The organism is Acidiphilium sp. C61, from assembly GCF_905116885.1.
Classification (GTDB): Bacteria; Pseudomonadota; Alphaproteobacteria; order Acetobacterales; family Acetobacteraceae; genus Acidiphilium.
In genome coordinates, this window is sequence record NZ_CAJHNI010000005.1 from 2,020,108 (window position 1) to 2,075,609 (window position 55,502).

Here is a 55,502-nt window from a genome sequence, read left to right on the forward strand (position 1 = left end):
GGCCCGCCCGGCAGCTCGCCGCTGATCGGCCGCACCGTCAGCACGCCGTTGCGCAGCAGCGCATGCGCGCTGAGCGCGCGGTAATCGGCCCCGGCATAGGTGAGCTTGTCGATCGTCAGTTCGACATTGCCATCCGCGGCGCGCAGCAGGTTGAAGGGCAGCGGCGAGGTGGGGATGATCAGTCCGTTCGCGGCAGGGTTTGCCGATGCGGGTGCAGGGGAGGGCGCAGGCGTGGTCTGGCTGGCCGGCGCTGCGCCCGGGGCGGTCGCCGCCGGGGATGGCGGCCGCGCGGCGCGGAGCAGCGCCGACAGGTCGATCCGCGAGGCATGGATCACCGCCTGCAGGTCCGGCCGGGAGCCGATTGTCAGGCTGAAGGCCCCGCCGAACTGCCCCTGCGTCGCACTGACCGCGAGGCTGTTGAGCGCCACCGCACGGGTCAGGCTCTGGCCGCCGGGATCGGTCAGCAGGCCGGAAATGCCGATATTGGTCCAGGCCGGCAGGGGCGTGCCGGCGAGGTCGGACAGTTTCGCGAGATTGGGGATGGTCGCGCTGAGTTTCATCGCGACGCCGGCGAGTTTCGAGGGCGAGGCCATGCCGCCGGCGACGTTGAACAGCGCCTTGCCGACGCGGGCGGCGGCGCTGATCGCGAAACGCTCGGTGGGCCCGCCCGGCTGCGGCGGGCTGGGCGCCACGCCCAGCGCGGCATCGAGCACCGGGCCGACCGGGCCGGCCTTGCCTTCAAGCCCGACCTGGCTGCCCTGGTAGCTGCCCGCCAGTGCCACATTCACTGCCCGGTCGAGCGCCGGCAGGGTGATGTTGAGCGAGCGCAGCGACAGGCCCTTGCGCCAGGCGGTGAGGTCGGACGTGCCGGCCGTGAGGCTGACATTGGTGACCGCCGGAACCTGACCCTCGACCGGCGAGCCGAGATCCGCCCTGAGATCGACCGTTCGCAGCGGCGGCAGGTCGGCCCGCGCGGCGGTGGGCAGATAGGCGGCGAGCGGCGCGAGATCCGGCGCCGTCGCGTGCAGGTGCAACGCATAGCCGTCCGCCTTGCGGGGATGCGCGATCCGGCCGGTGATGTGCAGCTGCGCGCCCTGGCCGCTCACGGTCAGGTCCACCGGCCATGCCGCGCCGCCGGCCGCACCACCGGTCAGCCGCGAAACCGGACCCGTGGTGCCGGACACGCTGAACGGCGTGCCATTGTACTGGGCGTTGACCGAGAGCTGAAGCGGCGCATCCAGCGAGGCGGCGCTGCCGCTGAACCGCGCGATGTGCAGCACGGTGGGGCTCTGCGCCGTGAGAGCGGCCGGCGCGCCGCCGCTCAGCGGCACGAGCACGGTGGAGGGGTGATAGGTGATGGTGCCGTTCTCGATCGAGACCGATTGCAGGGCGATGCCCGCGCCGTTGCCCGGCTGGCCCGCCGCGCCGCCTGTCGTGCCCGGCGTCGCGCCGCCCGCTCCCCCGGCGGGGCCGATCTCCCAGTTCGGCGTGCCGGTCGGCCCGTATTCGAGGTTGATGACCGGATCGACCAGAACGAGATCGAGGATGTTGAGCTGGTGGCGCAGCAGCGGCAGCAGCGCCACCTTGGCCTCGATCCGCCGCAGCGTCGCGAAATCGGCGTCGGCATAGCCGGGCGGGTTGGCGATGGTGATGCCGGTGGCGGAGATCGTCGGCACCAGCGACAGGTTCATCCGCAGCCGGCCATCGATGGTGACCGGCCGGTGCAGCGCCCGCTCGGCGGCGGCGATCACCTGCGGCTTGTAGCTGTTCGGATCGAAGCTCGCGAGGAATAGGCCGATGACCGCGAGCGGTGCCAGAATGACGATCGCGACTGCGATGACCGCGACGCGCCGGAAGGTCCGTCTTGCCTGCATGACGACCCGGATACGCCAAAACCGCGATCGTTGCGAGGGCAGAGCGCCAGGATTGCGCTGAATTCAGAACCCGAACATGTGATCGAATGAAAACGCGCCGCGGCCGAGGCCCGCACCGTCATGCTTGCCGTGATAGCCGAACAGCCGGCAGGTCGCATCGCGGATGATGACATAGCCGCCGGCGGCGCGGGCCAGCGCCTCGGCGCCGAAGATCCGCCAGGGCTCGACGATGGCCGAGCCGGAGCAGGCGATGGCGAGGTTTTGCTCCGCCACCAGGCGGCCTTCGGCATCGTGCAGCATCAGCACGGTGGCCGAATGCGGATGCCAGGCGGCGGAGGCGGGATAGGTCAGCACGCAGAAGCTCGGCCGCGCCGCGCTGCCGAGATCGAGGAACAGCCGGGTCGAGAGGCCGGGCGGCGGGCCGGAATAGGATTGCGGCTCGCCCTTCCACGTCATGATCGTGTTGAACACATGCGCGCCGAAGCTGGTCTCGGCGGCGTGCGAGCCGTCCCGCGCCTCGTAGCGGAACAGCCCGTGCAGCCAGCCATCCGCCTCGCCGCCCTCGGTGAAGTCGTAGACCAGCTCGCCATGGCCGCCCTCCGGCAGCGCGTCCGCCGGCAGCACCTCGTCGAGATCGATGGCGCAGGCATGGTCCCGCTTCAGCGTGCCGGGCCGGTGCTCGGCGACCTTGCTGCCGTCGGGGGCGAAAATATCGAGCCGGAGCGGCAGCGTCGTCTGGGTGTGGGCCATCGGCGTCGGCAGCGCGACCGAGCGGAACCGCTCCCGCGGCAGGATCGGGAAGGGGAGCAGAAAACCGCGGCCGAGCAGCGGCGAGAGGCTGATGATGCCCGGATCGGGGCGGAGATCGGCGCGTTCGACATTCATGTGGGCGATGCGGGTGCGCCCGGCGCGCACGACTTCATAGCGCGGGCGGACCACATGGCGGCCGGCGCGCAGCTCGATCTGCGCCGGCCAGCGCAGCCCGGGCAGCAATTCGGCGACGTCGATGGCCCGCGTCGCGAAGGGGGCGATCGGTTCGGCCAGCGCGACCGGCGCCTCGGCGCCCATGCGGTCGAGGCTGATGGCGCCGGCGGGGATCGGCACGGCGTGGCTGTTCTGCAGCCAGAGGATCACCGTCTCGTCCTCGCGCGGGGCGGGCAGGCCGGCGAAGCGCTCGGAGGGCCAGGCATTGGCGTCGTGGGTGCAGGACAGGCTCGCCCCGTTGCCGGCGGCATGGGTGTCGAGCGCGTATTTCACCACGTCGTGCCCGGCGACGCCGATGGCGTGGATGAAGAGCTGGCCGGTGAACGGGCCGAGCCCGTGGGCGCGGCGCAGCGCGGCGCTGTCGATGCGGATGCTGCCGGCATGGTCGGGCAGTTCGCGCTCGAATTCGGCGAGCACCGCGCCGGCGGCGTCGAACAGGCGGCACCACAGGCGCACGCCCCGCGCGCCGTAGCCGTGCCAGTAATTCGCGGTGACGAGGCTGGTCGTCATCGCATCATCGTCGCGGAAGAAGGCGAAATTGGTGGCGAAATTCAGCGGGTCGAGATAGCGGCGGCGATTGGTCAGCAGCCGGTCGGGCAGGCGCACCTCGTCGAGGGTGAGGATGTCGGCGCCGGGAAGCAGGCCGGCCAGCCGCTCGGCCAGGCGGTGCGCGTCGAAAGCGGCGATCAGCACGGTGGCAGGGGCAGCGGCGACGAGGTCGGTCAGCGGCCTTGTGGTGAAGCCGCCGCGGCGCTCGCCGACCGCCAACGTGTCATGCACATGGACGGAATCGACCGGAAACGCCGGCGCCAGGGCGCGCAGCGGCGCAAAGATGCGCTCGGGATCGTAGACCGCGACCGGGCCGGCGGCGGCGAGGCGGGCGGCGAGGCGCTCCAGCGCCGCGGCGGCCAGCGGATGCGCCAGCGCCTTGTAGACTGCGTTGCCACCGCGGACATTGTCGAACGTGTCGATCTCGAGCATCGAAGTCAGACTCCCAGCATCCGGCGCAGTTCGGCGGCGGCCATCGGCGTGTCGTTCAGCGCCGAGGCGTTCCAGCTCTGCAGCCGGCCATCGAAGTTCCGGGCGCGGCCGCAGGCGACCATGTCGTCCATGAAGGCGCCGATGCGGGTGGATTTGCCGGGCAGGCGCGCGATCATCACCGGCGCATCGGTGGCCACCGCCTCGGAGACCATCGAGACGGAATCCCCCGTTACCACGATCGCGTCGGCAACGGCGAGCATGCCGAAATAGGGGTTCTCGCCCTGCATGTCCCAGATCCAGGCGCCGCGCGGGCGCAGCGCCTCTTCGAGGATGGCGCGGGCGGCGGGCTCGGTGCGGCGCGAGGGGGTGAGCATCAGCCCGACCCGGTCGCGGTCCATCATCCGGGCCAGCTGTTCGGCGAGGGTGCGCGCCGCCGCGGTATCGAGCCGGTAGCGGCCGTTGGAGCCGCCGACCAGCACGGCGACGAGCGGGCGGGGCAGCCCGGCGAAATGCGGCGCCCAGAGCGCGCGTTCGAGGGCGAGGCGCTCGGGGGTGACGCGGTGCAGCGCGGTGCGGGTGACGATGACGTTCGGGCCTGTCAGCCCGTCATGCTTCGCGGCCACCACGGCGTCGAACCGACCGGCGTCCATGCGCGGGTGCTGGATGATCACCGCCGGCAGGTCGGGCCGGCGCAGCGTGGCCAGCACGCGGGCGGCGGCGCCGCCGGCGCCGAGCATCAGGTCGCCTTCCGGCGGGGCGAGGGCGGCGGCATCGATCGCGCAGCGCGGATCTGGCCAGAGCATCGGGGAGAACAGGGTCCAGGGCCGCTTCGGCGCGATGACGCGGAAGTCGGTCCGGAATCCGGCCGCCTCCGCGAGGCCGAGAGCCTGGGAGCGGAGACCGGCGAGGTCGGTGCACAGGACGCGGGCGGTGACCGGAGCGGCCTGTCCGTCGGCGATGGCATGGGGTGCGGCCATGAGAGTCGGCGCGGCTTGCATCGCGGCGTTTTCGGGCCAGCGCGACATTTCGTCAACACACGTCGAACGGTTGCGAGTTTTTCATCTCTGGGTAGAGTGGGGCCATGGCGATACCGGCCCCGATGAAAGCCCGCCGCGTTCGGCCAGAACGGCCGTTGCAGCCGCGATGAGCGGGGTGGCGTCCCTGCCGCGGTTCGAAGTGCGGCTCACGCCGCCCGACCTTGCGCCGTGGCTCGCGGGCAATACGGGACTCCGCGGCTTCACCACCTTCGCCGCCGCCGCCGCCGGGCCGCATGTGATGGTGCTGTGCCTGATGCACGGCAACGAGATCGCCGGCGCGGTGGTGCTTGATGCGCTGCTGCGCGAGGGGTTGCGGCCGGCCTGCGGCCGGCTGACGCTCGGCTTCGTCAATATCGACGCCTATCGGCGGTTCGATCGGGACAATCCGGTTGCCTCCCGCTTCGTCGACGAGGATCTGAACCGGGTGTGGGACGAGGCGACGCTGGAGGGGCCGCGCCGCTCCGTCGAACTCGACCGCGCCCGCGAGATCTGGCCGCTGATCGCCGGGGCGGATCTGGTGATCGACCTGCATTCGATGCTCTGGCCGTCCGACCCGCTGGTGCTGTGCGGCCAGGGGGCGCGCGGCCGGGCGCTGGCGATGGCGATGGGCACGCCGGCGCTGGTGGTCGCCGATGGCGGCCATGCCGGCGGGCGCAGGCTGATCGACCATCCGCGTTTCCTTGCCCCGGCAGGCGATGCCGCGGCGGTGCTGGTCGAGGCCGGGCAGCACTGGCAGGAGGATACGGTGCGGCAGATGCGCGCGAGTGTGGACGCGGTGCTGGCCCATGCCGGCATGATCGGGAAGGTGGCGCCCTGCGCGGCGCCGCGCTTCGCCGAGGTCTCGCGGGTGGTGACCGCCAATACCGGCCGCTTCGCCTTCGTCCGCCCGTTCCGCGGCGGCGAGGTGATCCGCCGGCGGGACACGCTGCTGGCGCGCGACGGTACGGCCGAAATCCGCACCCCGCACGATGACTGCCTGCTGATCATGCCGAGCCTGCGAACCGGCCGCGGGCATACCGCCATCCGGCTCGCGCGCTTCGCCGAACCCGCCTGACCGGCGGGCGGGCTGGAGCATCATCCGATCCGAAAGGACCGGAAACTGCTCTATTCCTCCGTGCCCTCGTCCATCCCCTGCCGGCGCCGTGCCTCGGCCTCGGCCTGCAGCCGGCGAAAGCTGCGGTGGCTGAAGGGCAGCATCCCGAGATAGGCGAGCACCAGCAGCGAAAGGCCGAGCCATGGGTCGGCCAGCAGCACCGCGGCGGCGACGATCACCCCGAGCAGGATGGCGATGACGTGTTGCGGCGGCACCTTGAAGTTCTTGAAGTTCCAGACCGCCAGGGTCGAGATGCAGAGCAGCGCGGTGCCGGTCAGCACCACAGCGCTCAGCTCCGGCGCCTGGGCCAGCCGGTCGAGCCGGTCGCCGCCATGCCGCGCCGCCTCCAGGCCGAGATAGATCGGCAGCAGCGCGATCGCTGCGCCCGCCGGCGCCGGCACGCCGGTGAAGAAATTCGCGGCGAAGCGGAACACCGGCAGATGGCCATCCGCCTCGCGCGGCAGCGCGTCGATCGCCGCGTTGAAGCGGGCGAGTCGCAGCGCCATGCAGGCGGTATAGACGAGCGGCGGCAGATAGCCGAACGCGCCCCATTCGCTGAGCGACCACAAATAAAGCACCAGTGCCGGGGCAATCCCGAAGCAGAGGAAATCCGACAGGCTGTCGAACTCCGCGCCGAAGCGGGACGTGGCCTTGAGCAGCCGGGCCAGCCGGCCATCAAGCCCGTCGATCACGCCGGCGACGGCGATGGCGATCACCGCGGCGCCGAAGCGTTGTTCGAGGGCGAAGCGGATCGCGCTGAATCCCACGCAGAGGCCCGACAGGGTCAGCAAATTCGGCAGCATGCGGTTGAAGCTCATGCCGCGCAGGCGGGGACGGCGCGGCGGGCGGCGCCGGGGGAGGGCGAAGAGCGGCGGCTTTTCCGCCCCGCTCATGCGCCGCCTTGCGCGGCGGCGGGGGGCAGCAGCCCCATCACCGTCTCGCCGCCGACCATGCGCTGGCCGACCGCGACCAGGGGCAGCGTGCCGGGTGGCAGATAGAGATCGGTGCGGCTGCCGAAGCGGATGATGCCGAAGCGCGCGCCGGTTTCGACGCGGTCGCCCTCATGCACGTCGCACAGGATGCGCCGCGCGATCAGCCCGGCGATCTGCACCACCGCGATCTCGGCGCCGGATTCGAGCCGGATGGCGAGGGCGTTGCGCTCGTTCTCCTCGGCCTCCTTTGCCGCCGCGTTCACGAACTTGCCGTGCCGGTAGGAGATGCGGGTGACGATGCCGGCCATCGGCACGCGGTTCACATGCACGTCCAGCACCGAGAGGAAGATGGCGATGCGTGGCATCGGGACCGCCGGCAGGCCGAGTTCGGGCGGCGGCAGCGCCTCGTCGACGATGACGACGCGGCCATCCGCCGGGGCCAGCAGCGCATCCGGCCGGGCGGGCGGCACGCGCGCCGGATCGCGGAAGAAATAGAGGCAGAACAGCGCGAAGAGCGCGCCGAGCCAGGCCAGCCAGCCGGCGCCGGTGAGCAGGCCAAGCAGGAAAACGGCCAGGCCGGCGGCGATGAAGGGCCGCCCGGCGCGGTGCGGCGGCACCAGGGCGGCGCGCAGGGAGTCGATGATGTCCATGCCCGGGTTATGGCGAGCGGCGCGGAGCCTTGCAAGAACGCCCTTCGGCGTTGATGCGCCACGCCCTTCCACATCAATTAGGCCACGCCTCTCGGGATCAATTAGGGCACGCCTTTCGGCGTGGGACGGCTCAGCTCGTGCCGGCCGGTGCTGTGGACTTCGCCGGTGCGGCGGGTGCGGCCTTCATGCCGGGGGATTGCGGCAGCAGGAAGCGCTGGCCGGGATAGACCAGGTTGGGGTCGCGGATGCTGGCCTCGTTCGCCCGGTAGATCATGGTGTAGTCGGTGCCGCGGCCATAGACGCGGCGGGCGATCAGCCACAGGCATTCGCCGCGCGCGACGACGACCTCGTGCGGCACCAGCTTGCCGAGCGGGCGCGGGGCATAGGCGGTCTTCATCTCGCCGATGACGCCGCCCTTGGCGTCCTGTGCCTTCAGGCTGAATGTCCCGGGCTTAGTCGGCATCTGGCCGATTTTCATCGTCCAGCGGCCATCGGCGCCGGCGGTCGCGCTGCCGAGCGTCTTGCCGTCGAGCGAGAGCGAGACGGTGGCGCCGGGTTTCGCCGTGCCGGCGATCACCGCCTTGCCGCTGGCGCCGTAATCGACCGAGCCGATGCCGAGCGTGCCGGGTGCGGGGCCTTGCCCGCTCAGGACGCGGGAGGGCTTGCTGCCATTGCCGGCGAGCACGGCCAGCGGCCCCTCGTTCGGCGCCGCGGGCACGGCGACGGTGACGTCGCGCCGGCTCGTCCGCGTGCCGCCGCCCGGTGTCGCCTCGGCCAGGGCGAGCTGCTGGCCGCCGGCCGGCAGCGGATGGTCGGTGACGAAGGCGAAACTGCCCGAACTGTCCGCCTTGACGGTGCCGATCGTCCGCCCGTTGGCGGTGATGGTGACGGTCGCACCCGGTGCCGCGTGGCCGGCGATCACCGCATTGCCGCCGGCATCGACCCGCACCGTGTCGAAGCGCGGTGCGGCGGGGGGCGCGGGCGTTGCCGGCGCGGCGGGGGCGGCGGCGGGCGCGGTTGCCGCCGCGGGGGGAGCGGTTTCGGGTTTGCGGTGGTTGCTCAGCACCACGAGGCCGAGCACCGCGCAGAGGCCGAGCGCGCCGATCGCAGCGCCCGGCAGCCAGCCGGGCAGCCGCGCACGCGTGCCATCGTTATCGCTGCTGGGAGTCTCGTTTGTGGGCATGTGGAAAACTCTCGATCCCGGTCGCTTGCCTGACGTGCGTTATCCTGCCACGAGGGCAGGCATCTCGAAAGGTTCTGCGGGTTATTCTCGATCATGAGTCACATTTCGGTCACGGTATTTTGCGGATCATCCCCCGGCGCGACACCTGATTACCTCGCGGCGGCGCGGGATCTCGGCGCGGGGCTGGCCGCGCGGGGCATGACGCTGGTCTTCGGCGGCGGCAATGTCGGGCTGATGGGGGCGACGGCCGGGGCCGCGCTCGGCGCCGGTGGTGCTGTCACCGGCATCATCCCCGATTTCCTGCGCGCCCGCGAGGTCGAGTTTCCCGGCCTCACCGAGCTGATCGTCACCGACACGATGCACACCCGCAAGCGGCGGATGTTCGCGCGGGCGGATGCGTTCGTCGTGCTGCCCGGCGGGCTCGGCACGCTGGACGAGCTGATGGAGATCCTCACCTGGAAGCAGCTCGGCCGCCATGCCAAGCCGATCCTGCTGATCGACATTCGTGGCTGGGCCAGCCGGGTGGCGGCGCTGATCGATGGCGTGATCGAGGATGGGTTCGCCCGGCCGCCGGTGCGCGAGCTGTTCGAGACCGTGCCGGACGTGGCGGCCGCGCTCGCCCGGCTCGAAACCTATTCAGAGTCGGTGAACGGCGCCTCGTCGCTCGGCAATCTGTAATCCTCGCTGAACCAGCGGCCGAGATCGACCGCGCGGCACCGCGCCGAGCAGAACGGGCGGTGCGCAAGCTGCGCCGCCTGGCCGCAGATCGGGCACGCGCCGGCGGGTTTGCGGCGGGGGTGGCTTGGCAGAGCCTTTTCGTCGGTCATGGCGGCAACTCGTGCAGCGGTGGGCGGATGCGCGGGCGGCTGATCTCGGCGAAGCCGAGTGCCGAGAAGCCGAGCAGGCGCGGGCGGAGCGGATCGCGCGCGAGGGCGGCGGCGAGGTCGGGGGCGAGTTTCGGCCGGACGGCGGGTTTCATCCCGGCGAAATCGACCAGGATCGCGCCGGCGAGATTGCGCAGGAGGATCTGCCGGGCGAGTTCGGGGATGATCGCGCGGTTGAGCCGCAGCTGCGCGCCCGGCTTGTCGCCCCGCTCGGCGGTGGCGGCACCGGCGTCGATATCGATCGCGGTGAGCGCCGGCGTCGGGCAGACCGTGCCGCGGGCGCCCTGCGGCAGCGCAAAGACCGGCTCGGCGAGCGCGGCGATCTCCTCCTCCACCGGGGCGAGGCTCGCCGGATCATGCGCGACCCCCTCATGCGCCGCCCGCAGCAGGGCAACGAGTTCCCAGTCATCGGCGAGGATCGGCGCGGCCGGATGCAGGGCGCGGAACTCGGCGATCGGGCCGGGGCCGCGGGCGAGCAGGCCGGGCTTCGCGCCGGGTGCGACGTCTTGCGCCAGCGCGAGGCGCGGCCCCTTGCCGCCCTGGGGGGCGCGGGTGATGCGGACCGCGACGGCATCGCCCTCGGCGAGGCTCTTGCCACCCGCGCTGTCAGGCAGGAAGCCCGATCCGTCGCCGAGATCGACGAACACGCCGCCGAGTGCTGAGGCGCGGGCGGTGATCCGGCCGGAGCAGAGATCGCCGACGCCATCCGGCGCGTCAGGCCGCCAGCGCGTGTAGCCGGCGAGGGTGCCGGATTCGGTCAGCACGAGATGCACGGTGCCGCCGCGCAGCCCGGCGCGGATGACCGCGTTCATGGCCGCCAGCCGAGGCCGCGCAGCAGGTTCAGCGTTTCGTGCAGGGGCAGGCCGACCACGCCGGAATGGGAGCCGGCGAGAAAATCGACGAACCCCGCCGCCCGCCCCTGGATCGCATAGCCGCCCGCCTTGCCGCGCCACTCGAAGCTGGCGAGATAGGCGTCCGCACTCTCGCGGTCGAGCCTGGCGAAGCCGACGGTGGTCATCACGTTGCGCGCGACGATGCGCCCGTCCGGCCCGCGCACGGCGACGGCGGAATACACCCGGTGGCGGCGGCCGGACAGCAGGTCGAGGCAGCGGCGCGCCTCGGCATCGGTTTCGGTTTTCGGCAGGATGCGACCGCCGAGGGCGACGACGGTATCGGCGGCGATGACGAAGGCGCCCGGCACGGTGACGGAAGCGAGCTTCTCCGCCGCCATCCGCGCGGCATAGAGCCGGGGCGATTCAGCCTTGTGCGGGGTTTCGTCGATATCGGGGGAGATCACCGAATCGGGGATGATGCCAAGCTGCCGGAGCAGGTCGAGCCTGCGGGGGCTCGACGAGGCCAGGATCAGGTTGGCCATGCGGCGATCCGGCTTACTTGAAGCGGAAGGTGATCCGGCCCTTGGTCAGATCATAGGGCGTCATTTCGACGTTGACGCGGTCGCCGGCCAGCACGCGGATGCGGTTCTTGCGCATCTTGCCGCTCGTATGGGCGAGAATGACGTGGTCGTTGTCGAGTTTCACCCGGAACATCGCGTTCGGGAGCAGCTCCGCGACGGTGCCGCTGAACTCGATCATGTCTTCTTTTGACATCAAACCTCGATAAAAATTTGCAACATGCGGTCCAAATGAGCCGATGGCGCGTTCAGGTCAAGTTTTCCGCGCGGTTGCGGGTCAGCCTTGCGCGGATGGAACGGGCGTGGCCGTCGAGACTCTCGGCCGCCGCGAGGGTTGCCGCGGCAGGGCCGATGGACGCCATCGCCGCCGGATCGAGGGCGACGAAGGTGGTGCGCTTGAGGAAGTCGAACACCGAAAGTCCCGAGGAAAACCGCGCCGTGCCGCCTGTCGGCAGTACGTGGTTGGGCCCGGCGACATAGTCGCCGATCGCGGTCGGCGCGTCGGCGCCGAGAAAGGCGGCGCCGGCATGGCGGATCCGCGCGAACACGGCGCCGGGGTCGGCCGTCATCACCTGGAGATGCTCGGAGGCGACGCGGTTGGCGATGTCGGCCGCCTCGTCGAGATCGCGGGCGAGGATGATCGCGCCATGGGCGGCGAGCGAGGCGGCGGCGATCGTGGCGCGAGGCAGGGTTTCGAGCGCGCGGGCGAGTGCGGCGGCCACCGCGTCGGCCAGTGCGGCATCGTCGGTGACGAGGAGCGACTGCGCCGCCTCGTCATGCTCGGCCTGGGCGATCATGTCGAGGGCGACGCGCCAGGGGTCTTGCCCGCCATCGGCGATGATCAGCACCTCCGAGGGACCGGCGATGGAATCGATGCCGACCTGCCCGAACACCTGCCGCTTCGCCTCGGCGACGAAGGCGTTGCCCGGCCCGACGATGCGGTGGACCGGGGCGATGGCCTCGGTGCCATAGGCGAGGGCGGCGACGGCCTGGGCGCCGCCGACGCGGTAGATTTCCGTCACCCCGGCGCGGCGCGCGGCGGCGAGGACGAGGTCGTTCATCTGCCCGTCCGGCGTCGGCACGCACATGGCGATCCGCCCAACCCCGGCGACGCGGGCGGGAATCGCGTTCATCAGCACCGAGGAGGGATAGGATGCCTTGCCCCCCGGCACGTAGAGCCCGACGGCGTCGAGCGGTCCCCAGCGCAGGCCGAGCCGCGCGCCGGCAGCGTCGGTAAAGGCGATGTCCTGCGGCAGCTGGGCGCGGTGGAACGCCTCGATCCGGGTGGCGGCGAGGTCGATCGCCTGACGCTGTTCGGCGCTGACGCGGGCGCAGGCGGCGTCGATCTCGGCGGCACTCACGCGCAGGGTTTCGGGCGTGAGGGGAAAGCGGTCGTAGCGGCGGGTGAGGTCGATCAGCGCGGCGTCGCCCTCGGCGCGCACCCGGGCGATGATCGCGGCGACCGGGGCTGCGACATCGGTGGCACTGGCGCGGTCGCTGGCCAGGGCGGCGAGGGCGGCGGCGAAGCCGGGGTCGGCGGTGTGGAGACGGCGGATCATGCGGCGGCCAGCGCGTCGCGGAAGCGGGCGATCCAGTGGGCGATCGCCTCCGGCCGCGTCTTCAGCGCGGTGCGGTTGACGATCAGCCGCGAGGTGACATGGGCGATGGTCTCGGTCTCGACGAGGCCATTGGCCTTCAGCGTCGAGCCAGTCTGCACCAGGTCGACGATCAGGCGCGACAGGCCGAGGCCGGGGGCGAGTTCCATCGCGCCGTTCAGCGCCACGATCTCGGCCTGGATGCCGCGCGCGGCGAAATGGCGGCGGGTGATGTTGGGATATTTGCTGGCGACGCGCACGCGCGAGAGGCGGCTGAAATCGGTGCGCCCGGCGGCGTCCGCCGGCTCGGCGACGGCGATGCGGCAGGCGCCGATGCCGAGATCGAGCGGCGCGTAGATTTCCGGATAGTCGAACTCCATCAGCACGTCGGCGCCGCAGATGCCGATTTCGGCGGCGCCGAACGCGACAAAGGTGGCGACGTCGAAACTGCGCACGCGGATCACGTCGAGCTCGGGGATGGCGGTGTGGAAGCGCAGCCGGCGGCTGCTCTCATCCGCGTAGTCCGGCTCGGGCGCGATGCCGGCTGCGGCGAGCAGCGGCGCGCACTCCTTGAGGATGCGTCCCTTGGGCAGGGCGAGGACGAGTCCGTTGGTGGCGGCCTCGGCGGCGATCGGCGATGGGGTCACGGCGGTCATCGCGCGGGTTCGTAGCATTGCCGGCGCGCCCTGCCAAACCCGGCGGCGCGGGACTTGTCCCGGCGGCGTGGCCGGCGCAGATTGATTACATGAGCGAACACGTGATGATCTGCGAAGTCGGCCCGCGCGACGGGCTGCAGATAGCCAAATCGACGATGGAAACCGGGGCGAAATGCCGCTGGATCGCCGCCATGGCGGAAGCCGGGCTGAAGGAGATCGAGGTCGGCAGTTTCGTGCCGGCGAAGCTGATCCCGCAGATGGCGGATACCGAGGCCGTGGTCCGCTTCGCGAAGGAAATACCGGGCCTCGTCGTCGTCGCGCTGGCCCCCAACCTGCGCGGCGCGCAGGCGGCGGTGGCGGCCGGGGCGCACCGGGTCAGCATCCCGGTCTCGGTGAGCGAGGGGCATTCGCGCGCCAATCTCAACCGCGCGCCCGACGAGCAGGTGGCGGTAGTCGGCCAGATCGTCGACTGGATGAAGGGCGCGGGCAATCCGGCGGAAATCGAGGTCGCCTGTTCCACCGCCTTCGGCTGCTCGATCGACGGCGCGGTGCCTGAGCGCGAGGTGGTGCGCATCGCCGCGGCACTCGCGGCGACGGGGGTGGAGCAGATCGGCCTCGCCGATACCGTGGGCTACGCCAATCCCGCGCAGATCAGGTCGGTCGTGCGGGCGGTGCGGCGCGAGATCGGCCCGGCGCTGCGCGGGCTGCACCTGCACGACACGATGGGCCTCGGCATCGCCAACGCGCTGGCCGGGCTCGATGAAGGCATCCGCGATTTCGATGCCGCTCTCGCCGGGCTCGGCGGCTGCCCCTTCGCGCCCGGAGCGTCGGGCAACATCGTGACCGAGGATCTCGTGTTCATGCTGGAGAGCATGGGCTTCGCCACCGGAATCGACCTCGGCAAGCTGATCGCCGCGCGGCGCCTGCTGCACGAGGGGCTGCCGGCCGAGCCGATGCACGGCCAGATCGCGAAGGCGGGCATTCCGCGCACCTATCGCCAGGCGGCGTGAGGGGCGGAGCATGAGCGGCACACCGCTGGCGGGGCTGCGCGTCGTCGAGTTCGCGCATATGGTGATGGGGCCGACGACCGGGCTGATCCTCGGCGATCTCGGCGCCGACGTGGTCAAGATCGAGCCGATGCCGGACGGCGACAACACCCGCCGGCTCACCGGCTCGGGGATCGGCTTCTTCACCATGGCGAGCCGGAACAAGCGCAGCGTCATGCTCGACCTGAAATCGCCCGAGGGCCTGGCCGTGGCGCGGGACCTGGTGGCGAGGGCCGACGTGCTGACCGAGAATTTCCGCCCCGGCGCGCTGGAGCGGCTCGGCCTCGGCTATGAAGCCTGCGCGGCGCAGAATCCGAGGCTCGTCTACTGCTCGCTCAAGGGCTTCCTGCCGGGGCCGTACGAACACCGCACCGCGCTCGACGAAGTGGTGCAGATGATGGGCGGCCTCGCCTACATGACCGGGCCGATCGGCCAGCCGCTGCGGGCCGGCGCCTCGGTGATCGACATCATGGGCGGCAGCTACGGCGCCATCGCGGTGCTCGCCGCCCTCGCCGAGCGGGAGCGGACCGGGCGCGGCCAGCACGTCCAGTCCGGCCTGTTCGAGAGCGTCGCCATGCTGATGGCGCAGCACATGGCGCAGGCGGCCATCACCGGCACCGAGCCGGCGCCGATGAGCGCGCGGGACGTGGCCTGGCCGGTCTATGACATTTTCAACACGAAGGATGGCGAGCAGATCTTCATCGGCGTCGTCACCGACACGCAGTGGAAGGTGCTGTGCGCCGAGTTCGGGCTGGCCGCGCTGGCCGATGATCCGGCGCTGGCGACCCAGGCCGAGCGGCGGGCCGCGCGCCAGCGCACCCTGCCGGTCATCGCTGCCGCCTTCGCGCAGTTCAGCGCGGCCGAACTGGTCGGCCGCTGCGAGCGTCTCGGCCTGCCCTTCGCGCCGATCGCGAAGCCGGCGGACCTGTTCGCCGATCCGCATCTGAGGGAATCGGGCGGGCTGGTCGAGGTCAGCCTGCCGGATGGGCGGAAAATCGGCCTGCCGGGCCTGCCGATCAGCATGGACGGGGCGCGCAGCACGGCGCGGCGCGACGTGCCGGCGCCGGGGGCGGATACGCGGGACGTGCTGGCGGAGCTGGGCTATCCGGCCGCCGAGATCGACCGGCTGATCGAAACCGGCGCGGCCGGCTGATCCGGCGGATTTCAGCAGAGAGGAGCGAAAAAATGGCGAAGGTGGCGTTCATCGGGCTTGGGGTGATGGGCTATCCAATGGCGGGGCATCTGGCCGCCGGCGGGCATGAGGTGACGGTCTACAACCGCACCCATGCGAAGGCCGAGGCCTGGGCGAAGCAGCACAAGGGCACGGCCGCGCCGACCCCGCGCGAGGCGGCGGCGGGGGCCGATTTCGTGTTCTGCTGCGTCGGCAACGACGACGATCTCCGCTCGGTGACGATCGGGCCGGATGGCGCTTTCGCCGGCATGAAGGAGGGCGCGCTGTTCGTCGATCATACCACCGCCTCGGCCACGGTTGCGCGCGAGCTGGCGGCAGCCGCCGGCGGGCGCTTCGGCGTGATGGACGGGCCGGTGTCCGGCGGTCAGGCCGGGGCGGAGAACGGCAAGCTCACGGTGATGATGGGCGGCGAGGCGGCCGATTTCGAGCGGGCGAAGCCGGTGATCGGCTGCTACGGCGCCAATATCAGCCATATCGGCACGCACGGGGCGGGGCAGCTCGCCAAGATGGTGAACCAGATCTGCATCGCCGGAATCGTCCAGGGCCTCGCCGAGGGGCTGCATTTCGCCGAGGCCGCCGGGCTCGACGCGGCGAAGGTGATCGGCGCCATCTCGAAAGGTGCCGCACAGAGCTGGCAGATGGAAAACCGCTGGAAGACGATGACGGAGAAGAAATTCGATTTCGGCTTCGCGGTGGACTGGATGCGCAAGGATCTCGGCATCTGCCTTGCCCAGGCGAAGGAAACCGGGGCGCGGCTGCCGCTCACCGCGCTGGTCGACCAGTTCTATGCCGATGTCCAGCAGATGGGCGGGCGGCGCTGGGACACCTCGTCGCTGATCGCGCGGTTCGGCGGCGTCTCAAAATAGGTTGTTGTTGATGCGCAGCACCTCGCGGCAATGCGGGGTGCTGGCCAGCGCGCCGCCATTGTTCTCGCAGCGGACCACCTCGCGCATCAGCGCGTGCGGATTCTTGCGGTAATAGGCGGTGCGGCCGCCACCGGCGCAGCCGGAGAGCGACGCGCAGGCGAGCAGCAGGAAGGCGAGGCGACTGGCGTTGATACCAGGGTGGGTGGCGCGCATTCCTCGAAACCCTCCATTTGCTGTTCCGGACCGGAACCGTGCGAGACTTCATGATAATGTCACGACAGCGCCGCCGTCCGGCCATTTTCGTCGTGCCTTCTCAAGCTCCTGTCAACCATTCTGGAGATCCGACGTGATGAACATCTCGCGCAAGCATTTCGCAGCGATCCTCGGCGGCGCGCTCATCGCCGGCGGCCTTGCCGGCGGCGTCGCCCAGGCCGAGTATCAGGGTCACATGCTGCAGGCGCGCCGCGCCCTGCTCGCCGCGCGCCACCAGCTGCAGCTCGGCGACCATGACAAGGGCGGCCATCGCATCGCAGCGATCCGGGCGGTGAACGAGGCGCTGCGCCAGGTCGACATCGCCGTCCGCTACGACAATCACCACTGACCGTCCCGCTTCCGCCCGGCCGGGGCGCCCAGTGCGCCGCAACCCGGCCGGGATGTGGACCTTGCGGCCATCCGGCCAGGATGTGGAACTTGCGGCCATCCGGCCGAGACGTGGAACTTGCGGCCATCCGGCCGCGGGCGTAAGGCTTTTGCTCATGAAAAACGCACTCGCACTGTTTCTCGGCGCCGCGATCGCCTTGCCGTTCGCCGTGCCTCAGGCGGCCCATGCCGCCGACCAGCCGAAGCCGCTGGGCACGTTCAAGGGTTGGACCGCGGCGACCTACGGAACCGGACCCGACATGGTCTGCTACGCCTTCGCCTCCTCGAAGCAGGCCAAGGGCGCGAAGACTCCGCCGGCCATGCTCACCGTGGCCGAGCGCGCGAAATTCCGCGACGAGATATCGCTCAGCCAGGGTGTCACCTACGCCAAGAACCAGGACGTGATGGTGAAGGTCGGCGGTGCGGCGCTGAAATTCTTCACCAAGGACAACATGGCCTACGCGCTCAAGGGGCCGGCGACGGTGAAGGCCTTCCTCGGCGGCGCCGCGGCCGTGGCGAGCACGGGCAAGGGTGCGAAGGCGGTGAGCGACACGTTCAGCCTCGACGGGTTCGGCGACGCCTACAAGGCGATCGTCAAGGCCTGCCCCCCGTCCGGGCACAAGGCGAAGTCCTGACCGGGTGACGGCGGTGACGCGCGCCGACGCGCCGGAGACCGACGGGCTGGACGAGGCGGCGCGGGCGCGCATCCTCGCCAAGGCCGCGCTGTTCGCTCCGCCCTCGAATGTGCTGGAGGACGGGCGGCGCGACCTCGTCGGCCTCGCGCGCGAGGAACTCGCCGCGGCGATGGCCGAGATCGGCGAGCAGCCCTTCCGCGCCAAGCAGCTCTGGCACTGGATCTACCACCAGGGCGTGACCGATTTCGCCGCGATGGCGAATATCGCCAAACCCCTGCGCGCGAAGCTCGCCGCGCATTTCACCATCGGCCGGCCGGAAGTGGCGGCGGACCATCTCAGCGCCGACGAGACGCGCAAGATGCTGTTCCGCTTCCGCGACCATGAGGCGGTCGAGACCGTCTACATCCCCGATGTCACCGAGGATCGCGGCGCTGTGTGCTTGTCCTCGCAGGTCGGCTGCACCCTGTCCTGCCGGTTCTGCCACACCGGCACCCAACGGCTGACGCGCAACCTGTCGGCTGCCGAGATCGTCGGCCAGTTCATGGCGATGCGCGATGCCTATGGCGAATGGCCGAGCCCGAAGGGCGAGACGCCGCGGCTGCTCTCCACCATCGTGCTGATGGGCATGGGCGAGCCGCTCTACAATTACGAGAACGTCGCCAAGGCGATGAAGATCGTGATGGATGGCGAGGGCATCGGCCTGTCGCGCCGGCGGATCACGCTCTCGACCTCCGGCGTCGTGCCGATGATGGACCGGGCCGGGGCGGAACTCGGCGTCAATCTCGCCGTGTCGCTCCACGCGGTGACCGACGACGTGCGCGACGTGATCGTGCCGCTCAACCGCAAATACAACATCGCCGAGCTGATCGCCGCCTGCCGGCGCTATCCCGGCGCCTCCAACGCGCGGCGGATCACCTTCGAATACGTGATGCTCAAGGGCATCAACGACAGCGAGGCCGATGCCCGCCGCCTGGTCGAGCTGATCGACGGCATCCCGGCCAAGGTCAACCTGATCCCGTTCAACCCCTGGCCGGGCTCGACCTATGAAACCTCCAGCGGCAACGCGATCCGCCGCTTCGCCAACATCGTGATGGATGCCGGCTATGCCGCCCCGGTGCGCACGCCGCGCGGGCAGGACATCCTCGCCGCCTGCGGGCAGCTCAAGTCGAAGGTTGACGGCGGCGCGAGCGCGGCGTGACGGCGTCGTCGCGATGACGGGGCGGGTGGCGCTGGTCTCCGGCGGCGGGCGCGGCATCGGGGCTGCGATCGGCGCGCATCTCGCTGTGCTTGGCTGGCGCGTGATCGCCGCCGATCGCGATATCGAGGGGCTGACGCCGCCCGACGGGGTAAGGCTGCTCCAGTGCAACGTCGCCTGCGAGGCGGATGTCGCCCGGCTGATCGAGGACGTCGCGGCGCAGGAAGGCCGGCTCGACGGGCTGGTCTGCAATGCCGGGTTCATGATCCGCAAGCCGATCGGCGCGCTCAGCCTCGTCGAATGGCGCGCGGTGATCGACACCCACCTGACCAGCATCTTTCTCCTCGTGCGCGGGGCGGAGGCGATGCTGCGCGCGGCGAAGGGCGCCATCGTCACCATCGCCTCGACGCGGGCGCACATGTCCGAACCGGACACCGAGAGCTACGCCGCGGCCAAGGGCGGGATCGTGGCGCTCAGCCATGCGCTTGCCGTCTCGCTCGGGTCCGATATGCGGGTGAACTGCATCAGCCCCGGCTGGATCGATACCGGGAAATACCCGATCTCCCCGTCCGACCATGCGCAGCACCCGTCCGGGCGCGTCGGCACCGTGGCGGATATCGCGGCGCTGGCCGCCTTCCTGCTCGGGAAGGAGTCCGGGTTCTGCACCGGTGCGGAGTTCGTCGTCGATGGCGGCATGACCAGGAAAATGATCTACGCCGAATAGCCCGCTCGCCCGGCGCTTGACCCGGACGCCGGATTTGGCGATATAGCCGGCAACGCCGCGCCGTGGCACCCATGGCGCGGGACGTGTTTTTTTGTTCCGTCTCCGCTTCTGGCCGGCGCGCCGGCTTTCTGGATCGAGGTTTTCGTCATGACCCGTCGCTGCGACATCACCGGCAAGAGCGTGCTCTCCGGCAACAATGTGAGCCACGCGAACAACAAGTCGCGCCGCCGGTTCCTGCCGAACCTGCAGGACAGCTCGCTGCAGTCCGACGCGCTCGGCCATTCGGTCAAGCTGCGCGTCACCCCGCGCGGCCTCGCGACGATCGAGCAGAAGGGCGGTCTGGACGCGTTCCTGCTCGACACGCCGAACCGCAAGCTGACCGACGAGGCCCGCACCCTGAAGCGCCGCGTGGCGAAGGCTGCGGCACGGCGCGAGGCGAAATCGGCCTGACAGGCTGCTCATCCATATTCCGGCCGCATGAAAACCCGCCGGTAACGGCGGGTTTATCGTTTGTTTATCTGGCGATTGCAGAGTTCGGTTGCGGCGCGGCGTGAACATACGGTACACTCCAAGTCGTGGTGGCGGTGCTCCGGGACCATCCCGGCGGCGCATCAGTCTCGGCTCCAGTATTCAAGGAGGAGATCCTCAATGACCTCCCTCGCCTCCGAATCCCCCGAAACCATTGGCAATCCGCTGGATATCGTCGAACAGGTCGTTGCCGCCAATGACTGGGTGTTCGACCGCCGCAGCGATAGCGAGATTGCCGCCGAGGCACCTGGCCGCTGGTGCGATTATGGCCTCTATTTCTCCTGGTCGCACGAAATCTCGGTCATGCACTTCTCCTGCACCTTCGATCTGAAGGCGCCGGAACGCCGCCGCAGCGCGCTGTACGAGCTGCTGGCCCGGGCCAACGAGAAGCTCTGGATCGGCCATTTCGGCATGGATCATGACGACGGCATGCCGATCTTCCGCCATTCCGTGCTGCTGCGCGGTGCCGGCGGCGCTTCGGCCGAGAGTGTCGAGGATATGGTCGATATCGCGGTGTCCGAGTGCGAGCGGTTCTTCCCGGCCTTCCAGTTCGTGCTGTGGGGCGGCAAATCGCCGGACGAGGCGCTGGCTGCGGCCATGCTGGAGTGCGCGGGCGAGGCATGACCGACGCGGCATTGCCGGATCTGCTGCTCCTCGGCGGCGGCAAGATGGGGTCTGCCATGCTCGCCGGCTGGCGCGAGCGCGGCATCTCGCGCGTCGTCGTCGTCGATCCGGGCGCCGAGGCACAGGCGCTGGCCGGTGATGGTGTGGAGGTCGTCGACTCTCCCGCCGAGATTCCGGACGGGTTCGCGCCGCAAGCGGTGATCCTCGCGGTCAAGCCGCAAATGGCGGGCGCCGCGGTGGACGGGCTGGCGCGGTTCGCCGGCGGGGCGGTCATCGTCTCGATCATGGCGGGACTCACGATCGGCTGGCTGCAGGCAAAATTCCCCGGCGGCGCCATCGTGCGCGCCATGCCGAACACCCCGGCCGCGGTGCGCCAGGGCATCACCGTGGCGGTCGCCGGCCCGGGTGTCGCGCCCGCGCGGCGCACCCTCGCCGAGACGCTGCTCGGCGCGGTCGGCCAGGTCGCGATGGTTGACGACGAGGCGCTGCTCGATCCGGTCACCGCGGTGTCCGGCGGCGGCCCGGCTTATGTGTTCCTGCTGGTCGAACTGCTGGAGGCCGCCGCTCTCGACCAGGGGATTCCACCCGATCTCGCGCGGGTTCTGGCCCGGCAGACGGTGATCGGCTCGGCCGCCCTGCTCGCGGCGAGCGACCAGCCGGCGGACGCGCTGCGCCGCGCCGTCACCAGCCCGAAGGGCACGACCGAACGGGCGCTTGCCGTTCTGATGAACGACACGGCCTGGCCCGCGGCAATGCGGCAGGCGATCGCCGCGGCAACGGCGCGGTCGCGGGAACTTGCGGCCGGCTGATCCGCGTCCCGCAGCGCCGCGACGCAAAAAATGTCGTTCCGTTCTGCCAGATTAACGATCCCATAATCTTTCACGCCTAGGGTTCCGAGAGCTGAGGCCAAGACGCACCGGCCCATTGCCGATGCGTCGCCAGCCCAGCCGCTTCGGATGGCGCGCGATCACCCTCGCTGCCGGATCTCCGAAGTCCGTCGCCGATTTGCGGAGGGTATCCTGAGTGGGACCATGTGGCGTGACCGTTCCTGACCGTATTGATCGCAAGGATCGCCGGTATTGGCCGCCCTGCCCCTGCCCCCGCGGCTCGCGGCAGGCCGGCGCGCCGTGGCGTGTCCGCCTCCGTGCGCGGAAGCTTTCCCTGGAGCATCCCAACCATGACTGACATCGCGGATTCGTTCGCCCTCGATCCCGTTCTCGACCTCAAGGCGGCAACCCCTCTGGCGCAAGGGTTGCTCGCCAGGCGCGGCGCTGAATTGCGGATCGATGGCGCGCTGGTCGAGCGGCTGGGTGGCCAATGCCTGCAGGTCCTGCTTTCGGCCCGGTCCACCTGGGAGGCGGATGGCCATGCGTTCGTGATGGAACGCATGTCCGACCAGATGGTCGCAGCACTCGAATTGTTCGGTGTCGGGCCGGCCGCATTTCAATTTCAGAAGGATATAGCCGCGTGACCAAGACCATTCTCACCGTGGATGATTCGCGCACCATGCGTGACATGCTGCGCATGTCGCTGGTCGAGGCGGGATATCGGGTGGTGCAGGCCGAAGACGGCGTGCACGGTCTCGAAGTGCTGCAGGTCGAGACGCCGGACGTCATCGTGACCGATATCAACATGCCGCGGCTCGATGGTTTCGGGTTCATCGAGGCGGTGCGCAAGGATGCCTCGTGGCGCACCACGCCGGTGCTGGTGCTGACCACAGAGGTCGATCCCGAAAAGAAGGGGCGCGCGAAGGCTGCCGGTGCGACGGGCTGGATCGTCAAGCCCTTCGATCCGGTCAAGCTGGTCGATGCGATCCGGCGCGTCGCGGCATGATGGGAGTCTGACTGATGGATCCGATGGCGGAGATCCGCGAAACATTCTTCCAGGAATGCGAAGAGCAGCTCGGCGAACTTGAATCCGGCCTGATGCGGATGGAAACCGGGCAGACCGATTCCGAGACGGTGAATGCCGTCTTCCGTGCCGTCCACTCGATCAAGGGCGGCGCGGGCGCGTTCGGTCTGGAAGACCTCGTGCATTTCGCACATGTTTTCGAGACGGTTCTCGACCTGATCCGCTCGGGGCGGCTGGAGCCGTCGCCGGAGGCGATGCGTGTCATGCTCCGCGCGTCCGACGCGCTGGCCGATCTGGTGCGCGCGGCGCGCGATGGCAGCGCGACCGATCCTGCGCGGATCGCCGCGATCGTAGCCGAACTGCGGCAACTGACCGGTGAGGGCGACGCGGGCGAAGCCGAGGACGACGATTTCGCCGATATCGCCTTTGCGGCGGTGCCGGTCACGCTCGAAAGCGAGGATGCGCCGCCGCCGCCGCCGCCCGGCTGGGTCATCCGTTTCAAGCCTCTTGCCGATCTCTACGCCAAGGCCAACGAGGCCGGGTTGCTGCTGCGCGAGCTCGGGCGCCTCGGCCCCATGCGAGTGACGGTCGATGCCGAGACCCTGCCGGATCTTGCCGCGCTCGATCCGGAGGGCGCCTACCTCACCTGGACGATCGTGCTGGAGGCCGACTGCACGGAAGACATGATCCGTGCCGTCTTCGAGTTCGTCGAGGACGATTGCGAAATCCAGATCGAACGGGACCAGCCCGAGGCGCGGGAGCCCGCGCCGAGTGCGGCCGCGAATTCCGGGCAACCTTCGGACGATGAGATCCTCGCCTTGCTGCGCAACGCCGCGGCAAGCGTGGAGGCGCCGGCTGCCCCCGAGCCCGTGCCCATGCCGGAGCCCGAGTCCAGGCCGCAGCCCGGGATCGTGGCGGTCGCACCGCCAGCACCGCCGGCCGAGCCCGAACCCGTCTCGACGGTGACCGAGACGCCGGCCGCGCGCAACGACGCTGCGCAGGGCGTTGGTGCCACGATCCGCGTCGATCTGGACCGGGTGGACCGGCTGATCGATCTGGTCGGCGAGCTTGTGATCAACGAGGCGATGCTCTCGCAGCGTGTGTTCGAGGCCGGGCTGGCTCGCGCCTCCGCCGTCATGACGGCGCTGGACGAGCTTGAGCAGCTGACGCGCGAAATCCAGGACAGCGTGATGGCGATCCGCGCGCAGCCCGTACGTTCGGTGTTCCAGCGCATGCCGCGCCTCGTGCGCGAGGTCGCGACGATGACCGGCAAGCAGGTCCGCCTGCTGACCGATGGCGAGACGACCGAGGTCGACAAGACGGTGATCGAGCGGATTGTCGATCCGCTCACCCACATGATCCGCAACGCCATCGATCACGGTCTCGAATCGACCGAGGCGCGGCTTGCGGCCGGGAAGCCGGCCGAGGGCGTGGTGAAGCTGACCGCGCTGCACCGTTCGGGCCGGATCGTCATCGAGGTCGAGGATGACGGCGCGGGCATCAACCGCGAGCGGGTGCGGGCGAAGGCGGTCGAGAAGGGACTTGTCTCTCCCGACGCCCAGCTGACCGACGAGGAGATCGACAATCTGATCTTCATGCCGGGTTTTTCCACGGCAAGCGAGATTTCCGACATCTCGGGGCGCGGCGTCGGCATGGACGTTGTGCGCCGGTCGGTGCAGGCGCTGGGCGGGCGGATTTCCATTGCCTCCCGGCCGGGCAAGGGCTCGACCTTTACCCTCAGCCTGCCGCTCACCCTCGCCGTGCTGGATGGGATGGTCGTCAGCGTCGACGGCCACACGCTGATCGTGCCGCTTAGCGCCATCGTCGAGACGCTGCAGCCGCGCAGCGAGCAGGTGCATACGCTCGGCGTCGATGTCCGGGTGCTGGCCATGCGCGGGGGCTATATCCCGCTGGTCGATGTCGGCGCCGCGCTCGGCTATCGCGACATGCCGGTGGAGCCGGAGAAGAGCGTGGCGCTGCTTGTCGAGGGCGAGGGGGGCGTGCGCGCCGTTCTCGTGGTCGATGGCATCCAGGGCCAGCGGCAGGTCGTGATCAAGAGCCTCGAGGCGAATTACCGGGCGGTGCCCGGGATCGCTGCGGCCACCGTGATGGGCGATGGGCGGGTCGCCCTCATCCTTGATGTGGACGCGATCGTGTCCGTGACGCGGAGCGACAATCTGCGGGTCGACGCATCTCGTGTCGAGCCGATCCTCATGTCAGCGAGTTGAACGATGAATGAAGTCATGACCAGCGGGTCCGGGGCCCGCGAACTGATCGCCTTCCGGGTCGGCGTTCAGGAATTCTGTGTCGACATCATGGCCGTGCGTGAAATCCGCGGCTGGACGGCGGCCACGGTCCTGCCGCAGTCGCCGGGATATATCTGCGGCGTGATCAACCTTCGTGGCGCCGTGCTGCCGATCGTCGATTTCGCGGTCAGGCTCGGCTTGCCCCGCTCGGAGCCGACCGCGCGGCACGTCATCATTGTCGTGCAGATCGACCGCCAGATGGTCGGCCTGCTGGTGGATGCCGTGTCCGACATCCTGACGATGAACGACAATGCGATCCAGCCGACGCCGGACGTGGCCTCTGATGTGGTCAAGAGTTTCGTGCGCGGGCTGATGCCGGTGGACGGACGGATGATCAGCCTGATCTCGCTCGATCATGTTCTCCCGGCGGTGGAACGGGAAGCCGCATGAGCCTGCGGCCCCGACCGCGGCGGGATAATGAGGGCCTCATCGAAGGTGCGGAATATGTCCTCACGCGCGAGGATTTCCGCACCATCGCCCGGATCATGCACGAGGAAGCCGGCATCGCGCTGCCCGAGGCCAAGGCAACTCTCGTCTATTCGAGACTGGCGAAGCGCATCCGGACGCTTGGGCTGGAAAGCTTCGCCGAATATTGCGAACTTGTCGAAAGCAAGGCGGGGAGCGCCGAGCGACAGGAAATGCTCGGCGCGCTGACCACGAATGTCACGCGGTTTTTCCGCGAGCCGCATCATTTCGACCACCTGCGTACCCGCATCCTGCCGCCGCTCCTGGCCCAGGCGCGCAGCGGCGGACGGGTGCGGCTGTGGTCGGCTGCCTGCTCCAGCGGGCAGGAACCCTATTCGATCGCGCTCACCGTGCTGGGCCTGCTGCCTGAGGCGCCGCGCTACGACATCCGGATTCTCGCCACCGATATCGATCGCACGATGCTCGCGACCGGCCGGGCCGGGTTGTATGACGCCGGCGAGATTGCCGCAGTGCCGCCGGACCTGCGCGAGCGCTGGTTCGAGCCGGCCAACAACAATTCGCCCAAGTTCCGGATCGCGGAGGCCGCCCGGTCGCTGGTGGCGTTCCGCTCGCTGAATCTGATCGGCAACTGGCCCATGCGCGGCCGGTTCAATGCGGTGTTCTGCCGCAATGTTGCAATTTATTTCGATGATGAAACACAAAAGCAGGTCTGGGCCCGCATGGTGCCGCTGCTCGAGGAGGGCGGCGCGCTCTATATCGGCCACTCGGAACGCGTGAGCGGGCCGGCCGAGGCGTCACTCCGGAGCGACGGGATCACCACCTACCGGCTCATGGCGCCCCGGGGGACGAAAGGATGACGGTACGTGTTCTGATCGTGGATGATTCTGCGACGATGCGCGGCGTCATCGCCGCCTCGCTCCGGCGCGACCCCGAGATCGAGATCGTCGGAGAAGCCGGTGACCCCTACGAGGCCCGCAGCGCCATCAAGGAACTCAATCCTGACGTGATCACCCTTGATGTCGAGATGCCGAATATGAACGGTCTCGATTTTCTGGAAAAAATCATGCGGCTGCGGCCGACGCCGGTGATCATGGTTTCCAGCCTTACCTCCGAAGGCGCCCGGGCAACGCTGCAGGCCCTGGAAATCGGCGCGTTCGACTGCGTGCCGAAGCCGTCTCTCGGTGACCGTCACGAATTCGACCTGCTGGGCGAAAAGATCAAGGCGGCGGCGAAGACCAGGCTGCGGATGCGACCGCGGGAAGCGACCGTGGCCCGGCCGGTCTCGGCCGCCCCGTCCGGCAATTTCCGGCCGGATGGGCGGGTAATCGCGATCGGGGCCTCCACCGGAGGTGTCGAGGCGCTGATCGAGGTGCTGTCGCGCTTTCCGGCCAATTGCCCGCCGACCCTGGTGGTGCAGCACATGCCGCCGGCCTTTACCCGCAGCTTTGCCGATCGTTTGAACAGGCTCTGTGCACCGGCGGTGATGGAGGCCCAGAACGGCGTCGCGGTTCAGCCGGGCCATGTCTACGTCGCGCCCGGCGACGCGCATCTCGAACTGGCCGGCACGATGAACAACGGCCGTCTGCACTGTCGCCTGCACGATGGCGAGCGCGTCAGCGGGCATCGGCCATCGGTCGACGTGTTGTTCACATCCTTCGCCCGGATCGCGCGCGGGCGCGGATACGGAGTGATCCTGACCGGTATGGGGCGCGACGGCGCCGAGGGCCTGGCCGCGATGCGCGAGACCGGCGCCGAGACGATTGGTCAGGATGAGGGAACCTCGATCGTCTACGGCATGCCGAAAGCCGCTTTCGAAACCGGTGCCGTGGTCCGCCAGCTACCGCTGCCCGCGATCGCCGATCACGTCATCAAAAGCACCAACGCCATCTCCATGACCCGGGAGCCAAACTGATGCCTGTTGCCAGCTCGTTGAGCATACTTATCGTCGACGACCAGCAGACGATACGCAGCCTCGCGCGGGTTGGGTTCGAAGCTCTCGGAATCGGCGAGGTGATCGAGGCCGAGGACGGCGAGGAAGCGCTCAAGCTGCTCCTGACCCGCAAGACTCCGATCCATCTCGTGATCTCTGACTACAACATGCCCAAGTTCAACGGCCTCAGCCTGTTGCGGGCGATCCGCGCGCACGGGCCAATCAGCAAGACCGCGTTCATCATGCTGACCGGCCGGGCCGACAAGCAGATGGTGATGAGTGCCGTCGAGCATGGCGTGAACAACTACCTCGTCAAACCCTTCACTACCGAGGGGCTGAAGGAAAAGATCGAAGCCGTGCTCGGAACGCTGACGTGACGCTTGCAGCCCCACCCTCGCTGGACCAGGCTCGCCGGATCAACATCGTGCAGGGCGAATACCGGGTCGAGCGCGACCCCGATGTCGTGCTGTGTACCATTCTCGGCTCCTGCGTCGCCGCCTGCCTGTGGGATCCGGCAGCGGCGATCGGCGGCATGAATCATTTCCTGCTCCCCGGCGAATCTTCCGTCCGCTCCGGCGGCGGGGCGGCCCAGCGCTACGGCGCCTATTCGATGGAGTTGCTGATCAACGACCTGCTCCGGCATGGCGCGCGTCGGGAGCGGCTCAAGGCGAAGCTGTTCGGCGGCGCCTGCCTGGTGAAGGGACTGACGGATATCGGCCGTCTGAATGCCGAGTTCGCGGAGCGGTTCCTGAACGCTGAAAGCATCGAGATCGTCGGCGGCAGCCTGCGCGGCGAGCGCGGTCGGCGCATCCAGTTCTCGCCCGCCACCGGGCGCGCCCGACAGACATTGCTGGCGGCAGATCAGCCTGCCGTGCTGCGCGCCGAGCCCGATCTGCGCACCCTCAAGGCGCCGCCGCCGAGCGGCGCGGTCGAACTGTTCTGAACGGATATCTGCCATGGCCGCCTACCGGACACCCCAGGATTCCACCGAAGCCAGGCTCGGAGCCATGTCTTCCAGCATGACCATGAACGAGCTGTTCGGGATCATCGAGGCAGAACTCGTCGATCTCGGTGCCTATGCGCTGCGGATGCAGGAAGTGCTGAGCCCAGCCCTCGTCGCCTCGCCGCAGAGCAGTCTCTACCGGCAGGAAGCGCAGATGCTCGACATCCTGACCCAGCGATTGCAGGGGCTTCAGACATTCATGGAACATCTGCGGCTCGCCCTGCCGGACGGCTGGTCGATCGATCCGGGGCGGGCGGCGCGCGCCGTTGTCGTTGGCGCCCTGGCCGAACGCCTCAGCGGCGTCAAGGAGCCAACCGCCGCGACCGCTTCGGGAGAACTCGAACTTTTCTAGAGCATCATCCGACCAGATGGAGTCATCCGATCGGATAAAGATGCTAAAATTATCAATATGATACAGCACGACATCCGATCCGACAGGATCGGAAAGTACTCTGGAGCATAAAACGACCGGATCTGACCGGCCGATCGGTCAAAAGGGGCAGGATTGCCAGATCGACGACGCTTCCTACCCAGCCTGACAGAATTGGACATTGATCATGCCAGAGATCAAGACTTGGCAAATATTTGATTTCATCATTTTGCAAAATCGTGTTTGCTCCGGTCGCAGCGCCGGATTCGCCTGCCTTTTCTCTTTGGCAGGAAGCCGAGCCGGCGCCACGCGCAGACCAGGCGGGAACAAGCATGGGCGCGCGTTGCGGCGACAAGGTCCGTGGCGGGGAAGGAGACGGTGGTGAGGATGACGGATCAGTCTGACGACGTCGCAGCGCGCGTCGCAATGATCTTCGCCCGCCTGTTCCCCGACCTGTCGCCGAACGAAATTCCGGCCGCATCGATGACTTCGGTGCGGGACTGGGATTCGATCGCGACGCTCAGCCTCATCGTGGAGGCGGAAGAGGAATTCGGCATCACCATCGGCCTCGACAGTGCCGATGTGGTCGAAAGTTTCGACGACCTTTGCCGGGTCGTCGTCCGCAGCCGTCGCATCAGCTTCGAGGACATACCGCCCCGGCATCTGCGCCACTAGAGCATCTTTATCAATATGATAGAGCACGACATCCGATCCCGGCCACCTGATCGGATGATGCTCAAGCCGTGGGGCGGAGGTTCAGATCGGCTTGCCCTCGCTGCTGGCCCAGGCGGCCATCAGCGCGTTGCTCTTCCGGCTCTTGTCCAACACCTTGTGCGCCGTCTCCGCACCCGCAACCGGCAGGCCTGCCGGGTCGAGCAGGCCGAGCTGCACCAGGACCGACGCCTGGTCCCAATAGATATGCTCGTGAACCAGCTTGTCGCCCTCGAATTGCACGATCGCAACAAGCGGGATTTCGACACGCCGGAAGGTGGGCGGAATGCCGGGCACCATCCAGTCGATCTCGGACGTATGGGTGAAGCGGAAGATCATCTCGTCGACGATGCTGCTGGCCCCCACGGTGCGGCTGACCGGCACCATTTCCGTATCCGGCGGATTGGCTCCGATGAAATGATATTTGTAGAACCGCTTGAGCTGGTCATGGCCGACACCGCCGGTCATCGTCGGGATGTGGTTGACGTAAGGGGCAGCAACCATCGTCGCCATTGTCGCATCGACATCGCGGGTCTCGAATTCGTAGCGGCAATGCGCTTCCCAGAGCGCTTCCAGATCGTGTTGCGACATGATTCGTCCCTCCCTGTGGTCATCGCGGGCCGGCGCGCTGGCGCTCTCGCCCCGGCGGGATCATCCGCCTTCGTCCGATCGAGGGCAAGGCCGGCAAACCGTCTGCCGGGTGTGCTGCCGCGCGCTGGTCAAGCGGGGCAGCACCGGTCTAAGCTTCATGAATGAAACATTGCACCTGTCCTGAAACCGCGAGGCGGGCAACTGGCCCGGCGATGACGTGCCGTTCCTGACCGAGGCCGAGCCGCGGCGCGGCATAGCCCATGACATATTGCCGGGAATCCGGCGGGTCGTGGCGCGAAACCCTGGCGTCATGACCTATCATGGCACCAATACCTGGCTGATCGAGGCGGCAGACGGCCTGACGGTGCTCGATCCCGGGCCGGACGACCCGACCCATGTGGGCGATGTGGTCGAGGCGGCGGCGGGGGTGCCGATCCGGCGGATCGTGCTCTCGCACACCCATCGCGACCATCTGGGCGCCACTGCCGGCCTGCAATCGGCCACGGGTGCTGCCACATACGGGTTTCACCGGCCGGCGACGAAGCTGTTCCAGCCCGACCACCCGATCGGGGAGGGCGATGTTGTCGCCGGGCTGACCGCGCTGCACACGCCGGGCCATGCGAGCGACCATCTCGCCTTCGCCTATCAGGTGCCGGAGGTCGGCGAGATCCTGTTCAGCGCGGATCACGTGATGTCGTGGTCATCCTCGATCGTCAATCCGCCAGATGGCGACATGAAAGCCTATTACGACAGTCTGGAGCGCCTGCTCGGGCGGTCGGACGTGCTGTACCTGCCGGGTCATGGCCCGGTGCTGGAGCAGCCGCGAGACCTGGTGCGGGAGATGCTGGCGCATCGGCGGAAGCGCGAAACCGCCATCCTGGAAGCCTTGCGGGCCGGGCCCGCGACGGTGACCGATATCGCCGCCCGGCTCTATGCCAAGCAGGACCCGATGTTGAAAATCGCCGCGGAGCGCAACGTGCTTGCCCATCTGCTCAAGCTGCAGGCGGAAGCGCGGGCTGAGGAGCATGGCGAGATATGGCGGGCGGCCGCCTGAAACACTGAACACCGCCATTGAAACACCGCCATTGAAACCCCCGGCATCCAGCGATGCCGGGGGGATCTGAAATCAGGCGATGGTGCGGTCGGCCAGGGCCTGGCGCTGTTCGGCGCGCTGTTCCGCGACCTGCGCCTTCATCGATTTCTGCAGCTTCTCGAAGGCGCGAACCTCGATCTGCCGCACCCGCTCGCGCGAGATGTTGTATTGCTGCGAGAGATCCTCGAGCGTCGTCGGGTCGTCCTTCAGGCGGCGCTGGATGAGGATGTGCCGCTCGCGGTCGTTCAGCGTCTTGAGGGCGGTGGCGAGCAGCGCGCGGCGGCCCGTCATTTCCTCGTGATCGCCGATCGCCTCTTCCTGGCTGTCCGCATCATCGACCAGCCAGTCCTGCCACTCGCCCTCGCCATCCATGCGGATCGGTGCATTGAGGCTGTGGTCGGGCGCGGTCAGGCGGCGGTTCATGCTCACCACGTCCTGCTCGGGCACGCCGAGCACGCGGGCGATCTTCTCCACCTGTTCGGGCTGCATGTCGCCATCTTCGATGGCCTGCATCTGCCCCTTGAGCCGGCGCAGGTTGAAGAACAGCTTCTTCTGCGCCGCCGTGGTGCCCATCTTCACCAGCGACCAGGAATGCAGGATGTATTCCTGGATCGCGGCGCGGATCCACCACATCGCATAGGTGGCGAGGCGGAAGCCGCGTTCCGGGTCGAACCGCTTGACCGCCTGCATCATCCCGACATTGCCTTCGGAAATCAGCTCGCCCACCGGCAGCCCGTAGCCGCGATAGCCCATGGCGATCTTGGCCACGAGGCGCAGATGTGACGTCACCAGCTTGTGTGCGGCGGTCTGGTCGTTGTTGTCGCGCCAGGCGCGGGCAAGCCGGTCTTCCTCCTCCGGAGAAAGCATCGGAAACTTGCGGATTTCCTGCAGATACCGGGCGAGGTTGCCTTCGCTCGGGGCCATTGTACTGACGCCAGAGGCCATTGGTAGCTCCTTTCGTCTATCTCTACGGAGCCGGCAGACAAATGGATGCGGAGAATCCGAACCCTCGTGATGCCAGCCCCATTCCAGCGGAGTATATATTCAGGTCAGCGATCTTGCCTTGTCACGCTCCCGCGAGAACCCCTGAAAAGGCAGTAACCAGCAGGACAGACCGCCAAACCCCAACTCCGGCTTTGACTGTGGCTTGTGTACTACGCCTCAGGGTTGCATGTCAACAAAAAGGACTATTCAAGTCCAGTATTGCAGTCATACCGGATGGGTCATACCCGCAAGATGTGACAGCAATGTTGCAAGATCTGCCGGCGGCGCGGTCTCGAAGCGCAGCGCGGCGCCACTGCGCGGGTGGGTAAAGCCCAGGATGGCGGCGTGCAGCGCCTGGCGCGGAAAGTCGAGAAGGCTGTCGCGCTGCGGTTGCCGGATATGGCTTGCGGCGGCCGGGCGACGGCGGAGATAGACCGGATCGCCGACCAGCGGGTGGCCGCAGCTGGCGAGATGCACGCGGATCTGGTGGGTCCGGCCGGTGGCGAGGCGGCAGGCGAGCAGCGTGGCACCCAGGCCGAAGCGTTGCAGCGTGCGATAGCGTGTCAGCGCCGGCTTGCCCCCGCGCGTGACGATGGCCATGCGCTTGCGGTCGCGTGGATCGCGCCCGATCGCCCCCTCGATCTCGCCTTCGGCCGGTTGCGGCGCGCCCCAGCACAGCGCCAGATATTCGCGCTCGATCTCCCGCGCCGCAAAGGCGGCGGAGAGGGCGTGGTGCGCGAGTTCGGTCTTGGCGGCGACCATGAGGCCGGACGTATCCTTGTCGAGCCGATGGACGATTCCCGGCCGCCGCTCGCCGCCGATGCCCGCGAGACTGTCGCCGCAATGGGCGATCAGCGCGTTGACCAGCGTGCCGTCCGGATTGCCAGGCGCGGGATGAACGACGAGGCCGGCGGGCTTGTCGATCACGATCAGGTCGTCATCTTCATGCAGGATCGCGAGGTCGATCGCCTGCCCCTCCGGGGTTGCCGGCGCGGCTGGCGGCAGGGCGAGGGCATAGGCGGCGCCGGGCCGCACCGCGGCCGAGGGGATGGTGAGTGTCGCACCGTCGCAGGTCACGGCACCGGCCTCGATCAGCGCCTTCAGCCGCGAGCGCGACATGTCCCCGAGGCGGGCGGCCAGAAACCGGTCGAGCCGTTCGCCGCGATCGGCGTCGGTGGCGTGGAACGGCTCGCCCCCGTAGGATGGCGTATCCGCCGGCGGGCTGCCGGCGGGTGGAAGGTCTTGAGCGGCTGCGTCGATTTCGGAGTTCACGAATGCAGGATACACCAATCCGGCCACGGCCGGCACGCGAGGCTGGCCCGCAGAATCTGCGGGGGCTGAAAGCCCTTGTGATCGGGCTCGGCATATTGATCGTGCTGGGCACCGCGCTGGTCATCGGGGTCGTGGTAAAGCGGTTGATCGCGCCGGGCCCCGCGGCCGCCCCAGCGGCCGCTGCTGTTTCGGCCGCCCCGGCGGCGGGCGCTGCGGCCGGGCCGGCGCGGCCTTTCTCCGTGGTCCTGCCCGGCGGGGCGGGCGCGCAGGTCACCGGCCTTGCCGCGGCGGATGGGCTCGTGGCCGTGCTGCTGCGCAACGGCCAAGGCAGCGAGATCGTGTTCATCGACCCGCGGAACGGCCGGGTCGCCGGCACCGCCGCCACAGCGCACTGAACCGCCGATGCAGCGCAAGGCAGACCTGCCAAGCAAGATCTGCGAGGCCTGTGGCCGGCCCTTCGCCTGGCGGCGCAAATGGGCGCGCAGCTGGGAGACGGTCAAATTCTGTTCCGACGCCTGCCGCAGCGGCCGGCGCGAGGCGGCGCGGGCCCGGCAGCGCCCCGCCGGAAAACCGCATGGCGGCGCTTGATGAAGCGCGCGAACTCGATTATCTAGCGGCCACGGCGTCCCGTTCGTCTAGAGGCCTAGGACACTGCCCTTTCACGGCGGCAACACCGGTTCGAATCCGGTACGGGATACCATGCAAAGATTGGCATGGTCGTCGTTTTTCGTTTCTTTCCTCGCCACATACGGCATGCGCACGGCATAAGCCCTGCCAGCGTGGCCATGATGCTCGGCCGCGCTCAGTGCGCTGCCAGCAATTCCTTCAGCGCGTCATCGACCTGCGGTGCAAAGGTCGGCTCAAGCGCAAACAGACCGGCATGGCCGAACCTGGTGGCGATCACCCTGAACGCGGCGCCTGGCGTCAGCTTCGCATCTTCCTCGCAATCGGCCGGCGGGAAGAAGATGTCGGAACTCAGCGCGAGCACCGTGGTCCTTGCCCGGATTCGCCCGAGTGCAGCGGCGAGATCGCCATTGGCATGACGGCTCGCGTCCCCGCGCTGCCATTTTCGCGCCATCAGGATCAGGTTGTTCGGGTCCATCGGCAGGAAGTAGGCGTTCAGAAACCCGACGAAGAAATCGTCGAGCGAGGAAAAGCCGAGGTCGCGCCAGAGTTCGAGGCGATAGAACTCCTGGCACAACCCGGTCAGCGCGAATGCCCGCGCGTGGCGGATCAGGCCGGCCCGCACATCGCCCGCATGCGCATAATGGCCATCGCGGAAGGCCGGGTCTGACGTCAGCGCGTCGATGAAACTCTGCCCGATCAGCGTGCAATGCGGCTTGTTCTTCGCCGTGCCGGCAATCGGCGCGGCTCGCCTGACGAAGTCGGGATAGCGCACGGCCCACTCATAGGTCTGCTGCGCGCCCATCGACGCGCCGACGACCAGTTGCAACGCTTCAAGGCCGAATTTTTCGGTAACGAGACGGTGCTGTGCGACGACGTCGTCGCCGATGCGCACGCTCGGGAAATCGGGCCCGTGAAACGCCCCCTCGGTGTTGTGCGGCGACGAGGACAGGCCGTTCCCGATTTGATTGGCGATGATGATGAAATAGCGCTCCGGATCGAGCGCCCGGCCGGGCCCGACCAGCGTCTGCTCCATGATCTTGCTGGTGCCCGAATACCATGTCGGGATCAGGATCGCGTTGTCCCTGGCCGGCGACAGGCGGCCATGCGTCGCGAAAGCGAGCTTGGCGCCGCGAATGGTGCCGCCATCCTCGAGCACGAAATCCCCGAGATCGAACATCTCGAAGGGGCCATGCAGGTCCTGTCCGTAATACGCGCTCATTCGTGCCTCCCCATCCGATCGTGCGAGAGCGGCGCCATCGACATGACGCGGGCCGCCGCTTGAAAAGTGTTGCGGAGTTTGGCCCCGGCAACAACATCGGCCGCCGCGGCGGCGGTCATGGTTGTTGCATTTTCGAACACTGGCCGCGGCAGCGACTGGCGCGGGGCGAAAGCGGCGCTTTCCGCCCCGATATCGTCGTGTTACGGCTGACAACCAATAATGAACAGTTGTCCGGCGTCCGTCCCCGCCAGAGATCGCCTGCGAACGCGACGGCGGCGCCGAGGACGGCGCGGGGCTCGCTGCCAGCAAGATCCATCAAGGGAGGAACCAGAATGAGTGCAGATTTCAAAACCGCGGCCGATGCCATTCTCAACGGTGTCGTCGGCGCAACGCCGGGCGTGCCGGGCGTGGTCGCCATGGCCACCGACCGCACGGCGAACATCTACGAGGGTGCCGCCGGCGTGCGGACAATGGGCGCACAACAGCCCATGACGACCGACACGGTGTTCGCGATCTTCTCCACGACCAAGGCCGTCACCGGCACGGCGGCGCTGCAACTCGTCGAGGATGGTTTGCTCGATCTCGACGCCCCGGCGCGGACCTATGTGCCGGAGATCGGGGCGTTGCAGGTCATCGAAGGGTTCGATGCCAGCGGCGCGCCGAAGTTGCGGGCGCCGAAACGCGACATCACCACGAAGATGCTCCTGCTGCATACCGCAGGCCTCGGCTACGATTTCTTCAACGAAACCTATAACCGGCTGGCCCAGGAGCAGGGTCTGCCGAGCGTCATCACCGCCTCGAAAGCCGCCCTGCGCACCCCGCTGCTGTTCGATCCGGGCGAGCGGTGGGAATATGGCAGCAACATGGATTGGTGCGGCCAGGTGATCGAGGCCATCACCGGAAAGCGGCTGGGCGAGGTCTGCCAGGAGCGCATCTTCAAGCCGCTCGGCATGAGCGACACGACGTTCGAGATCACCGATGCCCTGCGCGCGCGCTGTGCTGGCATGCACGCCCGCGGCGCGGACGGTTCGCCGGCGCCGATGCCGTTCGAACTCACCAATACGCCCGAAATCCACATGGGCGGGCACGGGCTCTACAGCACGGTGGGGGACTACATGAAGTTCATCCGGATGTGGCTGAACGACGGCGACGGGCCGCACGGCCGGGTGCTGAAGCCCGAAACCGTGGCCATGGCGGTGCGGAATCATCTCGGCGACAAGAAGATCCGGGTGCTGCCGGGCGTGATCCCCTCGCTCTCGAACGATGCCGAGTTCTTCCCCGGCCTGTCGAAATCCTGGTCCTACTCCTTCATGGTGAACGACGAGGCGGCGCCGACCGGCCGTCCCGCCGGAGCGATCGGCTGGGCGGGCCTCGCCAACCTGTTTTACTGGATCGATCGGGAAAACGGCGTCGGCGGGTTCTGGGCGACGCAGATCCTGCCTTTCGCTGACCCTGCGTCCTTCACCGGTTACATGGATTTCGAAACCGCGCTCTATCGCCAACTCGGGGCGCGCAAGGCCGCCTGACCGGCAGGGGCGATGCCGGATGGTGTCGCCCCGCACGGTGCATGACGGCGTGGCCTGACGCGCCGATCCGCCGGTGTCCAGGCACAGCATGGACACCGGCACGCGCGCCCTCAGTGCCGGCAGCGGCGAACCGTCCCATCCTTCTCCCGATCGCCACCGAGATCGCGGGGCCGTCTTGATTTTGGCGGAGGGTCGTGAATATATATATTAGATCAATCGTTCTAAATCAACCTGCCGCCGTGCCGTGGCGACGCCAACCCCTAAGGAGAGCCCCGATGCAGGGACCCCACCTCGTCTATTTCGCGGACCCTATGTGTTCCTGGTGCTGGGGCTTTTCGCCGGTGATCGACGCGATCACCGAAAAATTCGGCGACGACCTGCCGATCAGGCTGGTGCTCGGCGGCCTGCGGCCCCGCACGGTGGAGCCGATGGATGACAGCAGCCGCGCCGATGTCCGCAGCCACTGGGAACATGTCCACGAGGCATCGGGCCAGAACTTCGATTTCGCGTTCTTCGACCGTCCCCGCTTCGTCTACGACACCGAGCCGCCGTGCCGGGCCATCGCGGTCATTCGGCGGCAAGGCATGCAGCACGCGCTGGCCGCCCTGAAGCGGATTCACCGCGCCTTCTACGCCGAAAACCAGGACGTGACGGATACCGAAACCCTGGTCCGGCTCGCCGGCGAGATCGGCGTCGATCCCGACCGGTTCCGGGCGGAGTTCACCTCTGATGCGGCCATCGAGGAGACCTGGGCGGATTTCGAACTCACGCAGGGCGCCGGCGTTCGCGGCTTTCCCACCCTGATCGCGGGCCAGGGCGACGACGGACGCTATTCCCTTGTCACCCACGGGTTCCAGACCGCCGGCCGCATCCTGCCCGCGCTCGAAGGCTGGTTCGACAAGCGCGCCGCCTGATGCAAGGAGCATCATCCGATCAGATGGACTCATCTGGTCGGATAAAGATGCTCCGATTATCGTTGAGCGTTAAGCATCATCCGATCAGATGGACTCATCTGGTCGGATAAAGATGCTCCGATTATCGTTGAGCGTTAAGCATCATCCGATCAGATGGACTCATCTGGTCGGATAAAGATGCTCCGATTATCGTTGAGCGTTAAGCATCATCCGATCAGATAGAATCATCTGGTCGGATAACGATGCTCCGGCCGGTCAGTCTTTCAGCGCGCCGGACATGCCGGCGACGTAGTATTCGACAAAGAAGAAATAGACGAGGACGACCGGCAGCGTGCCGAGCAGCGCGCCGGACATCAGCTGGCCCCACTGGAACACGTCGCCGCGCATCAGCTCCGTCGTCAGCCCGACCGATATGGTCTTGTTCGACGATGAGAACATGTAGATCAGCGCGTAGAGATATTCGTTCCACGACAGGGTGAAGGAAAAGATCGTCGACGAGATCAGGCCCGGCACCGAAAGCGGCAGGATGACGCGGAACATGATGCGCGGCCAGCTCGCGCCATCGACCAGCGCCGCCTCCTCCAGCTCGCGCGGGATCGAGCGCAGGAAGCCGATCAGCAGCCAGGTGCAGAAGGGGACGAGGAAGGTCGCGTAGATCGGGATCAGCGCCCAGAGCTTGTTGAACCAGTGCAGCTTGATCAGCACCGAGGCGAGCGGGATGAACAGGATCGCCGGCGGCACGACATAGGAGAAGAAGATCGCGGTCGAGAGCGCGCGGGCGCCGAAGAAGCGCAGGCGGACGATGGCGAAGGCGGCGAAGAAGGAAACCGTGACGCTCAGCAGCGTGGCACCGGCGGAGACGAACAGCGTGTTGGCGAACCAGCGCGGATATTCCGTGGTGGTGAGCAGGCCGATGATGTTGCCGAGCGTGGGGTGGAAGACCCACCACGGGTTCGGCGTGTTCAGCAGCTCGGGCTGCGATTTCAACGCCGTCAGCACCATCCAGTAGAAGGGCAGCAGCAGGAAGAGCAGCATCAGCCCGAGCGGCAGCCAGAGCCGCCAGCCGGCGCGGTCGGTCATGTCAGCGTCCCTCCCGTGTCGAGCGCAGGGCGATGAAGGCGAGGATCAGCATGATCGGGATCACCGAGGCGGCGATCGCGGCACCCTGGCCGAGCGTGCCGCCATTGATCGCGCGCTGATAGGCGAGGGTGGTGAAGACCTGCGTCGCGTTCAGCGGGCCGCCGCGCGTCATCGTCCAGATCAGCTGGAAGTCGGTGACAGTCCAGATCGTCGAGAACGACAGCAGGATCGTCGTCACCGGCAGCAGCAGCGGCCAGATGATGCGGCGGAAGATGGTGAAGCGCGTCGCCCCGTCGATCGAGGCGGCCTCGATCAAGTCCTTCGGGATCGCGGTGAGCCCCGCGAGATAGCCCATCGCGAAATAGGGAATGCCGCGCCAGACATTGACGACGATGAGCGAAATGCGCGCCGGCCAGGTTTCGCCGAGGAAGTTGATGTAGCTGTGGATCAGGCCGAGCTTCATCAGCAGCCAGCTGATCGCCGAGAATTGCGGGTTGAGCAGCCAGTTCCAGGCCAATGCTGCGAGCACCGTGGGCGCGACCCAGGGCAGCAGCATGATCGCGCGGGCGGCGCGGTAGCCGCGGAAGCGGCGGTTGAGCAGCAGCGCGAGGCCGAGCCCGAGGAAGAGCTTCAGCGCCTCGGAGCAGATCGTGTACATCAGCGCGTAGAAGATCGCGCCCTGATAGACGGGGTCGTGGAACAGCTGGATATAGTTGCGCAGGCCAACGAAATGCGCCGGCGAGCCGAGCACCGCGTCGCTCAGGCTCAGCCAGATGCCGAGCCCGAGCGGATAGGCGAGCAGAAGAATGAGGATCAGGCTCGCGGGGGCGGCGAGGATCAGGCCGAGGACGTTCGGCCGGTCCAGCATCCGCCGGAGCCACGAGCCGCTGGGCCGGCCGGCGAGGGCAGGCGACGACGATGACATGCGCTTGCCCTGCCGGCCGTCGGATCAGGCGCCGTAGATTTCGCGAAGCTGCTGGGCGGCGCGTTTCGCCGCCTCCTGCGGCGCGGTGCCGTGGACGCAGACATCGGCGAACATGTTGACGATGACGAAATCGTTCAGCGCGGTGGCGGCGGCGCGGCCGGGCTTGCCGGCATAGCCTTCGGGCAGGTTGTCCACCAGCGCGTCGCGATACGGGGTGATGTTCGGGTTCGAGGTCCAGACCGGCAGTTTCGCATAGTCCTTCAGCGCCGGGGTGACATAGCCGAACATCGCCGTCAGCCACGGCGCCATCTGCGGCTTCTCGGACATGAAGCGGAGATATTCCTTGGCCGCGTTCGGGTATTTCGAATACTTGAAGATGAAGGCCTGCGAGAACAGGTTGAACATCGTCTGATGTCCGACCGGGCCGACCGGCATCGGCGCGTTCCGCGTGTCCTTGTAGATCTCGGGGAATTTCTCCTTCGCGACATACCAGATGCTGATGCCGTTGATCGTCGCGCTGATCTGGCCGGCGAGGAAGGCCTGGTTGTTGTTGATGTCGAGCCAGGAGGAGACGCCCGGAATCATCGTCTCATACAGCGCCTTGGCGTATTTCAGCGCCTCGTAGGTTTCCTTCGATTCGATCGTGACCTTGTTGTTCTCGTCGACCTGCTTGCCGCCGAAGCCCCACAGCACCCAGTGCGTCCAGGTATTGGCGTCGCCGACCGCATGGCCGAGGGCGAGGCCGATCGGGTGGTTCTGCTTCTTCAGCTTGCGGGAGAGATCGAGGAAGCCGTCGAAATCCTTGGGGAAGGTGTCGTAGCCGGCTTCCTTCACCCAGCTTTCGCGATAGGCGACCGCATCGCCCGGCCCGCCGATCGGCACCGCGATCCAGCGCTTCTGATCGTCGTCATAACCGTAGGTGCGGGCAATGTTGTAGAACCCGCCATAGGTTTTCTCGAGATAGCCGCAGACGTCGGAAACGTCGACCAGCTTGTCGGGATAGATGAACGGATCGTCGTAGAAGCCCATGATGATGTCGGGGCCCGAGCCGAGCTGTGCGGCGAGGCCGGATTTCGCCTGCACCTCGTCCCAGCTGATCTCCTGGATCGAGACCGGCACGCCGGTCGCCTTGGTGAAGGCTTCGGAGTTCAGCTTCCATTGCTTGTCATCGGCGCCGACGAAGCCGGTCCAGCGCAGCATCTGCAGGTGCGCGCCCTTTTCGATCGGCAGCATCGGCTTGTAGCCGGCCATGGCGATGTCCGGCGCCACACCGGCGGCGAGCGCCCCGGCGGCCGTGAGTTGCATCAGGCGCCGGCGAGAAAATTCCGTCATCTGCGTTCCTCCCAAGGGATTTTATCTTGTCCGTTGGCGTATTTTATACAAAACATACAGAAAGAGGCAACGATGAATTTCCATCCGGCCGCGCGGCCCATCGCCGCCGGGTCGGAACGTCGGGGCAAAACGGGAACAGGAAACGGGGAAGCGCAACCGCGATCATGGCACACGTATCATTGCGACAGGTCGTCAAATCCTATGGCGGCGCGCTGCAGGCGGTGAAGGGCATCGACCTGGAGATCGAGGATCGGGAGTTCGTCGTGCTCGTCGGCCCCTCCGGCTGCGGCAAGACGACGACGCTGCGCATGGTCGCCGGGCTTGAGAGCGTGACCGGCGGCGAGATCCGCATCGGCGATCGCGTCGTCAACGACCTGCCGGCGCGCGACCGCGACATCGCGATGGTGTTCCAGAACTACGCGCTCTACCCGCATCTGACCGTGTTCGAGAACATCGCCTTCGGCTTGCGCGTGCGCGGCCACACCGAGGCCGATATCGATGCGCGGGTGAACGAGGCGGCGCGGATTCTCGGCATCGGCGATTTCCTCAGGCGCAAGCCCAAGGAACTCTCGGGCGGGCAGCGCCAGCGCGTGGCGATGGGCCGGGCGATCGTGCGGCATCCGCAGGTCTTCCTGTTCGACGAGCCGCTGTCCAATCTCGATGCCAAGCTGCGCGCGCAGATGCGCACCGAGATCAAGCGTATCCACCAGACCGTGCAGGCGACGACGATCTATGTCACCCACGACCAGGTGGAGGCGATGACGCTGGCGGACCGGATCGTGATGATGAATCACGGGCGGATCGAGCAGATCGGTACGCCGGATGATTTGTATCACCGCCCGGTGTCGCGCTTCGTCGCCGGGTTCATCGGCAGTCCGCCGATGAATTTCTTCGATTGCACGCTGGCCGGCGACGAGGCCGGGCTGCGGCTGCGCCTTGCCGACGGCACCGAACTCGGCGTGCCGCAGGAGCGCGTCGCGCGATACCTGCCGCACCGGGAGAAAAAGATGGTCTTCGGCATCAGGCCAGAAAATCTCGGCCTCGCCGATGCCGCAGCACCGGCGGAGCGGTTCATGCCCTGCCGGGTCGAGGTGGTGGAGCCGCTGGGCGCGGATACGCTGCTCTATTTCCGCATCGGCGAAACCTTCGCCTGCGCCCGGGTCGATCCGCACGCGCCGGCTTCGGTGGGCGCCACCCTCCCGCTCGCGCCGGACATGGCGCGGATGCACCTGCTCGACGCGGAGAGCGGCCTCGTCGTGTAGCCGCCGCGCGCACCCGCAGGAGGGTGCGCGCGACTTTCGCTGTGGCTCTGCCGCGTCCTTACGCGGTCAGCACGCGCCCCCGTGTCTCCGGCAAGGCGAGCGCGGCAAGGAAGAACAGGCTGTAGGCCGCAACCGCGAAAATCGCGATGGCGTTGCCATAGCCCACCGATTTGGTGAGAAAGCCGATCAGCGCCGGAAACAGCGCGCCGAGGCCGCGGCCGAAATTGTAGCAGAACCCCTGGCCCGAGCCGCGCAGGCGGGTCGGGAACAGCTCGGTCAGGAACGGCCCCATGCCCGAGAAATAGCCGCTGGCGAAGAAGCCGACGGGAAAGCCGAGGATCAGCATCGCATCGTTGGGAATGTCGATCTGGGTATAGGCGACGATGGTGACGATCGCGCCCGCCGAGAAGATCAGGAACAACATGCGCCGCCCGAGCCGGTCGGACAGCCAGGCCCCGGTCAGGTAGCCGGCGAAGCTGCCGAGAATCAGCACCGCGAGATAGGGCGTGGTGCCGACGATGCTCAGATGCCGGTCCACCTTCAGGAAGGTCGGCATCCAGAAGGTGATGGCGTAATAGCCGCCCTGCGCGCCGGTGGAGAGCAGCGCGCCGAGAATGGTGACGAAAAGGGTTTCGCGCCCGAAGATCGCCAGCGGTCCCGGCGAGGCGTTCCGCCGCGCGGCGATGGCGATCTCCGGCTCGGCGACGTTGCGCCGCAGATAGAGCACCAGCAGCGCCGGCAACGCGCCGATCGCGAACATCACCCGCCAGGCAATCGCCGCGGGGGCCAGCGAAAACACGATTGCCTGCGACAGTACGGCAAGCCCCCAGCCCACCGCCCACGCCGATTGCACCGACCCCACCGCGCGCCCGCGATAGGCCGGGCGGATGACCTCGCCCATCAGGATGGCGCCGGCCGCCCACTCGCCGCCGAAGCCGAAGCCGAGCAGGGTGCGGGTGATGACGAGCTGGTCGAAATTCTGCGCCAGGGCAGAGAGCAGGCTGAAGGCGGAGAACCACAGGATGGTGATCTGCAGCACCTTCACCCGGCCGATGCGGTCGGACACGTAGCCGGCAATCCAGCCGCCGACGGCGGAGGCCAGCAGGGTCAGCGTCGCCGCCAGCCCGGCCGGGCCGGGTGCGACCGACCATTGATGCATGATCGTGCCGATCACTAGCGGGTAGATCATGAAATCCATCCCGTCGAGGCCCCAGCCGCTGGCGCAGGCGCGGAAGGTGCGCCACTCCACCGGGTTCATCTCCCTGAAAAAATCACCCAGCCCGCCGCGCGAAGCGGCCTCCTCCACGTTTGTCTCGCTCGCCATTGTCGTTTCCTCCGGTTGTTGGACTGTTGCGTTGTTAGAGCACTTTTCGATCCTGTCGGATCGGCTGTCGTGCGCTATGTTGTTAATGCTCTAGAATGTCGCAGCCGCGCGCGCCGCCTGGTTATAGATGCCGGACAGGGCACGCAGAACCGTTGCTACCTCGTCGAGTGCAGCCTCGCCAGGCCCGGTCGCGGCAGCCGCCTCGACCAGCAGCCGCTCGCGGATCTCGCCGTAGCGGGTGCAGAGCGCGATGCCGGCGGCGCTGGCGCTCACCCGCTTTTCCTTGCCCGCGCGCTCGACCTCGATCAGCCCGGCCGCCGCCAGCTTGCGCAGCGCGTAGGTGACGAGATGCGTCTCCTCGATATCGAGCACGAGCATGATGTCGGCGATCTGCTTCGGCCGGTCGCGATGGCGGACGGTATGGAGGATCAGCACTTCGAGCGGCGAGAGCCCCGGCAGCCCGGCCGCCGCCATGCAGCGGACCATCCAGCGCTGATAGGCCATCGTCGCGAGGTTGAGGCCGAATTCCACCGCCGACAATCCGGGCGATCGGCCCGCCGCCAGATGCGCGGAAGACACCACGGGCTCTGTCGTCGCCTTGCGCGCGGTTTCCTGCGCCGCGTTGCGTCCGGGTTTTGCCGCCAAGACCGCCTCCTCGATTTTATTGCGGTCTAACATTGACAATTTATCGATAAATCGTCAATAAAAAATATGAATGGTGCCCTCGCTCGCAATGGGTGCCCGGCAGGGGAGGAACCCGCATGCAGACCGGACCGGCGACCGCTTCATCCGAACCCGCGTCCCGCTGGCGATTCTGGATCGACCGCGGCGGCACCTTCACCGATATCGTGGCGATCGCACCTGACGGCGCGCGGCGGACGCTCAAGCTGCTGTCCGAAAACCCCGGCAGCTACGATGACGCGGCGATCGCCGGAATCCGTCGCTGCCTCGGCCTCGGGCCGGACGATGCGGTGCCGGTGGATGCGATCGAGGCGGTCAAGATGGGTACCACGGTCGCCACCAACGCGCTGCTCGAGCGCAAGGGCGCGCGGGTGCTGCTGCTGACCGATCGCGGCTTGGGCGATGTGTTGCGGATCGGCACCCAGGCGCGGCCCGACCTCTTTGCGTTCGACATCCGGCTGCCGAGCATGCTCTACGAGCGCGTGGCCGAAATCGGCGGGCGCATCGGCGCCGATGGCGCCGAGATCGAGACGCTCGACGAAGCGGCGGCGATCGCGGCGCTGAGCGGCGCGCGGGCGGCGGGGATCGAGAGCGTCGCCATCGCGCGGATGCACGCGTGGCGCCATCCGGCGCATGAGAAGCGGCTCGCGCAACTCGCCGCCGATCTCGGCTTCCGGCAGATCTCCGCGAGCCATGCGGTCAGCCCGGTGCTCCGGCTGGTCCCGCGCGGCGACACCACGGTGGCGGATGCCTATCTCTCGCCCGTCCTGCGCCGCTATGTCGATCGTGTCGCCGCCGGCCTGCCGGGCGCGCGGCTGTTCTTCATGCAGTCGCATGGCGGCCTCGCCGAGGCGCATCACTTCACCGGCAAGGATGCGATCCTCTCCGGCCCGGCCGGCGGCATCGTCGGCGCCGTCCGCACCGCTCAGATGGCCGGGATCGACCGCATCATCGGCTTCGACATGGGCGGCACCTCCACCGATGTCGCGATCCATGACCGTGCCTACGAGCGCAGCCTCGAGACCGAAATCGCCGGCGTGCGGCTGCGGGTGCCGATGCTGTCGATCAACACCGTCGCCGCCGGCGGCGGCTCGGTTCTCGGCTTCGACGGCGCCCGTCTGCGCGTCGGGCCCGACAGTGCGGGGGCCAATCCCGGCCCCGCCTGCTACCGGCTGGGCGGTCCACTGACCGTGACCGACGCCAATCTCTTCCTCGGCAAGCTCGCGCCGCATCACTTCCCGAAGATTTTCGGCCCCACCCATGACGAGGCGCTGGATGAAGCGGTGGTGGAGCAGAAATTCACCGCGCTGGCCGCCGAAATCGCCGCCGCGACCGGCACCGCGCAGACGCCGGAGCGCATCGCCGAGGGGTTCATCAGCATCGCCGTCGCGCATATGGCGCAGGCCATCAAGCAGATCTCGATCCAGAAGGGGCGCGACCCGGCGGCATTCGCGCTCGCCTGTTTCGGCGGCGCCGGCGGTCAGCACGCATGCCTCGTCGCCGAGGCGCTGGGCATGCGGACCATCCTGATCCACCCGCTCGCCGGCGTGCTGTCGGCCTATGGCATGGGTCTGGCCGACCAGATCGTGCTGCGCGAGCAGGCGGTGGAACGCGAACTGAGCGCCGATTCCGTGGCCGCGATCGAGGCGGTGGCTGACAGCCTCGCCCGCACCGCCGCCACCGCCCTGGCCGAGCAGGGGGTCGATCCCGGCGTCGTCAGGACGCTGCGCCGCGTCCAGCTGCGCTATGCCGGCACCGACACGCCCCTGCCGGTGACGCTGGACGATGCAAACGCCATGCGCGCCGCGTTCGAGGCAGCACATCGCCGCCTGTTCGGCTTCGTCGCGGCGGACCGCGCGCTGATCGTCGAGAGCGTCGAGGTCGAGGCCGTGGCGCCGGGCGAGACAGTGACAGAGCAGATTCTGCCCGCCCGCGCGTCCGGCCGGCCGGAACCGATCGACCATATCCGCCTCTACAGCCGCGGCACCTGGCACGATGCCCCGGTCTTCGACCGCGAGGCCCTGTTCGCCGGCGATACGGTGGACGGCCCGGCGATGCTGCGCGAGGCCAACGCCACCACCATCGTCGAGCCCGGCTGGCGCGCCAAGATCACCCCGCACAATCACCTGCTCATCACGCACCGCGCCGCCGGCAGGGCGGCTAACGGCGCCGATGACGCCAGCCTCGATCCGGTGCGCCTCGAACTGTTCAACAACATGTTCATGGCCGTCGCCGAGCAGGCCGGGGCGGTGCTGCGCAACACCGCAAGCAGCGTCAACATCAAGGAGAGGCTCGATTTCTCCTGCGCGCTGTTCGATGCCGAGGGCAATCTCGTGGCGAATGCGCCGCATGTCCCGGTGCATCTCGGCGCGATGGGCGAAAGCGTGCGGACCGTGCTGCGCCGCCGCGGCGCGGCGCTCGGGCCGGGCGATGCCATCGCGCTGAACAACCCGTTCGACGGCGGCACGCATCTGCCGGACATCACCGTCATTACCCCGATCTTTGACGATGCGGGCACCACGCTGCGCGGCTTTCTGGCGTCGCGCGGGCATCACGCCGATATCGGCGGCCGCACCCCGGGGTCGATGCCGCCTTTCGCCACCACGCTGGAAGAGGAAGGCGTGGTGATCGACGACATGAAGCTGGTCGATGCCGGCGTGTTCCAGGAGGAGGCGCTGCGCGCGGTGCTCTCCGGCGCCGCCTATCCGGCCCGCAACCCCGATGAATGCGTGGCCGATCTCAAGGCCCAGCTCGCCGCCAATGAAGCGGGCATCGCCGCGTTCCGGGCCATGGTCGACCAGTATGGCTGGCCCACCGTCGCCGCCTACACCGCGCATGTGATGAACAACGCCGAGGCCTCGGTCCGTCGCGCCATCGGCCGGCTGCGCGACGGCAGCTGGGACTACCGGATGGACGATGGCGCGCGGCTCATGGTCGCCATCAGGGTCGACCGCGCCGCCGGCACCGCCACCATCGATTTCACCGGCACCGCGCCGCAGCACAAGGGCAATTTCAACGCCCCGCCCGCCGTCACCCGCGCGGCCGTGCTCTACGTGTTCCGCTGCCTCGTCGATGATGCAATCCCGCTCAACGAAGGCTGCCTCCGGCCGCTGACCATCATCATCCCGCCCGGCAGTTTCCTCAACCCCGCACCCGGTGCCGCGGTGGTCGCCGGCAATACCGAGGTCAGCCAGGCGGTGACGGCGGCGCTGCTCGGCGCGCTCGGCGTCGTCGCCTCGGCGCAGGCGACGATGAACAACCTGCTCTTCGGCAATGCCCGCCACCAATATTACGAAACCATCTGCGGCGGCGCCGGCGCCGGGCCGGATTTCGACGGGTGCGACGCCGTCCATACCCACATGACAAATACGCGCATGACCGATCCCGAGGTGCTGGAACTCCGCTACCCGGTGCGCGTCGAAACCTTCGAGATCAGGCGGGGCTCCGGCGGCGCCGGGCGGCATCGCGGCGGCGATGGCGTGCGCCGCAGGCTGCGCTTCCTCGAACCGATGACCGTGACGATCCTCGCCTCGCGCCGCACCGTGCCGCCCTTCGGCATGGATGGCGGCGCCCCCGGCGCGGCCGGCCGGCAATGGGTCGAGCGCGCGGAAGTTGGCGGCGAGGTCAGGATCGAGCCCATGGGTGGCCGCGACCAGGCGACGATTGCCGCCGGCGATGCCGTCGTCATCGAAACCCCCGGCGGCGGCGGTTACGGCAACCCGTAGAGCATCATCCGATCAGATGGAATCATCTGATCGGATAAAGATGCTCGACTTATCAATATGATAGAGCACGACATCCGATCCATCAGGATCGGAAAGTGCTCTAGGTTCTGTACCTATTGCCATGACTACGGGGCGTCTGATTCAAGTCTGTTTGGAGGACTTGGAACATGGCGGAACTTTTCTGGCTGAACAACACGCAATGGGCTGCGATCGAACCATTGCTGCCGAAGCTTGGCGGCAAGCCTCGGGTTGATGACCGCCGGGTGCTGAGCGGCATCCTGCATCGCTTTCGCGAGGGCTTGCGATGGCGAGCGCTTCCTGAGGCCTATGGGCCACGAACCACTGTGTTCAACCGGTTCAACCGCTGGAGCCAGCGTGGCCTCTGGCAGGAGATCTTCGCGGCGCTTGTCGCCTGCGCGGATCCGCCGCGCATCGCCATGGTGGACAGCACCTCGGTTCGGGCACATCGCGCGGCCGCGGGCGGTAAAGGGGGGCGCAAAGCCAGGCCATCGGCCGGTCGAGGGGTGGACGGACGACCAAGATCCACGCCGTCGCAGATGAGCAGGGACGCATCGCCGCACTCCTCCTGACGCCAGGACAGGCCTCCGACATCAGCGGCGCGAGGGCGCTTCTGCCCACAATACCGCCACCAGAAGAGCTGATCGCCGACAAAGCCTACGACGCTGATGATCTTCGCGCCTTCCTCACCCGCCAAGGCACCAGGCCGGTGATCTCGCCCATGCCCAACCGCCGCGCCATTCCGCACTTCGACCCCGTCGCCTACAGAAAGCGCAATCTCATCGAACGCGCCTTCTGTAGGCTCAAGGACTGGCGCGCCATCGCCACACGATATGACAAAACCGCACGAAATTTCCTCGCTGGTATTTGCCTCGTCCTCGCCGTCACATCATGGATCAGTTGAGTCCAGAACCTAGAGCATCATCCGATCAGATGGAATCATCTGATCGGATAAAGATGCTCGACTTATCAATATGATAGAGCACGACATCCGATCCATCAGGATCAGAACGTGCTCTAGACCAGCCGCAGCACCGCTTTCACCATCATCCGCACCCGCTTCGTATAGGGCGGGAACAGCATCGGCGTTGCCGAGGCGACATCGCGCAGCACCGCGCGCTCGTGGCTGAAGGCGCGGAAGCCGTAAATCCCGTGCGCGTTGCCGATCCCCGAATTGTTCACCCCGCCGAAGGGCAGGTTGCCGTGCATGAAGTGCAGCATGGTGGTGTTGATGCCCACCCCGCCCGATGATGTCTCGCCGATCACCCGATCGATCACGCGCTGGTCGCGCGCGAAGATGTAGAGCGCGAGCGGCTTCGGCGCCGCGTTGATCGCCGCGATCGGCCCGGCGATGTCGCGGAACGGGATCACCGGCAGCACCGGGCCGAAGATTTCCTCCTGCATCACCGCAGACTCCCGCGGCGCACCGGAAACGAAGGCCGGCGCGATCAGCCGCCGCGCCCGGTCCGCCGCCCCGCCCTCGACAGTCGCGCCCTCGATCGTAGCACCCCGGCCGCGCGCATCGTCGAGCAGGCGGAGGATGCGGTCGAAATGCCGCTCGTTGATGATCCGTCCGTAATCCGCGCCGGGCGGCGCGCCATACATCCGCGCCGTCTCCGCCCGCACCCGGCGCACCAGCTCGTCATGCACCGCCTCGTGGACATGAAGATGATCCGGCGCGATGCAGGTCTGCCCGCAATTGGTGAACTTGCCCCAGGCGATCGCCTTCGCCGCCCGCGCCAGGTCCGCCCCTTCATCGACGATCACCGGAGACTTGCCGCCAAGCTCCAGCGTCACCGAGCTCAGATGCCGCGCCGCCGCCGCCATCACCACCTTGCCGATCGCCGGGCTGCCGGTGAAGAAGATATGGTCGAACGGCAGGTCGAGCAGCGCGGTCGCCACCGCCGCATCCCCCTCGACCACGGAAACCTCCTCGGGCGGGAAGGCCTCGGCGAGCATCCCGGCAAGTGCCGCGGAGGTCGCCGGCGCCATCTCCGAGGGTTTCACGATCGCGGTATTCCCCGCCGCGATCGCCGAGGCCAGCGGGCCGAGGGCGAGGTTCACCGGATAGTTCCACGGCGAGATGATCAGGCACACGCCGCGCGGCTCGTGGCGGATGCGCGCCCGCGTGCCGAGGGTGGCCAGCGTCGGCGCCGCGCGCTGCGGCGTCATCCACGCTTTCAGATGCCGCCGCGCATGGCGGAGTTCCGCGAGCACCGGCAGGATCTCCGAGAGGTCCGCCTCCGTTTCGGGCTTGCCGAGATCGTCCTGCAAGGCGGCGTAAAGCCTTGGGCGCCAGGCCTGCACCGCTGCCTCCAGCGCCCGCAGCTTGCCGATCCGCGCCGCCGCATCCGATCCGCGCAGCGCGAGCGCCCGCGCCCGCTGGCCGGCGAAGATCGCCTCCAGCCCCGCGATCCCGCCCGATATCGTCGTCCCGATCACGTCCATCCCTACTCTCCTCGCTGCGGTTGCCTCAGCCCGTCGCCGCCGGCGGCGCGTTGCGCGCGGCGCGGATGAACCCCGCCGCCTTCTCGCCGATCACCATGCAGGGCGCGCTGGTGTTGCCGCCGATCAGCCGCGGCATGATCGAGGCATCGGCCACCCGCAGACCGTCGATCCCGCGCACACGCAACCGGTCATCGACCACGGCCATCCCGTCCTGGCCCATCCGGCAGGTGCCCACCGGATGATAGATGGTTTCCGCCCCGGCGCGAATGAAATCGATCAGCGCCGCATCGTCCTGTCGCGCCGGCCCCGGATCGATCTCCCGCCCGCCGCTGAGGGAAGCGATCGCTGGGCTCGCCATGATCCGCCGGCCGAGCTTCAGCCCCGCGAGCAGCTCGCCGAGATCGTCCGGATGGCTGAGATAGGCGGGATCGATCACCGGCTCGGCGAACGGATCGGCGGAGCGCAGCGTGATGCTGCCGCGGCTCTTGGGCCGCAACTGGCAGCAATGCAGCGTCATCCCATGCCCCCAGACCGGCTTGCGCCCATGGTCGCGCAGGATCGTCGGCAGGAAATGGAACTGGATTTCCGGCCGCCGCGATTCCGGCGTCAGCCGCGCGAAGCCGCCCGCCTCCGCCGCGTTGGACTGGAACATCCCGCTCCCATTGCGGCGATATTCGAAGAACGCCGCAATCGCGCGCGGCAGGGTGTTGCCCGCCACCCCGATGGAATTGCCGCTCCGGTCGGGCACGATCACCGAGACGTCGAGATGGTCCTGCAGATTGGCGCCGACGCCGGGAAGCTCATGCACAAGCTCCACCCCGGCTCGCGCCAGCACCTCCCGCGGGCCGATGCCCGAGAGCTGCAGCAGTTGCGGCGAGTTGATCGCCCCGCCGCACAGGATCACCTCCCGCCGCGCCGCGATCCGCCGCATCGTCCCGCCGATCCGCACCTCGACGCCCACGGCCCGTTTTCCTTCGAGCAACACCCGCGCGACATGCGCGCCGGTCTCGATCCGCAGGTTCGCCCGCTGGCGTATCCCGTCGAGAAACGCGCGGGCGGCGGAAAACCGCCGGCCCTGCTTCTGCGTCACCTGATAGGGACCGACGCCTTCCTGCGCCGCGCCGTTGAAATCCGGGTTGGCCGGCAGCCCGGCCTCGACGCCGGCGCGGATGAACGCCGCCCCGAGCGGGTTCGGGTTGCCGAGATCGGCGACATTCAGCTCCCCCGCATCGCCGTGGAACGCATCCGCCCCGCGCTCGTTGCGCTCCATCGCCCGGAAGAGCGGGAACACATCCTCCCACCCCCAGCCCGGCGCGCCGAGATCGCGCCACTCGTCATAATCCTCCGGATGGCCGCGCATGTAGATCATCGCATTGATCGAGGATGATCCGCCGAGCGTCTTGCCGCGCGGCCAATATAGCCGCCGGTTGTTCAGTTCCGCCTGCGGCGCCGTATGGTAATACCAATTATAGGTCTTGAACCGCAGCAGGCCGACAATGCCGAGCGGGATGTCGATCATGCGCGAATGGTCCGGCTTCCCGGCTTCCAGCAGGCAGACGCGAACCTGCGGATCGGCACTCAGCCGGTTGGCGATCACCGCACCGGCAGACCCCGCGCCCACCACCACGTAATCGAAACTCTCGCTGCTCACGGCTTGCATCCTCCTTCGCCGGCCGGGTGCGCTGCGCACCCTGCGATCATCCTGTCAGATGATTCCATCCGATCGGATGATGCTCTATATTGTTGATAACCAGAGCATCTTTATCCGCTCAGATGAGTCCATCCGATCGGATGATGCTCTAGGCCCGCGTCTCGTCCGCCTCCGGCTCCAGCAGCCAGCGGCCGACCCGGTAGCGGAACTGTTCGGGCACGAACCAGTTGGGCTCGTGGCCGAGCAGCTTCTGGAAAAACCCGGCGGAGAAGGCGTGATCCTCCTGCGCGTTCTCGCGGAACGACCACCACGAACGCAGATCCCCGACCCCCGGATCGATTGTGGTGGCGACATGATATTCCTGTTCCAGCGTCGCCGAATGGACGGTGAGGCAGAAGATCATGCAGGCATAGGCTTCCGGCCAGAACCCGCCGGGCATCTCGCGCCGCGCCCGCATCGGGCTGCCGCTGGTGCGGATCGGCAGGTCGGAGACCAGTTCGCGGAAGGCGAGCGAGGAGGCGAATTCGAGAAACGCCGCCCGTTCTTCCTTCGGCACCGGCCGCTGCCGGTCGAGCGCCTCCAGCCAGCGGATGAAGATCTGGGTCAGCTTGCTGTCGTCGATCTCGAAGGCGCAGCCAAGCTCCTCGCCGACGCGGCCGACCACCCGGGCGAAGGCGGCCCTGAACCAGCGCAGCCGGCGGGCGGCGACGCGCAGCGGCTCGTTGGTGGGCGGCAGGTCCGCCCGCGAGAAGACCGGCTCGTCAGACATTGTTGCGATACTTCTCGAGCAGCGCGACCAGCCCGGTCTCGTCCCGCTCGGCAAAGACGAAGGCGACGCGTTCGGCGATGGCGGCGGCGATGTCGGCGGCCGAGATCAGCGCCGCCTCGCTCTCCTCCGGGCTGCGTGCGACCAGCAGCCAGAGCATCACCGCGAAGATCGTCACCGGTCGCACCGCCGGTGCGGCGACGACGCAGCGCGGATCGACATGCGCGCCGCGGATCACCTGCCGGTCGACCAGCTGCATCGCCAGCCCCGCCGCGAGTTGCCCGCCGCTGGCCTGGCGCCGCCCGGGCAGCACCTGCCAGCGCTTCACCGCCTCGCGCGCGGCAAGCTCGCTGACGAACAGCGTGTCCGAGCCGATATGCTTCAGCACGAGGCTGAGCGCGGTATACAGCGTCGAGGCGAGCGAGGGGCCGATCGGCGCATTGCCGTGCAACTCGTCGAGCGTGGTGGTCAGGTCCTCTTCATGGCCGAAGGCCTGGCGCGCCGCGCGCGAGGCCATCCGGTCGAACTCCTCGGCGATCCGCTCCATCTCCGCGATCACCGCGGTCGCCAGCCGGGAAGCGATGCACATCTCGCCGCCGCCCATCGCGCCGCCGGCCACTTCCCGCGCCGTCTCTCCCCCGCGCCGGACGACGTGCCGCAGGCGCCGCAGGCCTTCGCGCAACGGCAGGGGATCGGGCTGAAAGGGCAGGTTCATCGCCATAGCCATCCATCGACTTGAACATTGACCGGCATATCACAGGCGGCGTGCGGTGCCGAGATGGCCCGCACCCTCAGATCAGCGTCACAACCTCCTTTGCCCGCAGCACCGCGGCCGGGGTCATGCTCAGCTCGGTCAGGCCGAGCTGCACGAATCGCGGAATGAGATCGGGCCGCGCCGCCGCCTCGCCGCACATGCACACCGGAATCCCCGCCCGCTGGCCTGCCGCCGCCACCATCTCGATCGCCCGCATCACCGCCGGATGATCCGGCCGGTTCAGCCCCGACACGCGCGGGTTCATCCGGTCGGCGGCCATGATGTATTGGGTGAGGTCGTTGGTGCCGATCGAGAAGAACGCGACCTCGGCGGCCAGGCTGTCGGCCAGCAGCGCCGCCGCCGGGGTCTCGATCATGATGCCGAGCGGAGGCACCGCGTGCGGAATGCCGGCGGCGGCGAGTGCCGCCCGGCAGGTCTCGATCAGGGCGCGGGTGCGGCGCAGCTCGTCCGGGTCGCTGACCATCGGCAGCATGATCCGCAGGTTGCCATGCACGGCGGCGCGCAGCAGGGCGCGCAGCTGCACCCCGAACAGCTCTGGCCGGTCGAGGCAGTAGCGCAGGCCGCGCCAGCCGAGGAACGGGTTGTCCTCGGCCGGAATGTCGATCCCCGGCACCGGCTTGTCGCCGCCGACATCGAGGGTGCGGATCGTGACGTGATGGCCCGGAAACGCGGTCGCGAGGCGCGCATAGGCCGCCACCTGCTCGTCCTCGCCCAGCGGGCGGCGCGCCTCGATGAACAGAAGCTCGGTGCGGAACAGCCCGATCCCCATCGCGCCTTCCTGCCGCGCCACCCCGATTTCGCCGACCGAGCCGAGATTGGCGGCGATCACGATCGCCTCGCCCGCGCGGGTGCGCGGCGCGACGTCGCGGAACCGGGCAAGCGCATCCCGCGCGGCGCTTTCCCCGCGCGCCCGCGCCCGCAGCGCCGAAAGCGTCGCCGCGTCGGGGTCGATCACCACGTCCCCGCAGCTGCCATCCAGCCCGATCATCGTGCCGTCCGCCACCTGTTCCAGCCCGGCAATGCCGAATACGGCCGGAATCCCCCGGGTGCGGGCGATGATCGCGGCATGGGCGGTGGCGGCGCCGCGCGTGCAGACGATGCCGCCGATCCGCGCGCCGGGCGCGCGCGCAAGATCCCAGGCGGTCAGTTCGTCGGCGATGATGATGGCGCCTTCCGCGATCGTCGCGATCGAGGGGTCCTGGCGGCCGAGACAGGCAAGGGCGATGGCGCGCGAGACGCTCAGCACATCCTCGGCGCGGGCCTGCATGTAGGCGTCGCTGAGGCCGGCGAAGGTGGCGGCAAGCTCGCCGCCGGCATCTAGCACGGCGGTCACCGCGTCCATCCCCTCGGCGATCCGCAGCCGGATGGCGGCATCGAGATCGGCGTCGCGCACGATTTCGACCAGCGCCGCGGCAATCCCGCCGATCTGCGCATCGTCGCTTTCCGGTGCGAGGGCGGTGCACTGCCCGAGTGAAGCTGCCGCCCGCGCCACCGCTGCGTCATACCGCGCCGCCTCGGCGGGGCGCGCGGCTTCCGGCACATGGTGATGTGGCGGCTCCAGCGTCTCGGGAAAATACCGGAAGGCCGGGCCGAGCGCCACGCCGGGGCTGGCACCGGTGCCGCGCCGCGCTGCCGGCGCCAGCGGTGCGGCCGCGCTGCCCGCAGCACCGGGCGATGCGGTGTCATGCGCGGCCGGGGGCGCGAGCGGCGATGAAGTGCCCTCGTCCTCGGTTTCGAGAAACCGCGTCAACTCCTCGAGCGCCGCCGCGGCATCGGCGCCCTCGGCGCGCAGCACGATCTCGGCGTTTTCCTTCACCGCGAGCAGCATCAGCTTCACCGCGTTCTTGGCGCTCGCGCTCTTGCCGCCATGGTCGAGCCAGAGCTCCGCCGCATAGCCCCGCGCCCGCTTGACGAACTGCGCCGCCGGCCGCGCGTGCAGCCCGTCGCGGATGCGGACGATGAC

57 protein-coding genes and 1 tRNA gene (2 of these 58 only partly in view) are annotated in these 55,502 nt (G+C 68.2%); 31 read left to right on the forward strand and 27 right to left on the reverse strand.

Going from position 1 to position 55,502, the window contains the following annotated elements:
- The 3 genes from HUW10_RS12285 to HUW10_RS12295 all read right to left on the reverse strand — a co-directional run.
- A protein-coding gene (locus HUW10_RS12285) for an AsmA family protein (protein ID WP_174503768.1) crosses the window boundary here: on the reverse strand, positions 1–1,874 show its 5' portion. It extends 820 nt beyond the left edge of the window; 1,874 of the gene's 2,694 nt are visible here — the first part of the coding sequence; its start codon is at positions 1,872–1,874; its stop codon lies beyond the left edge, outside the window.
- A 63-nt stretch (positions 1,875–1,937) separates the two neighbouring features.
- Entirely contained in the window at positions 1,938–3,839 is a 1,902-nt protein-coding gene (locus HUW10_RS12290; RefSeq protein WP_174503769.1) for a hypothetical protein, read from the reverse strand.
- A gap of 5 nt (positions 3,840–3,844) precedes the next feature.
- A complete protein-coding gene (locus tag HUW10_RS12295) occupies positions 3,845–4,864 on the reverse strand; it encodes a mitochondrial fission ELM1 family protein (RefSeq protein WP_174503770.1) in 1,020 nt (339 codons plus the stop codon).
- 118 nt (positions 4,865–4,982) lie between these two features.
- On the opposite strand from HUW10_RS12295, the gene HUW10_RS12300 reads away from it, so the two are divergent.
- On the forward strand, positions 4,983–5,930 hold the full coding sequence (locus HUW10_RS12300) for a succinylglutamate desuccinylase/aspartoacylase family protein (RefSeq protein ID WP_174503771.1): 948 nt from the start codon (positions 4,983–4,985) through the stop codon (positions 5,928–5,930).
- 50 nt (positions 5,931–5,980) lie between these two features.
- Here the strand turns inward: HUW10_RS12300 and HUW10_RS12305 are convergent, their stop codons facing one another.
- The 3 genes from HUW10_RS12305 to HUW10_RS12315 form a co-directional block, all read right to left on the reverse strand.
- Entirely contained in the window at positions 5,981–6,862 is an 882-nt protein-coding gene (locus HUW10_RS12305) for a phosphatidylcholine/phosphatidylserine synthase (RefSeq protein WP_174503772.1), read from the reverse strand.
- A complete protein-coding gene (locus HUW10_RS12310) occupies positions 6,859–7,551 on the reverse strand; it encodes a phosphatidylserine decarboxylase (protein ID WP_174503773.1) in 693 nt (230 codons plus the stop codon). The genes HUW10_RS12305 and HUW10_RS12310 overlap by 4 nt, the downstream gene beginning before the upstream one ends.
- A 130-nt stretch (positions 7,552–7,681) precedes the next feature.
- The gene (locus tag HUW10_RS12315; protein ID WP_174503774.1) at positions 7,682–8,734 is read right to left on the reverse strand and encodes an Ig-like domain-containing protein; all 1,053 of its coding nucleotides are present in this window, start codon (positions 8,732–8,734) and stop codon (positions 7,682–7,684) included.
- Between the two features lie 93 nt (positions 8,735–8,827).
- On the opposite strand from HUW10_RS12315, the gene HUW10_RS12320 reads away from it, so the two are divergent.
- Complete coding sequence (locus HUW10_RS12320) at positions 8,828–9,412, forward strand: TIGR00730 family Rossman fold protein (RefSeq protein WP_174503775.1); 585 nt, start codon at positions 8,828–8,830, stop codon at positions 9,410–9,412.
- Here HUW10_RS12320 and HUW10_RS12325 read toward each other — a convergent pair.
- The 6 genes from HUW10_RS12325 to hisG are packed head-to-tail and all read right to left on the reverse strand — an operon-like array spanning position 9,367 to position 13,280.
- A complete protein-coding gene (locus tag HUW10_RS12325; protein ID WP_174503776.1) occupies positions 9,367–9,561 on the reverse strand; it encodes a DNA gyrase inhibitor YacG in 195 nt (64 codons plus the stop codon). The genes HUW10_RS12320 and HUW10_RS12325 overlap by 46 nt on opposite strands.
- Positions 9,558–10,430 carry a ribonuclease E/G gene (locus HUW10_RS12330; protein ID WP_174503777.1) on the reverse strand — a complete coding sequence of 291 codons (873 nt, stop codon included), beginning with the start codon at positions 10,428–10,430 and terminating at the stop codon, positions 9,558–9,560. The genes HUW10_RS12325 and HUW10_RS12330 overlap by 4 nt, the downstream gene beginning before the upstream one ends.
- Positions 10,427–10,993, reverse strand: coding sequence for a nucleoside triphosphate pyrophosphatase (locus tag HUW10_RS12335; RefSeq protein WP_174503778.1), 567 nt, complete (start codon positions 10,991–10,993; stop codon positions 10,427–10,429). Before HUW10_RS12335 ends, HUW10_RS12330 begins: the two co-directional genes overlap by 4 nt.
- Positions 10,994–11,006: 13 nt before the next feature.
- Complete coding sequence (gene infA / locus HUW10_RS12340; protein WP_174503779.1) at positions 11,007–11,225, reverse strand: translation initiation factor IF-1; 219 nt, start codon at positions 11,223–11,225, stop codon at positions 11,007–11,009.
- Positions 11,226–11,277: 52 nt separating this feature from the next.
- Positions 11,278–12,588: a histidinol dehydrogenase gene (gene hisD, locus HUW10_RS12345; RefSeq protein WP_174503780.1), complete on the reverse strand. Its 1,311-nt coding sequence runs from the start codon at positions 12,586–12,588 to the stop codon at positions 11,278–11,280.
- Positions 12,585–13,280, reverse strand: a complete 696-nt coding sequence (gene hisG, locus HUW10_RS12350) for an ATP phosphoribosyltransferase (protein ID WP_174504863.1) — start codon at positions 13,278–13,280, stop codon at positions 12,585–12,587. Before hisG ends, hisD begins: the two co-directional genes overlap by 4 nt.
- Before the next feature lie 89 nt (positions 13,281–13,369).
- Here hisG and HUW10_RS12355 point away from each other — a divergent pair, with 89 nt between their 5' ends.
- The 3 genes from HUW10_RS12355 to HUW10_RS12365 are packed head-to-tail and all read left to right on the forward strand — an operon-like array spanning position 13,370 to position 16,384.
- On the forward strand, positions 13,370–14,290 hold the full coding sequence (locus HUW10_RS12355) for a hydroxymethylglutaryl-CoA lyase (protein ID WP_174503781.1): 921 nt from the start codon (positions 13,370–13,372) through the stop codon (positions 14,288–14,290).
- Positions 14,291–14,300: 10 nt separating this feature from the next.
- Positions 14,301–15,479 carry a CaiB/BaiF CoA-transferase family protein gene (locus HUW10_RS12360; RefSeq protein ID WP_174503782.1) on the forward strand — a complete coding sequence of 393 codons (1,179 nt, stop codon included), beginning with the start codon at positions 14,301–14,303 and terminating at the stop codon, positions 15,477–15,479.
- Between the two features lie 32 nt (positions 15,480–15,511).
- Positions 15,512–16,384, forward strand: coding sequence for an NAD(P)-dependent oxidoreductase (locus HUW10_RS12365; RefSeq protein ID WP_174503783.1), 873 nt, complete (start codon positions 15,512–15,514; stop codon positions 16,382–16,384).
- Here HUW10_RS12365 and HUW10_RS12370 read toward each other — a convergent pair.
- A complete protein-coding gene (locus tag HUW10_RS12370; protein WP_174503784.1) occupies positions 16,376–16,597 on the reverse strand; it encodes a hypothetical protein in 222 nt (73 codons plus the stop codon). The genes HUW10_RS12365 and HUW10_RS12370 overlap by 9 nt on opposite strands.
- A 133-nt stretch (positions 16,598–16,730) precedes the next feature.
- On the opposite strand from HUW10_RS12370, the gene HUW10_RS12375 reads away from it, so the two are divergent.
- From HUW10_RS12375 to HUW10_RS12455, 17 genes are all read left to right on the forward strand, one after another.
- Positions 16,731–16,985: a hypothetical protein gene (locus tag HUW10_RS12375; protein WP_174503785.1), complete on the forward strand. Its 255-nt coding sequence runs from the start codon at positions 16,731–16,733 to the stop codon at positions 16,983–16,985.
- 154 nt (positions 16,986–17,139) lie between these two features.
- Positions 17,140–17,658 (forward strand): invasion associated locus B family protein, encoded by a 519-nt coding sequence (locus tag HUW10_RS12380; RefSeq protein ID WP_174503786.1) that lies wholly within the window; start codon positions 17,140–17,142, stop codon positions 17,656–17,658.
- Between the two features lie 4 nt (positions 17,659–17,662).
- Positions 17,663–18,856 carry a 23S rRNA (adenine(2503)-C(2))-methyltransferase RlmN gene (gene rlmN, locus HUW10_RS12385; RefSeq protein ID WP_174503787.1) on the forward strand — a complete coding sequence of 398 codons (1,194 nt, stop codon included), beginning with the start codon at positions 17,663–17,665 and terminating at the stop codon, positions 18,854–18,856.
- A gap of 13 nt (positions 18,857–18,869) precedes the next feature.
- Positions 18,870–19,577 carry an SDR family oxidoreductase gene (locus HUW10_RS12390; protein WP_174504864.1) on the forward strand — a complete coding sequence of 236 codons (708 nt, stop codon included), beginning with the start codon at positions 18,870–18,872 and terminating at the stop codon, positions 19,575–19,577.
- A 147-nt stretch (positions 19,578–19,724) separates the two neighbouring features.
- A complete protein-coding gene (gene rpmB, locus HUW10_RS12395) occupies positions 19,725–20,027 on the forward strand; it encodes a 50S ribosomal protein L28 (RefSeq protein ID WP_174503788.1) in 303 nt (100 codons plus the stop codon).
- Positions 20,028–20,225: 198 nt separating this feature from the next.
- A complete protein-coding gene (locus tag HUW10_RS12400; protein ID WP_174503789.1) occupies positions 20,226–20,729 on the forward strand; it encodes a YbjN domain-containing protein in 504 nt (167 codons plus the stop codon).
- Entirely contained in the window at positions 20,726–21,538 is an 813-nt protein-coding gene (gene proC, locus HUW10_RS12405; protein ID WP_174503790.1) for a pyrroline-5-carboxylate reductase, read from the forward strand. The genes HUW10_RS12400 and proC overlap by 4 nt, the downstream gene beginning before the upstream one ends.
- 368 nt (positions 21,539–21,906) lie before the next feature.
- Entirely contained in the window at positions 21,907–22,200 is a 294-nt protein-coding gene (locus HUW10_RS12410; protein ID WP_174503791.1) for an STAS domain-containing protein, read from the forward strand.
- Positions 22,197–22,562 carry a response regulator gene (locus HUW10_RS12415; protein ID WP_174503792.1) on the forward strand — a complete coding sequence of 122 codons (366 nt, stop codon included), beginning with the start codon at positions 22,197–22,199 and terminating at the stop codon, positions 22,560–22,562. Before HUW10_RS12410 ends, HUW10_RS12415 begins: the two co-directional genes overlap by 4 nt.
- Positions 22,563–22,576: 14 nt before the next feature.
- The gene (locus tag HUW10_RS12420) at positions 22,577–24,808 is read left to right on the forward strand and encodes a chemotaxis protein CheA (RefSeq protein ID WP_174503793.1); all 2,232 of its coding nucleotides are present in this window, start codon (positions 22,577–22,579) and stop codon (positions 24,806–24,808) included.
- A gap of 15 nt (positions 24,809–24,823) precedes the next feature.
- A complete protein-coding gene (locus HUW10_RS12425) occupies positions 24,824–25,276 on the forward strand; it encodes a chemotaxis protein CheW (RefSeq protein ID WP_324482417.1) in 453 nt (150 codons plus the stop codon).
- Positions 25,273–26,169, forward strand: a complete 897-nt coding sequence (locus tag HUW10_RS12430; RefSeq protein WP_174503795.1) for a protein-glutamate O-methyltransferase CheR — start codon at positions 25,273–25,275, stop codon at positions 26,167–26,169. Before HUW10_RS12425 ends, HUW10_RS12430 begins: the two co-directional genes overlap by 4 nt.
- Positions 26,166–27,224, forward strand: coding sequence for a chemotaxis response regulator protein-glutamate methylesterase (locus HUW10_RS12435; protein WP_174503796.1), 1,059 nt, complete (start codon positions 26,166–26,168; stop codon positions 27,222–27,224). The genes HUW10_RS12430 and HUW10_RS12435 overlap by 4 nt, the downstream gene beginning before the upstream one ends.
- The gene (locus HUW10_RS12440; RefSeq protein ID WP_174503797.1) at positions 27,224–27,619 is read left to right on the forward strand and encodes a response regulator; all 396 of its coding nucleotides are present in this window, start codon (positions 27,224–27,226) and stop codon (positions 27,617–27,619) included. The genes HUW10_RS12435 and HUW10_RS12440 overlap by 1 nt, the downstream gene beginning before the upstream one ends.
- Positions 27,616–28,185: a chemotaxis protein CheD gene (locus HUW10_RS12445; protein WP_174503798.1), complete on the forward strand. Its 570-nt coding sequence runs from the start codon at positions 27,616–27,618 to the stop codon at positions 28,183–28,185. The genes HUW10_RS12440 and HUW10_RS12445 overlap by 4 nt, the downstream gene beginning before the upstream one ends.
- Positions 28,186–28,198: 13 nt before the next feature.
- Positions 28,199–28,597 (forward strand): hypothetical protein, encoded by a 399-nt coding sequence (locus HUW10_RS12450; RefSeq protein WP_236656371.1) that lies wholly within the window; start codon positions 28,199–28,201, stop codon positions 28,595–28,597.
- 405 nt (positions 28,598–29,002) lie between these two features.
- Positions 29,003–29,290 carry an acyl carrier protein gene (locus HUW10_RS12455; RefSeq protein ID WP_174503799.1) on the forward strand — a complete coding sequence of 96 codons (288 nt, stop codon included), beginning with the start codon at positions 29,003–29,005 and terminating at the stop codon, positions 29,288–29,290.
- Positions 29,291–29,371: 81 nt separating this feature from the next.
- Here HUW10_RS12455 and HUW10_RS12460 read toward each other — a convergent pair whose 3' ends face one another.
- Complete coding sequence (locus HUW10_RS12460; protein ID WP_174503800.1) at positions 29,372–29,917, reverse strand: ester cyclase; 546 nt, start codon at positions 29,915–29,917, stop codon at positions 29,372–29,374.
- 217 nt (positions 29,918–30,134) lie between these two features.
- On the opposite strand from HUW10_RS12460, the gene HUW10_RS12465 reads away from it, so the two are divergent.
- Positions 30,135–30,971, forward strand: a complete 837-nt coding sequence (locus HUW10_RS12465) for an MBL fold metallo-hydrolase (protein WP_174503801.1) — start codon at positions 30,135–30,137, stop codon at positions 30,969–30,971.
- Between the two features lie 72 nt (positions 30,972–31,043).
- Here the strand turns inward: HUW10_RS12465 and rpoH are convergent, their stop codons facing one another.
- Both rpoH and HUW10_RS12475 read right to left on the reverse strand, forming a co-directional pair.
- A complete protein-coding gene (gene rpoH, locus HUW10_RS12470) occupies positions 31,044–31,955 on the reverse strand; it encodes an RNA polymerase sigma factor RpoH (protein ID WP_174503802.1) in 912 nt (303 codons plus the stop codon).
- Positions 31,956–32,219: 264 nt separating this feature from the next.
- Positions 32,220–33,266 carry an RluA family pseudouridine synthase gene (locus HUW10_RS12475; RefSeq protein ID WP_255540051.1) on the reverse strand — a complete coding sequence of 349 codons (1,047 nt, stop codon included), beginning with the start codon at positions 33,264–33,266 and terminating at the stop codon, positions 32,220–32,222.
- Positions 33,267–33,268: 2 nt separating this feature from the next.
- Here HUW10_RS12475 and HUW10_RS12480 point away from each other — a divergent pair, with 2 nt between their 5' ends.
- The 3 genes from HUW10_RS12480 to HUW10_RS12490 all read left to right on the forward strand — a co-directional run bounded on the left by HUW10_RS12480 (position 33,269) and on the right by HUW10_RS12490 (position 33,966).
- Positions 33,269–33,661, forward strand: a complete 393-nt coding sequence (locus tag HUW10_RS12480) for a DUF6476 family protein (protein ID WP_174503804.1) — start codon at positions 33,269–33,271, stop codon at positions 33,659–33,661.
- A 7-nt stretch (positions 33,662–33,668) separates the two neighbouring features.
- Positions 33,669–33,854 (forward strand): DUF2256 domain-containing protein, encoded by a 186-nt coding sequence (locus HUW10_RS12485; protein ID WP_174503805.1) that lies wholly within the window; start codon positions 33,669–33,671, stop codon positions 33,852–33,854.
- Between the two features lie 36 nt (positions 33,855–33,890).
- A tRNA-Glu gene (locus HUW10_RS12490) sits at positions 33,891–33,966 on the forward strand.
- Positions 33,967–34,068: 102 nt separating this feature from the next.
- Here the strand turns inward: HUW10_RS12490 and HUW10_RS12495 are convergent.
- On the reverse strand, positions 34,069–35,112 hold the full coding sequence (locus tag HUW10_RS12495) for an alpha/beta fold hydrolase (protein WP_174503806.1): 1,044 nt from the start codon (positions 35,110–35,112) through the stop codon (positions 34,069–34,071).
- A 332-nt stretch (positions 35,113–35,444) separates the two neighbouring features.
- Between HUW10_RS12495 and HUW10_RS12500 the strand changes: the two genes are divergently transcribed.
- Positions 35,445–36,638, forward strand: a complete 1,194-nt coding sequence (locus HUW10_RS12500; protein WP_174503807.1) for a serine hydrolase — start codon at positions 35,445–35,447, stop codon at positions 36,636–36,638.
- Positions 36,639–36,913: 275 nt separating this feature from the next.
- Positions 36,914–37,552 (forward strand): DsbA family protein, encoded by a 639-nt coding sequence (locus tag HUW10_RS12505; protein ID WP_174503808.1) that lies wholly within the window; start codon positions 36,914–36,916, stop codon positions 37,550–37,552.
- Positions 37,553–37,807: 255 nt separating this feature from the next.
- Here HUW10_RS12505 and HUW10_RS12510 read toward each other — a convergent pair whose 3' ends face one another.
- Genes HUW10_RS12510 through HUW10_RS12520 form a run of 3 tightly spaced genes read right to left on the reverse strand, consistent with a single transcriptional unit; the run spans position 37,808 to position 40,889 of the window.
- The gene (locus HUW10_RS12510; protein ID WP_174503809.1) at positions 37,808–38,632 is read right to left on the reverse strand and encodes a carbohydrate ABC transporter permease; all 825 of its coding nucleotides are present in this window, start codon (positions 38,630–38,632) and stop codon (positions 37,808–37,810) included.
- A gap of 1 nt (position 38,633) precedes the next feature.
- Positions 38,634–39,557 (reverse strand): carbohydrate ABC transporter permease, encoded by a 924-nt coding sequence (locus HUW10_RS12515; protein ID WP_174503810.1) that lies wholly within the window; start codon positions 39,555–39,557, stop codon positions 38,634–38,636.
- A gap of 24 nt (positions 39,558–39,581) precedes the next feature.
- Positions 39,582–40,889, reverse strand: a complete 1,308-nt coding sequence (locus HUW10_RS12520) for an ABC transporter substrate-binding protein (RefSeq protein ID WP_174503811.1) — start codon at positions 40,887–40,889, stop codon at positions 39,582–39,584.
- Between the two features lie 164 nt (positions 40,890–41,053).
- Between HUW10_RS12520 and HUW10_RS12525 the strand changes: the two genes are divergently transcribed.
- Positions 41,054–42,151, forward strand: a complete 1,098-nt coding sequence (locus HUW10_RS12525) for an ABC transporter ATP-binding protein (RefSeq protein WP_174503812.1) — start codon at positions 41,054–41,056, stop codon at positions 42,149–42,151.
- A 58-nt stretch (positions 42,152–42,209) separates the two neighbouring features.
- Here HUW10_RS12525 and HUW10_RS12530 read toward each other — a convergent pair whose 3' ends face one another.
- Positions 42,210–43,475 (reverse strand): MFS transporter, encoded by a 1,266-nt coding sequence (locus HUW10_RS12530; protein ID WP_174503813.1) that lies wholly within the window; start codon positions 43,473–43,475, stop codon positions 42,210–42,212.
- A gap of 90 nt (positions 43,476–43,565) precedes the next feature.
- Positions 43,566–44,120 carry a winged helix DNA-binding protein gene (locus HUW10_RS12535; protein WP_236656373.1) on the reverse strand — a complete coding sequence of 185 codons (555 nt, stop codon included), beginning with the start codon at positions 44,118–44,120 and terminating at the stop codon, positions 43,566–43,568.
- A gap of 116 nt (positions 44,121–44,236) precedes the next feature.
- Between HUW10_RS12535 and HUW10_RS12540 the strand changes: the two genes are divergently transcribed.
- Positions 44,237–47,881, forward strand: coding sequence for a hydantoinase B/oxoprolinase family protein (locus HUW10_RS12540; RefSeq protein WP_174503814.1), 3,645 nt, complete (start codon positions 44,237–44,239; stop codon positions 47,879–47,881).
- 167 nt (positions 47,882–48,048) lie between these two features.
- Positions 48,049–48,803, forward strand: a protein-coding gene (locus tag HUW10_RS12545) for an IS5 family transposase (RefSeq protein WP_371808629.1) whose coding sequence is annotated in 2 segments (ribosomal slippage) — positions 48,049–48,369 and positions 48,372–48,803 — 753 coding nt in all. Because the reading frame shifts where the segments join, the coding sequence is not laid out codon by codon here.
- 113 nt (positions 48,804–48,916) lie between these two features.
- On the opposite strand, the gene HUW10_RS12550 is transcribed toward HUW10_RS12545, so the two are convergent.
- From HUW10_RS12550 to ptsP, 5 genes are all read right to left on the reverse strand, one after another.
- Complete coding sequence (locus HUW10_RS12550) at positions 48,917–50,347, reverse strand: aldehyde dehydrogenase family protein (RefSeq protein ID WP_174503816.1); 1,431 nt, start codon at positions 50,345–50,347, stop codon at positions 48,917–48,919.
- A gap of 25 nt (positions 50,348–50,372) precedes the next feature.
- Positions 50,373–51,998: a GMC family oxidoreductase gene (locus HUW10_RS12555; RefSeq protein WP_174503817.1), complete on the reverse strand. Its 1,626-nt coding sequence runs from the start codon at positions 51,996–51,998 to the stop codon at positions 50,373–50,375.
- A gap of 148 nt (positions 51,999–52,146) precedes the next feature.
- Positions 52,147–52,767 (reverse strand): hypothetical protein, encoded by a 621-nt coding sequence (locus HUW10_RS12560; RefSeq protein WP_174503818.1) that lies wholly within the window; start codon positions 52,765–52,767, stop codon positions 52,147–52,149.
- Positions 52,760–53,479 (reverse strand): hypothetical protein, encoded by a 720-nt coding sequence (locus HUW10_RS12565; RefSeq protein WP_174503819.1) that lies wholly within the window; start codon positions 53,477–53,479, stop codon positions 52,760–52,762. The genes HUW10_RS12560 and HUW10_RS12565 overlap by 8 nt, the downstream gene beginning before the upstream one ends.
- Before the next feature lie 76 nt (positions 53,480–53,555).
- Positions 53,556–55,502, reverse strand: partial view of a phosphoenolpyruvate--protein phosphotransferase gene (gene ptsP / locus HUW10_RS12570; protein WP_217425398.1) — the 3' portion only. 33 nt of this gene lie beyond the right edge of the window; the window shows 1,947 of its 1,980 coding nt (coding positions 34–1,980); its start codon lies off the right edge, out of view; it ends in the stop codon at positions 53,556–53,558.

Coding starts and splice junctions, on each gene's coding strand:
- HUW10_RS12420 (WP_174503793.1), top strand. CDS start 22,577: ATGGATCCGATGGCGGAGATCCGCGAAACATTCTTCCAGGAATGCGAA.
- HUW10_RS12505 (WP_174503808.1), top strand. CDS start 36,914: ATGCAGGGACCCCACCTCGTCTATTTCGCGGACCCTATGTGTTCCTGG.
- HUW10_RS12565 (WP_174503819.1), bottom strand. CDS start 53,479: ATGAACCTGCCCTTTCAGCCCGATCCCCTGCCGTTGCGCGAAGGCCTG.
- hisG (WP_174504863.1), bottom strand. CDS start 13,280: ATGACCGCCGTGACCCCATCGCCGATCGCCGCCGAGGCCGCCACCAAC.
- HUW10_RS12525 (WP_174503812.1), top strand. CDS start 41,054: ATGGCACACGTATCATTGCGACAGGTCGTCAAATCCTATGGCGGCGCG.
- HUW10_RS12530 (WP_174503813.1), bottom strand. CDS start 43,475: ATGGCGAGCGAGACAAACGTGGAGGAGGCCGCTTCGCGCGGCGGGCTG.
- HUW10_RS12515 (WP_174503810.1), bottom strand. CDS start 39,557: ATGTCATCGTCGTCGCCTGCCCTCGCCGGCCGGCCCAGCGGCTCGTGG.
- HUW10_RS12430 (WP_174503795.1), top strand. CDS start 25,273: ATGAGCCTGCGGCCCCGACCGCGGCGGGATAATGAGGGCCTCATCGAA.
- HUW10_RS12305 (WP_174503772.1), bottom strand. CDS start 6,862: ATGAGCGGGGCGGAAAAGCCGCCGCTCTTCGCCCTCCCCCGGCGCCGC.
- HUW10_RS12485 (WP_174503805.1), top strand. CDS start 33,669: ATGCAGCGCAAGGCAGACCTGCCAAGCAAGATCTGCGAGGCCTGTGGC.
- HUW10_RS12300 (WP_174503771.1), top strand. CDS start 4,983: ATGAGCGGGGTGGCGTCCCTGCCGCGGTTCGAAGTGCGGCTCACGCCG.
- HUW10_RS12310 (WP_174503773.1), bottom strand. CDS start 7,551: ATGGACATCATCGACTCCCTGCGCGCCGCCCTGGTGCCGCCGCACCGC.
- HUW10_RS12480 (WP_174503804.1), top strand. CDS start 33,269: ATGCAGGATACACCAATCCGGCCACGGCCGGCACGCGAGGCTGGCCCG.
- HUW10_RS12540 (WP_174503814.1), top strand. CDS start 44,237: ATGCAGACCGGACCGGCGACCGCTTCATCCGAACCCGCGTCCCGCTGG.
- infA (WP_174503779.1), bottom strand. CDS start 11,225: ATGTCAAAAGAAGACATGATCGAGTTCAGCGGCACCGTCGCGGAGCTG.
- HUW10_RS12460 (WP_174503800.1), bottom strand. CDS start 29,917: ATGTCGCAACACGATCTGGAAGCGCTCTGGGAAGCGCATTGCCGCTAC.
- HUW10_RS12425 (WP_324482417.1), top strand. CDS start 24,824: ATGACCAGCGGGTCCGGGGCCCGCGAACTGATCGCCTTCCGGGTCGGC.
- HUW10_RS12500 (WP_174503807.1), top strand. CDS start 35,445: ATGAGTGCAGATTTCAAAACCGCGGCCGATGCCATTCTCAACGGTGTC.
- HUW10_RS12390 (WP_174504864.1), top strand. CDS start 18,870: ATGACGGGGCGGGTGGCGCTGGTCTCCGGCGGCGGGCGCGGCATCGGG.
- HUW10_RS12435 (WP_174503796.1), top strand. CDS start 26,166: ATGACGGTACGTGTTCTGATCGTGGATGATTCTGCGACGATGCGCGGC.
- HUW10_RS12370 (WP_174503784.1), bottom strand. CDS start 16,597: ATGCGCGCCACCCACCCTGGTATCAACGCCAGTCGCCTCGCCTTCCTG.
- hisD (WP_174503780.1), bottom strand. CDS start 12,588: ATGATCCGCCGTCTCCACACCGCCGACCCCGGCTTCGCCGCCGCCCTC.
- HUW10_RS12560 (WP_174503818.1), bottom strand. CDS start 52,767: ATGTCTGACGAGCCGGTCTTCTCGCGGGCGGACCTGCCGCCCACCAAC.
- rpoH (WP_174503802.1), bottom strand. CDS start 31,955: ATGGCCTCTGGCGTCAGTACAATGGCCCCGAGCGAAGGCAACCTCGCC.
- HUW10_RS12520 (WP_174503811.1), bottom strand. CDS start 40,889: ATGACGGAATTTTCTCGCCGGCGCCTGATGCAACTCACGGCCGCCGGG.
- HUW10_RS12315 (WP_174503774.1), bottom strand. CDS start 8,734: ATGCCCACAAACGAGACTCCCAGCAGCGATAACGATGGCACGCGTGCG.
- HUW10_RS12495 (WP_174503806.1), bottom strand. CDS start 35,112: ATGAGCGCGTATTACGGACAGGACCTGCATGGCCCCTTCGAGATGTTC.
- HUW10_RS12360 (WP_174503782.1), top strand. CDS start 14,301: ATGAGCGGCACACCGCTGGCGGGGCTGCGCGTCGTCGAGTTCGCGCAT.
- HUW10_RS12330 (WP_174503777.1), bottom strand. CDS start 10,430: ATGAACGCGGTCATCCGCGCCGGGCTGCGCGGCGGCACCGTGCATCTC.
- HUW10_RS12295 (WP_174503770.1), bottom strand. CDS start 4,864: ATGTCGCGCTGGCCCGAAAACGCCGCGATGCAAGCCGCGCCGACTCTC.
- HUW10_RS12400 (WP_174503789.1), top strand. CDS start 20,226: ATGACCTCCCTCGCCTCCGAATCCCCCGAAACCATTGGCAATCCGCTG.
- HUW10_RS12335 (WP_174503778.1), bottom strand. CDS start 10,993: ATGGCCAACCTGATCCTGGCCTCGTCGAGCCCCCGCAGGCTCGACCTG.
- rpmB (WP_174503788.1), top strand. CDS start 19,725: ATGACCCGTCGCTGCGACATCACCGGCAAGAGCGTGCTCTCCGGCAAC.
- HUW10_RS12510 (WP_174503809.1), bottom strand. CDS start 38,632: ATGACCGACCGCGCCGGCTGGCGGCTCTGGCTGCCGCTCGGGCTGATG.
- HUW10_RS12355 (WP_174503781.1), top strand. CDS start 13,370: ATGAGCGAACACGTGATGATCTGCGAAGTCGGCCCGCGCGACGGGCTG.
- HUW10_RS12440 (WP_174503797.1), top strand. CDS start 27,224: ATGCCTGTTGCCAGCTCGTTGAGCATACTTATCGTCGACGACCAGCAG.
- HUW10_RS12290 (WP_174503769.1), bottom strand. CDS start 3,839: ATGCTCGAGATCGACACGTTCGACAATGTCCGCGGTGGCAACGCAGTC.
- HUW10_RS12365 (WP_174503783.1), top strand. CDS start 15,512: ATGGCGAAGGTGGCGTTCATCGGGCTTGGGGTGATGGGCTATCCAATG.
- HUW10_RS12380 (WP_174503786.1), top strand. CDS start 17,140: ATGAAAAACGCACTCGCACTGTTTCTCGGCGCCGCGATCGCCTTGCCG.
- HUW10_RS12410 (WP_174503791.1), top strand. CDS start 21,907: ATGACTGACATCGCGGATTCGTTCGCCCTCGATCCCGTTCTCGACCTC.
- HUW10_RS12320 (WP_174503775.1), top strand. CDS start 8,828: ATGAGTCACATTTCGGTCACGGTATTTTGCGGATCATCCCCCGGCGCG.
- HUW10_RS12455 (WP_174503799.1), top strand. CDS start 29,003: ATGACGGATCAGTCTGACGACGTCGCAGCGCGCGTCGCAATGATCTTC.
- proC (WP_174503790.1), top strand. CDS start 20,726: ATGACCGACGCGGCATTGCCGGATCTGCTGCTCCTCGGCGGCGGCAAG.
- HUW10_RS12450 (WP_236656371.1), top strand. CDS start 28,199: ATGGCCGCCTACCGGACACCCCAGGATTCCACCGAAGCCAGGCTCGGA.
- HUW10_RS12325 (WP_174503776.1), bottom strand. CDS start 9,561: ATGACCGACGAAAAGGCTCTGCCAAGCCACCCCCGCCGCAAACCCGCC.
- HUW10_RS12550 (WP_174503816.1), bottom strand. CDS start 50,347: ATGGACGTGATCGGGACGACGATATCGGGCGGGATCGCGGGGCTGGAG.